Below are 57,671 nucleotides of genomic sequence, written 5' to 3'. Positions count from 1 at the left end.
CCATTTTTCGTCGGGCTTGCAGGTGCTGATACTAATGAGCCATGCGTTGCTTTTTGCGCTTGAACGTCACTGCCGTCAATAACGAATTTGACAGTGTATTCCTTTCTTACTACCCACGGCATTAAGCGGTAATTTTGGGTGATAGGTTCATTCGTACCCCAAAATGAATTGCCGCTTTCGCTTATATACCAACCCATCCATACATCGGTGTCCGTGTTGTATTCCACAGCATTAACCATGGTCCAATCAATTGTTTTGCCTTCTTCAACAATCAGTGTCTGTAAAACAGTCCCACCGTCGAAACCGATAAACTCAACCGTGTACTTTGGAATTGATTTCTCAAACAGTACGGCCGCACCAACGGTTGCGAGTTCAGCTCCCGTCCTCTTAATCGTCGTGGCGTTTGGATGTACAAACACAACTTCTTTATCCGCAAGCGTTGTGATAACGGACAGGTTCGTCGGTGTTGTATTTACGTTTGTTAATATGCCTATTGAGGCCGGGAATGGAGCAGCATTAAGCGGAGTAGGTAATTCCGCTGTTACCGTGCCTTGTGAAACCGTAGTTGACGAGAATGCGACTGTATTCCCTAGGTCGGCACTTAGGTTTCTCAGTTTGCCTTTTGGCAATGCCACAAAGACGTTACCCGCCAAAGTTGCTCCAGAACCTGCACCGATGTTGGAAACGGAGGCTGATTTTGCAATCGCAGTGACCTGGGTATTTTCGCCATAAATTAATATGTTTCCGCTTGCGCCGTTTTCTCCGCCGCCGATACCTGCGCCCATAGCGGTGGTAACGCCGCCACCTGTGGCCGTAATCGTTCCGCCACTAATGATGATATTACCACCCGCGCCATTTTTACCCCCGCCGATGCCTGCAGCGGCATTGGCTGAATTGCCTCCACCGGTAGCCGTGATCATTCCGCCACTGATCGTAATGTTGCCGCCAGCGCTGCCCATACTGCCGCCAATGCCTGCGCCTGCCGAACCGCCGCCTATGGCTGTAATCGCTCCACCGGTGATCGTGATGGTGTCACCCGTGCCCCCGATGCCTGCACCGGAGGAACCGCCATTGGCGGTAATCGTTCCGCCACTGATCGTAATGTTGCTGCCCGTGGCGAGGGCGCCGTCACCTATGCCTGCTGCGCTGTTAGCACCTGAGGCCGTAACTGTTCCACCGCTGATGGTAATGTTTCCGCCTGCGCCGCCGTTACCACCGCCAATGCCTGCTGCGCTGTTACCGCCTTTGGCAAGAGAAATCATTCCGCCAGTGATCGCAATGTTGCCACCTGCGCCGCCTCTTCCACCGCCGATGCCCGCTGCGTGCCCGCCAGCCGTCGCCGTAATCTTGCCGCCTGCGATCGTGATGGCGCCGCCTGCACTGCCTTTACCTCCGCCGATGCCAGCGGCCTCAATCGCACCAGTAACGTTAAGCGTTTGACTTGTATCCGCTGCATGTATCCTCAAGGCGCTGCCAACCGGAATACCTATTCCCGCTCCATTGCCGACGATGAGTGCTGTGTGTACGGTTGTGATGACGTTTGTGCCCATAAGCGTGAGCGTATTGCTTCCTGTCGCAAAGTACACAGCTGCTTTAGCTTGTGCATCCGCAGATTTCATTTTAAGATTGTTGATTGTCAGCACGTTGTTGCCTTCACTAACTATGGCCACGCCAACAAACTCAACATTAGGATTTCCCTTGACTGTAAGCTGCTTGTTCAAGGGTACGTTAATTGTCACGTTGCCCGTTGGTGAAGTCGTAAAGTTCGACAAGTCGAGCATACCGGCAAAATCCGGATTGTTCAGAACAGCATTAACTCCAGCTTGATCCCAAGACTTAGGTATTGCTGTGTCTAGCGTAGTCCATTTCGCATAAAGAGTTATGCTTTGTGTAATAACGCCAGTCGCAAAGTCAAAAGCGTTTTGTAACTCTCCATCCGTATACCAACCTTCAAAAGCATAACCATTTCTAGTCGGATCTGCCGGTTTACCAATCGTTGCTCCGCTGGTAAGATCGGATATTGCTGCAACAGCCGATCCGCCATTCGTATTAAACACGACTGTGAAACTTTGGATGCTCGGCTTCCATTTGGCATAAAGAACCGTATTTGCTTCGACGGCTTTGCTGAAATCAAACTTGTTCGCATACGATTCGTCAAACCAACCTACAAATGTATAATTTGCTCTCGTCGGCGTCGGAGGTGTAACGGTTTCCCCGAGCGACTCTCCGTTTGCATGAACGGTCACGGTTGCGTCCGATGTAACACCGTCATTGTATTTGTAGGTAAGACTATAACTCGTATCATAGTCACCTTCTGTTACATAAACCGAGATTGGTAGCGAAAGACCACCGTCTAACTTAACAAGGAAAGCCCCTTTTCCTTTTGCCGGCTGACCTGTTAATACATTCGCTTTTGAATTCGCAAGATCAGCAAGACCTTTAGTAATGGTTGTTCCGAATTGCTCACCCAAGAAGTTTTTACCGATTTTCTTAGGGTAACCTGTTACCGTAAGTACCAAATCAACACCTTGAGTGATCGTACCTTGGGTATTTCCTTCTGCATTTGTTACGGTGAACCATTCATAATCACTGTTTTTGCGCAAATCATACTTGGTTCCAGTCGGAATACCGGCTGTTTTAATAGTGACTTGCTGCGTGGTATTTCCTGTAACGTTAAGCTGATACTTACTGCCAGCTGACCTTAAAGCGGTTGGTCTCGTCGGAACAATCACATCTTTGCCGCTTTCTATCGCTCCGATATCAGGTGCTGCACCTGCATAATCGGCTGCGGTTACAAAGTTATTAATGGTTGTACCCTTATCAAAACCAAGGCTCCCGCTTGTTTGACTCAAGTCACCTTCAGCTCTGTTAGTGAAAGTGGCCTTTTTGCTTGAATCCGGATTTATTGCCGTTACTGGTGTTCCGATTTTTTCACCGGTTATCCCATTTGGCTCAACAATCGGCGCAGGACCACCGGTAGTACCGTAAGCATTAGTAGTTACCGCAGATCCGTTAAATAAGTCAAAATCGTAACTAGCTCCGGGATAATTGTAAATATGTTTAATCGTAATTACGGTTTGGCCATTAGGAAGAGGACTATCTATGGATTCAATGATATTATTCCTATAATACGGTCTGTATATTTGACTGTCTTTCCGGGTTATATGATTGGATGAACTAAGAATTGTATTGTTAAACAGATAGTTAGCGCCCAACCCCATATTCGCTTCTTTCGTAGCTGCTCCGTGCTTGAGTGCGCCTTGAATCAATCCCCATTCGTCACCCAAGTTTGTTAGGACATTTCTATACAAATAAATGGGACCAACATAGTTTGTATCCAGACCTACGCCATTTGCGACCCCTTCTATTTTGTTGTTGTAAAATCTTACGTTCATATCCGAGCCTTCTAATTCGACGCTGTCATCTTGTGTATAGGCAAAGTAATTTCCGTACACGTCGGAATCTTTACCAACACCGCCATCTACTTCACCATTTCCCCAAGTTTCAATGGCATCGTTAAAACGATGATCATCGCTTCCGACAATGTCGTTGTATCGAATTACGACACCTTGCCCGCCTCTTGCATACATGGCGCTTACACCTTGCGGATGCTTATCGTCCCATTCAGGGTACCAGGCTCTACCGCCGCCGCCGTTCCATGCATTGGTTTTGGTTCTTGCATCATGAATGTAGTTTTTTTCAATGACGAGATTGCTTGCGTCGCTTACAAAAATACCAGAGTCATTGTTAACAGGCGTTGCGTTGGCAGAGTAACTTTGCCCTGTACGCAAGTCAACAGCCAGGTTTGGATCTGCATTTGCGACTACCGTTTGCTTAGCTAAGTATTGTGTTGCTTCTCTTCCGAAATTTGAAATATCACTATTCACAATTCGGATGTGGTGACTTGAACTGAGAACCGATATCGCGCTTCTCTTGCCGCCACGAATGATTAAGTTTTCCAAAATCACATATTCGGACTGTGCGATCGATACCGCTTCCCAAAACTCATCGGTGACTTCGATAATGGTACTTCCGTCCCCAATGATTCGAATATATCCGTTTTCTGTGCCTCTAAGCCCTTGAACCGACAGCGGTTTTCCTGGCTCATATATAGAAGCAATAGGTATATCTCTAGCAATTGGAACGTCATCTTTCCATGTTCTGATTTGCTTGGTGTAGGTAGAACCATCCTTAAGGACTTTAACTTGCACTTCATAATCCGTGTCTGGTTCAAGACCGACAATAGAGCCTCTGAACTGCTTGTTGACTGAATCCCATGCCAGTGAAAGACCGTCTTCCCATGTCGAAGCTCCTACTTTTCTGAATTTCACCTCATTGGCAGGGTCAGGGACAACCTGTATGGTGGTGACTGGCGATGTCGGAAGCTTATAGGCAATCGTATCTCCGGGAGTCGTATAACCCGCATAATTCAGATACAAACTTAAATTATTGAACGTCGTTCTTAAAAGCAAATCGTTACCTGTATTGGGTATGCCGGAACCACTTTGAGCAGCGCTTGTGGAAATGGTGGTTTTAAATTCCTTATCCGGCCTGCCATCTGAGTAGTGAATTCTCACTCTAATGATGTCGTTACTGCCGCCGCCGGACAAATAACTAAGGCCACCTTCAAAAGCTCCTGTTGCCGCATTATAACCAGGCTTAGGCGCTATTAACCAAGCGTTTCCGGTATTTCTCGGTTGGGCTATTACATAGTTGGCCGGATCCGCTGACTTCCGCCATACGGTTACTTCGGCGTTCGGATCGTCGCTCGGAATACTATAATATCCGTCTCTCGATTTTCCCACGGCTGTTATATCAACACCCGTTACGGCTTCCGGCAAAGCCGCATCAGCGGCAATATGCCGGCTTTCATCATATAGAACTTTTGCCGTATTGCTCGAAGCATCCCACGTGTATGTGGCTTCAAACGCATACATGAGAGTATCCAAAGGGATAAAACTTCTAATGCTTTCTTTAAAGGGCATTTCGGTCGTAACCGTTGAGCCGTCTTTTAATGTAACTTCGTTGCTTCCGTATGTAGCTGTCATCTCATAATAATCATTCTTTAAAGTAAATGCTTTGCCATCGATAGACTCATAAAATACAGAATATAAATAATGAGCTATCGCCTCGGCAGATACCCATATTTTGCCGTCGATAAACTTAGGCGATACATCGGACTTCATGTTTTTGCCGTTCACCGTGATCTGAATAGGCGATGCCGGATCTTGAATCTCGACGGGTTGATGCGCATAGGCTGCAAATGCTGAAGTAGGGAGAACAAGTGACATGATGACTGCAACAATAAGTAGAAATCTCATAATGGGTTTCATTTTATTAGCCATGTTAATAAAATCCTCCTTTTTCATTTGCTAATTCAATTATGAATGAATCCGCCTTTCTTTTCTTGAATTGCACTACGTGTATCCATCCCTCCATGGAAGCGTTTTCTAAGACACTTCGATTATATCTCGGGCATATATACACGTCAATGAAACGTTTTCACACTTATGAATTTAATAATTGTGATATGCCAGTTCCGATGTATGGAAGCTGCAGAAAATAGGGAAGTTTTTTGCGAGTTTAGCTATCTCCTCAGCGGGTACAGATTCAAGTTCGGTTAATCGACGAACCCTCGTCATTTCCGCCATTTCCTGATAAGTGATAATCATATCAGCCTTCTTAAACAACTCCGGTCCCCATCTCACAGAAAAATCGATATGGCGGCGTTCGTCAATCAAATCAAATTCACAGGTAATCGCAGATAAGACATCGCCAAATTTCCAAAACGCTTCAGCCGACTTTCGCTTTTTCTTGAAGCCGCAAGCTTCACCTAACAGGGTTAAGTTGGAATACAACTCGGTAAAGTGTTCTTTAACATCCTGTTTACCAGGCCCCCCCAGCCACTGGAATTGGTCGACGGAATAACCCATTTGAAGCAATCGGCGCATGCCCATTTGACTGTGACGAAATTCATCCCACATGTGACGGGCCAAATCAAAGTAAAAAGGCAAAGGCATCCGATCCACATAATAATAAATACAGGACAACGTCTCTCCAGCAAAAATTTCAGTAGCATAGATGTATATCATTTGTTTCACACTGTCATGCAGCACAGACATACTGGTATCCGTATACGATTTTTGTGGTTTTGGATTCGTATATCGCGGATATTTGCTTTCTAGCTTTGCTTTCTCCGGAAGCGGACCAGCTGGATCTTGCACCAGGTTAACTGGCCAGGTCACAGCGTTCACATCATCTACAAAAGCATTTGCTTGGAAAACGGCCCAGACCGTAAGGATATATCGTTCCCATTCCGCCAGCTTTCGCGACCCTTCTTCACTTCCACAATGGACAAACTGCAACTGCTCATGCAGCCAGCGCTGTGTTGCTTCCCGTTCGATGAAGATGATCTTGATCTGGTCCAGTGTAGGCGCATCTAAAATCGGATCCAGTTTAGCCACCAATGCATCATATTGGGTATATAGATGTCGATGGATATATAAGTAACTGACCAGAAAAGTGTGTTCGTCTGGCGCGCCGAACATTCTTTCGAATGCCTCCCTCGTAATATCAGGCATCCAATCCTTGTCATGCATACCGCCAGGCAGCTCTTCGATACGTTCATACAAGCATTTCACATTTCGATTATGCACATAGCATAATCGACCAAGTTGAATCTTCTGCTCATATACCGGTATGGCTGGTATCCATCCTCCAATTAACTTGGATAGTGCCAGCTCCTGCCAGAGTAAATGCTTCAACTCGTTGCTGGTATCCACTGGCCGCAAAAAACGATTCTTCAGAAAGCTTTGCTTCGTTTCCATATGCTGCTGCAAACCTTCAAAATCTTTTTCGTCTCTCATATCAGTACGATCCCTCCTATGGCCTCTCTAGAAAAACAAACCGCATCCTGTTGATACGGTTGGTCTCCTATAATTATTCCTGTTTCCATAATCCTTCCCGAAACGAATGCCCATGTCGGAAATACATGCTTCTGTTCTCCAAGCGATGCAGCGTCTCCTTAACAGCAATATCGACAGCCAAGTCGATCGTCTCGTTGCCGAAAGCTGCGGTTGAATCCCTCGGATCCATCACACCTCCGACACCGACAAGCGGCTCCCCTTTCGGAGGAAGTAAATCCAGTCTAACCGTCTCAGGATGAAGCGCCATCATGTGCGAAGTCTCCCACCCAGCAGCATGATCCCCGGCACATTCGTACCGATCTTCCACCAACATATAATCAACAAACGCCCAAGCCTGCATGCCGCTGCTGCTGCGGCTATGCAACCGCTTGTTGAACAGCATCGCAGCCGCTCTGGCATGATCGATTAACGGATAATGTCCGGCAACTAGCACGCCTACCCGAAAGCCGAGTGATTCCGCTTCCGCAAGGATATGCAAGAGAAGCTTCTCGTAATTGATTACTTGTTCCATAGCGGAAAAAGGCATTCGTTCCGGAAGAAAGTTGTCTGGACTCAGCTGCATCATTTCTGCAATTTGCTGTCTGTCCGCCGCATTTGCCTCCATCAAGCCTTCTACCCGGCTTTCGCCGTAGTACAATGGCGGAAATACAAGACCGCCTCCCTTTTGTGCACATCGAATGGCAATGCCTTCTGCTTGCAAGGAGTCGGCTCCAACTGGATTATGCAAGCCATGCCATTCCAGCGTGCCTATAGGTATATAAACGACTGGACATGATGTTCTCCTCGCAATAATCTGTTCAGGGCGAAGCATATGATATCTGACTTCTTCGCTCATGGTCCACCTCACTCTCCACTTGCCAAATAATTGTTCAACCGTTCAACTTCAATACCAGCCAGCATTACAATACCGATACCGTGTGTATCGTTCGTCTTCCAAGGCAAGTCATCCTTATAATAATCAGCGGTGAACGCGTATTTGGATCCCGTACACACACCATGCACATTGCCGTACTGGTCGACCGCCCTGCTTGTTAATCCTTTCCAAGCACGCCTAATGGACGCTTCAAATGCGGAACGGTTATCCTTCAAGATATCCAGACGCAAACCTCGACAGAAAGCGTAAATGAACATGGCCGTGCAGGAGGTCTCTTCATAGGAATCAGGATGCGTCAGGACTTGATGCCACAACCCATTTTCCCCTTGAAGTGAAAGCAATCCCTCACAAATCTCTTGAAAAAAGGCAACTAAATCTCCTCTACGAGCATGAGTTGCAGGTAATACTTCCAATAGCTCTGACAGCGAAAATAGAGGCCAACCGTTCCCACGGCCCCATGGCACATAGGTGGCTGTATCAAATTTGAAATCATACACATGCGACATAATTTTCAGCTCAGGCATGTATAAATACTTTTTATAGGCTACAAATTGCTCAGCCGCATCATCCAGAACCGCTACATTCCCCGTGAGTAAATAATAGCGCTTCATGAACGGAGTGCTCATATACAGATCATCGCCCCAGAGCGTTTTTTCCATATAATATCCAGGACTTTCCCGATAAAATGCCCCGTCTTCTCTACGTTCCTGGCGGTTACATATGAAGTCTGCTATCACTTCAGCTACTTCCAAATAGGTACTTTCCTGACTTTCTGTATAAGCCTCTAGCATGGCAGATCCAAATGAACCACAATCATCCAACATATCCAACTCAACTAGCTGATGGTTTACCCAAGGAAAGCCATACTGTTTGCGATCCCACCGTGCATAATCGTAAAGCTTGGTACACTCTGATATATGATTTGTCACGTAACGTACAATGTCTTCACGCCCCAGCATTTTGCCTGCCTGCAGTAATCCATACAGCGTGACGCCCAGCGGATAGTTCCAACGTGCATGATTCGTATTCTCCAAATAGGGACGAACCCACGCATCCGGTTGATCCAGTCGCCAATAAAGGCCTCCGTTCTCTGGTTCCCATACGGTATACATCGTTTGCAGTTCTTCAGGCTTATACTCCTTTTCACTTTGAAAAGGTCCTGCATACAGCCAGCGTTCTTCTGTACCTTGGATAGGATGCGGAAGCTCGACCTCACATAACTGACCGTTTTGATGAATGTCTAATTGAAAGCCCCAATTCTTCCCGCCGCTTTGTGACCGTACCAAGAGTTGATGCTGCCCATAGGCAAGATCGATGTCAAAATGGATCGGTTCTGAGGCCTGAGCGTTGAACACTTCTATACCGTTTATCCACACGGTTAGTGCTGCACTCTGGGTCGTTCCCCTAAAGGAATAGCGCTGCTTTCCTTGAGATTGGCAGAGGAGATGCGTCCAACCATAAGCATATTGACCTGTTTCGATTTGATTCCCAAACATTCTCGTAAATACAGGTTGCTTAATCTGCTCTGCTTCCCACTTCAACGATGGTCGCCATTCCATGCCCGTCTCCATTTCACTTTGCCCTAGTACAGGCAACGCATGCTCTTTAAACACATCCTCATCTACGGGAAGCGAGTAGATCCATCCTGCTTGACCCTCTCGCTCGCTGAATGGGGATAAGGCAGGAGGCGTAGTCCATTTGCTGCGAATCGTTCCCAGGATACAGCCGAACCCGGCTGGCGTTTTACGCATTTTAATTAAAATCGTCGTCCAACCCGAACTCAGCGGTATTTTCAAATGACGTTTGTTCGCGGGATTCAGCTCATCAAGTGTCTCTGTCTTATAGAGCAGTTGTCCATCTACATACACTGTTGCTGGTCCATAGCAGCTTAGTGCCGACTCGATAACTCTATCCGTATCGCTCCATATTTGAGTGAAGGCATAGCCAAATTGTCCGTTTGTCGCATCGGGAAACTTCTCCCCCAAGTTAAGGTCATATCTGGCATCTGCCAGTTGCCTAAAACCTTGCCGGCTATACAACCGCCAAGTGAATGAATTTGAAGGGTGCGTCCCGATATAGTGGTTAGCAATATTTTCTAAGATACGCGGAGTATTAGAGCCGCATCGTGCTTCTATACTTTGCTGCTTGTCAAAATGCCGTGTTGTTATCATTTGGGTTTGCTCCTCAATGAAATTGTGATTATGATTTCATTGTAGCCACATCGTAACATATTGTCTTTGCCCTGCATTGTGTTAAAATGTTGTTGTATTGTGATTTGTTTAGGGGAGGTTGTCCTACTGAATCTCATTAAGGATTTTCAACTGAATACTGAACCAGTCCAAATGACGTTTCGCCGCCAAACGACTGCCGTCTGGGACATTTATCATGCTCACCAAGGCATGGAATTTATTTATGTGCATGAAGGGGAAGGCTCCGTCATCATTGATCCTTTTATGTACGAAATCAAACCAAACACATTGATGTTTTTTCAACCTTATCAATTGCATCGGGTCAAAATAGACCTGAATACCAAAACAGACGAATCCTACGAACGCTCGAAGTTTTTATTTGAACCTTCTATTGTAGACAACATGCTGAGCACGTTGCCCAAATTGCAGAGCTTTTTCCGATCCTTGTGGAAAGATACGCTTACCTGCCAAGTCCTATACTTGCCTGAATTACCGCCAGAATGGGATGTTCCGATGAAACAATTCGAATATGCTTTACGGGGGACTCCCAAGGAAGAACACATGGAAGAGTTCACGATCTTCTTGATCGCCTTTCTACAGGGCTTGCGAGCACATTGGCCAGATAAACAGGATCCCGCCTCCTCCACCCTACGCCCAACTCATCATGTAGAACACATCATGAAATGGATTGATGACAACTATCAGCATCCCTTCAAGCTAGAAGACCTAGCAGAATCTCTACACTTAAATAGCACTCATGTATCCCACCTCTTTCGCAAATTTACCGGCAGCAGCATTACGGAATACTTAACAGCCAAACGATTAAGAGAAGCTTGTTGGCTGCTCAGAACCACATCGGAGCCTATTCATGATATCTCCTCGGCTGTCGGGCTGAACAATGTGTCTTACTTCTGTCAGTTATTTAAAACTCACATTGGAACCTCTCCACACCAATATCGCAAAAACAGCGCACATTCCTTATAAGGGAAATGTGCGCTGTTTTTGCATATTTTTATAGAGTTTCTTAACGTTGGTATTCCCAGACATGTCATATTAAATATTCGTCATTCAGGCAGATGTCCAAGCGTTCAGGTTTTTGCCCGCATTAAATAGTTTAGAAACAAAGAGAAACGGAGGTTTTCTTAACTATGGCATGCGATAATTCGGCCTCTGCTTTAACTTGCTGCTCAGAGAGAAATTTCGTGCAGGATAAAGTATGTACGCCATGGACCGGCACAGTAGATGGCACAGATGTAGTCATTGTCGCTTACAAGAACAATATTAATCCGAACCTTGTGGGTACGGGATATGTGAAATTCGATTCCGGACCTGCTGCTATTACGTTGGATGTATTGAACAGTGCGGGGGCTTCCATCTTAACGACTACCGTTCCCATTGGACCTGGAACAAGTCTGGCGTTTACTTACCAACGCTTCGCCACTATACAGTTAACGCTGGCTGGGATAAACGATGGTTTATATCAAGGCGAATTTTGTATCACAACCCGTTATTCGATTTAATAGAGCCAAATGACAACTAAAGGAGGCCTCATAATGTGCTCTTGTAACTCATCTCTTTGCTGTTGTTCGGAAAAAACCTACGTACAGGACAAAGTATGTACGAATTGGCTAATGGCTGCAGCAGGTACAACTATCGTTTACACCGATAATATGGCAACTCTGATTAGCGGAACTGGATATATCAAAAATGAAACAGGTGGGACCCCTTTCATTACGGTAGCTTTCCTCCGTTCGGGAAATCCCGTCATGACTGCTATACAGGTGCCGCCAGGAGGCAGCACCTCGTTTACTGTCGGGCGGTTCGATACGATTAATATTACGACAACATCAGCGGCAACCGGGGAGTTTTGCATAACCGTGCGATATAGCATGTAAGAAGTGCGCTGCCATTGAGGTGGTTTTTCACTTAAGCGTAAGAACCACCTTATTCATGATCGCAGGGATGTTCGGATTGGATTTGGAGAGTAGCGGAGATGGCGTACTTGCCTTCTACATAACTCATCTCGTCGCGCAGTGAATTGATGGCAATTGCTTTGACACCTTGGCCTATAAAGTTTATGGTACTGCCCGGAGGAATGCTCAGTCGTTTGTTATCCGCGTCATCCGTTTCAATGTCCACCTCAAGCGCTTGGGTGCTACTCGAGCTCGAATATATACTAATCTGAGCCACTTCAATCTTGGACTCCACATCCATCTCCCATATCCGAAATCCAGGTTGATTGCCTTGAAGCAGTATATTGCCGCAGCATTCTTTATTGATCGTTGTCAGCGGGGCTGGCGGAGGAGGCGGAGGTGAAGGATGGTAATGGCGGTGCTTAGGTGACGGAGAAGGCTTAACCATTGGTTTATATATTAGCTTTAGCTTAAGATTAGGTTTTGGATTTAGGTTCCATTCAGTCTTTGACTTTTGGGTTGGATATCGACTGCGAGAACAAGGGAGAACGGGAGGTGTGATCCTCGTCATTGATCGACGATAATGCGGCTTTTTCTGCTTAGGCCTACTTACGCTCCCTTTGTTTAAGGATAGGCAGGAAGACGATGTCTTGTGAACGATGGTCAGCTCAATAATCTTTTTCCTCGCGCTGCATCTCTTCTTGATCACCGCCCCTCCTCCCTTCGATGTGTTGACTCCTTTTACATACTTATATTAGATGAATGTTCCCCTTCAATGGTTATACATGTTTTTGATTTATTTCAATATTTTACTATGCAATCTGATGCATTGACCACACAACTCCAGTCGTACCATTGCCTATATTGATCGTAATCGTTAATCCAGACGCATTATAGAATAGGCCGACAACATCGCCCGCCGACAACGCAACGTCCCCAGCCAATGTAATTTCACCGGTTCCTAGTACTGCTCGCAAAGTTAGGACCAATGCTATGTTAACATTTAAGATTGGTAGAAAACCGCTCACCAAATTGACGGCGGAAGGGGACGATCGCTGCACCGCAAAAAAAGGATTGACCCCGGGGCCTAGGCTCACGCTGATAGCTGCAGTCGTGGAGTAGTTAATCGTTGCCAGTATCGTATACCTTCCTGTTGTCGGTATCGTGAAGTTGCCGGTAACTGCGTTAAAGTTCGCATGTCCATAATAAGGACTAGCCGTCGACCAGTTCGTAAGCTGTGTACTTGTTGCAATGGATAGCGTAGATAAGAATGCCGAAAATCCAGTCGACGCAAAATTCGGTCCAATTGCTCCGGTCGCTCCAGTTGCTCCAGTCGCCCCTGTTGCGCCAGTTACTCCGGTTGCTCCAGTCGCCCCGGTTGCGCCAGTTACTCCGGCCGCCCCTGTTGCGCCAGTTACTCCGGTTGCTCCGATTGCACCCGTTGCTCCAGTTGCTCCGATTGCACCCGTTGCTCCCGTTGCACCGGTTGCTCCGGTTGCTCCGGTTGCTCCAGTTGCTCCGGTCGTCCCTGTTGCTCCCGTTGGGCCGGTCGGGCCGGTTGGGCCGGTTGGACATACGCACGGAATACCGATGCAGCTTAAAGCAACTGAACATGAACAATATCTATGTGATCTTTCTTGAAATTCATCCTCATCTGCAGGGCCACAATAGTTCACGAATCATACCCTCCCTAAGGCAAACCGTACATGAATCTTCCTTGCTTGAAACAACTCTATTACTAGTAAATGAATTTCTGCTTAATATGGCTTGTACTCATGTCTCTCCTTGGATAAATTGTACCCATACGAAAAAGAACCTTACGGGGTTTACCCTAAGGCCTTTCGCAGTTATTCGATTACATGCGGTTTACTCGCACCTGATTTGTATACAATTAAGAAATTAATTTCAACCCTACTGCAGCACTTAACACCATCGCGATGAACACAATCCTCTTCCAATCCTTGGATTCCCCATAGAACAGCATCCCTACGACTGCACTTCCAACCGTACCAATCCCTGTCCAGACCGCGTAAGAGGTACCCATAGGCAGGCTTGCCATCGCTTGGCTTAGGAATGCAAAACTCATGACAATACCTACGATGAAAATAGTAAACGCACGAATGTTTTTCGCTCTATTAATTTGGTTCATACCAACGACACCTACCACTTCAAACATTCCAGCAAATATGAGAAAAAACCAACCCATTAGGCTGCAGCTCCTTTCTCATCTTGCGTGCTTGTCACAAATTTCAATCCAAATACGCCGGATAAAAGAAGTAGAATAAGGAATACTTTAAGAAACTGGAATGGCTCTCCGAAAAATAGCATTTCCACAATTACCGTCCCCGCTGTCCCCATGCCTGTAAAGACGGCATATACGGTTCCCACGGGCAGTTTGGTAGACGCACTTATGATGAGATGAAATGAGACATGTATGGCAATGATCGTAGCTATCCACGTCCATGTCGTATCCGAATGTTTTAATCCTGTCACCCAAATCACTTCAAAAATAACACCGACGAAAATATAAATCCAATAACGGTTCATGTGTACAAACCTCCTGCTGCTTTCACTTTACTTTTACTTTTTGATACCACGCCAGAAGACGAACCAAGAAGATTCAATCCTTTTCAGCGATCGCGCAGAACCACCAAATAGCAATTCCACAAACATGCCATCCAACACAGCAGAGAACGCAACTGTTGCTTTTTCGCTGCTGACTTCAGGGCTAATACTACCTTTGTTTAAAGCTTGATCGAATATCGGCATTATCATAGTTTCAAGCGTATCTAAATAACTGTAACCTTGTTTAACGATCTCATCGTAGAGATGGGATGGCGGGAAAAAGGCCACTCGCAAGAAAAATTTGGTGTTATTATCCTGTTCATATCGTTCTTTATATTGGATTAGAAAGCCATATAGAAGTTGATCAATGGATATATGTTTATTGCTGTCGAGATACGTATGAACAAAATTCAATTCTTTCGCCAGCACCTCATCAAACAAAGCAAGAAATAGCTCATCTTTCCCTTTGAAGTGCGTGTAAATGGATTGTTTTTTGATCCCTACATCAGTAGCAATATCAGCAAGCGATGCACCTTCATATCCGTTTTTAGCAAAATGAGTGAGTGCCACTTCTTTAATCCGTGTTGCAGTCATTCCATCACTCCTTCCGAACGTTCGTCAGGTAATACTATCATATTATCCTTCGTAGGGCAACTTGCGACAGTCGTAAACAAACTAAGCCTTCACCCACATGTCCAAAAAAGACATCAACTCAGGCTTGTTCGCATGCTTTTCCAATTTTTGAATACATATTTAAGTATTCGATAAACAGGAGGACACAAGTCATGTCACAACATGGGCAATCGTTCATGAAAGGTACGCTAGTCTTGTCTGTCGCTGCCTTCATCAACCGTATTCTCGGTTTTATCAGCGGCATGTATATCGCTCGCGTACTGGGCGCGGAGGGAATCGGCATCTTGATGATGGCTCATCCGCTCGTCCCGCTCGTCATTACGATTACGGAGCTTGGATTGCCGGTGGCCATTTCAAAGTTGGTCGCTGAGGCCAACGCTCGCGGCGAACGGATGAAAGTGAGGCGCATTCTGCATGTCTCTCTCGCTGTCACGGGCGTCTTGAGCGTAGCGCTCACGACCCTATCGTTATTTGGATCGGAGTGGATCGCATCCATTCTGCTAAGCGACCAACGCGCTTATTACGCGATGCTGGCGATTACGCCGATCGCACCGATCGTCGCTGTCTCCGCCGTATTAAAGGGATATTTCCGCGGCATGCAGCAGATGAAGACCATTGCCGCTTCCGATGTGCTGGAGCATACCGTGCAAATCGCCTGTGTACTAGCGCTGGTCCACCTTTTGCTGCCTTATGGCGTCGCCTATGCGGCTGCGGGAGCCATGGCTGCCTCTGTTGTCAGCGAAGCGATCAGCCTCCTCTTCCTGGTGACAAGCTACAAGCTTTACGGTGAGTCGAAGCTGCCGGGAGAGACTTGGGCAAGCCACCTAAAACAAGGAAGAAGCACACTCGGCGAACTGCTACAAATTGGACTGCCGACGACAGGGCACGGAGTCATTCATTCGTTATACAGCACCTTCCAACCGCTTCTTATTACAACCAGCCTGGCGCTGGCCGGCATCGGTACGGCATTGGCCACGAAGCAATTCGGTATGCTGGCTGGCTATGCGTTTCCACTGCTGTTCATGCCAAGCTTTATCACGCAGTCCTTGTCCACCGCTCTCATTCCTGCGATTGGCGAGGCAGCGGCGAACAAGAACAGTCTGCTCATACATGAGCGGATGAATCAAGCTATGATCTTGGGACTCCTAATCGGCGCACCGGCGACCGTTATCCTGTACGTGTGGGCAACTCCCCTAACGACACTAGTCTATCATGCGCCGGATGCAGGATTGCTTCTAAAAATACTGGCGCCGATGTTTTTCCTGCATTATTTCGACGCTCCGCTTCATGCGATTCTACTTGGGCTCGGCCGCGCGAAAGCTACCCTGTGGAACTACATAATAGCCACCGGATTCAAGAGTATCTCAATCTTCGTGTTCGGCAGCCAATATGGTATTATTGGCGTTGCTTACGGCATTGGTATCGGCATTGTGTTGCAAACAATGCTGAACTTCTTTTCCATCTCAAGCTCGATCGGATTCTATTGGAGTATTCGTCCTTATGTCAAGGTTGGGATCTGCATGATACTGATGATGATTTGCGGACACTGGACCTATACCTATTTTGTCAGCCATGGTATGCCGCAGATGTGGTGCGTAATCATTTCAATTGTCTGTTCCTTGTTTCTCTATTTCGCCGCCCTCGTATTAACGGGTACGTTAAATTGGAAAAGTACGCGTCACCGATTTTCGATCCCATGGTAAGTTAATTGGCAAAGAAAAAGCAGCCATCGGCTGCTTTTTCTCTGCTGGCATATAGCCATCTCTTCATGCCGCGCTTCCCATCAGCTTTCTTCCCCAAGCCTAGTCCAATCAAAAAGAACACCCATCGCTGAGCTTCGATTGTTAACGAGTAACTCGTACGCCTGCGGTGCTTCCAATGGGGAGAACCGATGCGTAATTAACGGGGTTACAGCCATTCTTCCTTGCGTAAGGTAGTTTAAGAACAGATCTGCCATTTCAGGATGATGCCATCCTTTATAGTTCATTTGAGCATGAATACCTAGGATGGCTACGGAATTGGAAACCACATTACGGCCCATTCCCTGTACGGATGGCGTAGCTGTATCTCCTAGCAGAATGACACGCCCCAAAGGTTTAACAAGCTGCGTAGCTTGTGCTAATACTGCGGGATGCCCGGTAATGTCAAAAACAACATCCAGCATCTTGCCCTTCGTTTGCTCTGCGATATACGCTTTTGCCGTACCCGCATCCATCGCCAGCCGATGAATACCCGCTCTATCCCGAACAAGCTGGACGCGGCTCTCTGCAGGATCCAGCGCGTAAATTTCTTTGGCGCCGGAAAGATACAGATATTGCGTCACCAGCTGACCAAGGAGCCCGAGCCCAATAACACCAACCGTTTCTCCGAGAACCAGTTCTGCCCTTCTCACGCCAAGCTGTGTCGTTTTCGACAGATTAACCCACACGCCTTCTTCGGCGCTGACTTCCTTCGGGAGTCGCACAACATGCTCCGCCTTCGTCTTAAAAAATTGGGTATGCGGACTTTCCACAAATATACGGTCCCCTTTTTGTACATGTTGAACCGCTGACCCTGCCTCGAGCACTTCCGCCACCATCGAATAACCGGGATGGAATGGATATTGCACCCAGCTTGACCAATTCGTATCCGGATCGAAGACGCCTCGCAGGCACTGAAGCTCTGTCCCTGTACTGATCAGCGAACAAATCGCAGCACATAAAATCTCTGTCTCACCAAGTGCAGCTTCAAAGCTTTGCTTTGTGACCTCCACCTTCTGCTTTTCTGAAAAAACAATGCTGACTGTTTCCATTGACCTGCCTCCTTATGTGGGAATTCCATGCCCTGAGATAAGTGTAGAGGAGGATGCCTATGGAAAACAGAGCAAACGTTTGCTGATATTTAACACTTTTACAGGTAGTACAACACTATTTAAAGCGCTCTACTAAACAGTTCTTTGTATTGGCGAGGGGAAATACCCGTATACTTCTTGAAAAGTCTTGTAAAGGTTTGAATGTCATTAAAGCCAAGCATTTCGCTGATTTCGGTAATTGTCATCTCACGCATTTCGAGAAGCGACTTGGCTTTAGCGATTTTGATTTCTCGGTGCAGCATAATTGGGGATTTGCCAAATATGGCTTTGAAATGATTGCTTACATAAGTGGGATTCATGTGCAGTTCGGCAGCCAAATCGGCGAGCGAAAGCGACGCTTCGGGTTGGTTGACAATTGTCAGCAGGATCGATAAAAAACTATGAGATGGCTGGCTCTCGCTTGCAGTCTTGACGCTTCCCAAAGCATTATCCAGCAGCAAATACAGCAGTTCTAGCGATTTTGCCTTTTGCAAAATGACATTGGGCAGATGCCCTTTTCTAGACATGGAAAGCATGAGCTCATCAAAGACTTCCTCAAATCGTTTGTGGTTTTTGAGAGAATATATGTAGGGGATCTGTAGAAAAGGCAAAACATCAACTACATGATGAATGGTGTACGTGAAGTGCCACCAAAGGAATTCCGTTTCCTCATCACTATCTTTGTATTGATCATGCTTAAGGTGGGGAGGTATAAAAATAACCGTTCCCGGGTGCAGCTGATAGACCTTATCCTCTACTTTTAATTTGGCAGATCCTTTTCTTATATAGGTCATCATATAATACTCTTCGAAAATCCGATTACGGTAGTTCATTTCCATTCGGTTATGGCTATCAAATTTTAGAATGTTCAAATCGGCTGTTTCCAGCAGTGCGGAAATCAAATCTATTTGCACTTGTGCCACATCCTTCTTACGGGCTCATCTTTGAAGAAAGCGTATGTCAATTTCCCCTTATTGTAAAGACGCAAAACGCTAATTTAGGGTCATTAACAATTAAGCATATTAGGCTTGCTAATTCATACATTAAGGTAGTGTCCTTCACAAGAAAGGAGCCCTCTCATGTATGCTTATCCGCCATTTTACCGGCCCGCTTCTTCTTCCCAGTTGAACCAATCATCCACCATCGAAGTCGTAGGCGAGGGAATCGTGACTGCTGCTCCCGATCGTGCCGTAATTGTACTTGGGGCCGTAACAGAGGGTCCCGATTTAAATAAAATTCAAAACGAAAATTCTAAAATCATCTCGAATATCATCAATTCACTACGCCAATTAGCCATTCCGAGCGAGAAGATACAAACGACTGATTATCGTATCGATATCCAGTACGATTATAAGGATGGAAAACAAACCTTTATTGGCTATAAAGTTACCCATTTGTTACAGATCATGAATGAAAAAATAGGGCAAACAGGGAATATTGTTGACACTGCCGTTGCCAACGGTGCCAATCAGGTTACCAGCATCCAATTTACAATGATTCAACCGGAATCCTATGAACTTCAGGCATTGTCGCTAGCCATTCGTAACGCGCAGCAGAAGGCTTTGACGATTGCGCATTCATTGGGGGCAACGCTTGCCTCTACCCCCTACCAAGTCAAGGAACTTTTCAAAACCTCGGAGCCAGCCCCCTATATGGTTTCCAAACTTGCGGCCAACGCAGCCACTCCAATCCAACCTGGACAGATCGAGTTTCATGCAAAAGTTCAATTGTGGTTTTATTTCGCTTAAAAACTGGTCTTCGTTCAACAAAAACTGATGCGCAACAAAAAGAGGAGTTCTGCCGCGAAGCAGACTCCCCACTGATTATTATATATTACATGACGTTAAGTTTGACGTGCGGCCTGTAACGTTCTCTTTTCATTTAGACCAAGAGTCCGAGCTGTTGACGTATGAATTTCATCAATAAGCTCAGGATGTTTCAGAAGTGACACACCATAACTCGGAATCATCTCTTTAATTTTCGGTTCCCATTCCTTGATATGTTCCGGGAAACATTTGGTTACTAGCTCTAGCATGACCGAAACCGCGGTGGAAGCTCCAGGAGAAGCCCCGAGCAAAGCCGCTAATGAGCCGTCAGCTGAACTAATAACTTCCGTACCAAACTGAAGCGTTCCTTTGCCAGCAGCAGTGTCTTTAATAACTTGTACACGTTGACCCGCTACAACTAGCTCCCAATCTTCACTTTTGGCACTTGGGATAAATTCCCGCAGCTCTTCCATGCGCTTTTCTTTCGATAACATGACTTGCTCGATCAGGTATTTGGTCAATGACATATTTTTGGCACCTGCCGACAACATCGTCACGAGATTATTCGGTTTTACCGAAGTAACCAAATCGAACATAGAACCGGTTTTCAAAAATTTTGGTGAGAACCCGGCAAATGGTCCAAATAACAACGACTTTTTATTATCGATAAATCGTGTGTCTAGATGCGGTACAGACATTGGTGGAGCTCCAAGCTTCGCTTTGCCGTACACTTTGGCATGGTGCTGCGCGACAACATCTGGATTATTACACACCATGAAAATTCCGCTTACTGGGAAACCTCCAATATTTCGCCCTTCAGGGATACCGGATTTTTGCAGTAGATGCAGACTTCCACCACCACCGCCGATAAAGACGAATTTAGCCGTATGGCGCTCAACACTACCGCTGTTGATATTACGTATTTTCAATTCCCAAGAGCCATCACCAGTACGTCTCATATTATCAACACTGTGTTTGTACTTGATATCGACGTTCTTAGTTTTTAAGTGATCGAACAGTATACGCGTTAAAGCACCAAAGTTAACATCCGTACCGGAGTCAATTTTGGTTGCTGCAATCGGTTCATTCGATGGACGATCTTTAATAATAAGTGGAATCCATTCCATTAGCTTTTTAGGGTCATCGGAATATTCCATACCTTGAAACAGGGAGTTATTCGACATGGCTTCATACCGTTTCTTTAAAAACGATACATTTTGTTTCCCAAGAACCATACTCATATGAGGCAATGGCATGATAAAGTCTTGGGGGTCACGAATTAGCTTGCTGTTTACAAGATAGGACCAAAACTGCATGGAATGCTGAAACTGTTCATTAATTTGGATTGCTTTACTAATATCTACAGATCCGTCTGGTTTCTCGGAAGTGTAATTAAGCTCGCACAGTGCTGCATGCCCTGTACCAGCATTATTCCATTCGTTAGAGCTTTCCTCTCCAGCTTTTTCGAGCTTCTCAAAGACTTTAATTTCCCATTCCGGCACTAATTCTTTCAGAAGTGTCCCTAAGGTCGCACTCATGATTCCAGCACCAATTAAGATGACGTCTGTTGTAGTTTGTCTGTTGCTCATTTTAACCATCCTTATACCCTGAAATTTACAGAAAGGATACAGGCGCGCCTGCTTAAGCGTAACAGCAAGCCAGGTCGCGGCCTAATCACACACCTTTTCTGGATCAACAATAAGCCTATCGATAAAATATTTATTTACTATTATATGATAGTTATAAGCCTTAGGACAAGAAGTGCAGGAAAGAAGTCTTATCGGAATTATGAATAATTACAAATTTTCCAATCTTCATCATTATCCTGCTCCTCATGTTGATAAACCATCCATCGTCTTTTTCTTATTTCTTAGCCAACATCATGAAATGCTTGTATCTGGGCGGATTCGTTGAAATGGCGACTAAGCCGTGTATTTTACCTAATGTGGTAAAAAAATGGGTCGACTTTACCTTTCTTAATTGAATTCGACAAAAGCACGCATTTATCGCTATATACAGGTAATTTTACCCTCCTCTATAATAGTTAAATAGTAATAGACTCAATGGGTACGGCACGGTATTTGAAGATCAAATTGAAAAGGGCAAATCATCGGAAACGATGAGACGCAAAGCCATGGCCTAACGCATTCCTCATGGAATGCTATGGTTGACAGGTTGCCGGATATGAAGGGATGATCCTTTATTCGGGATTGTCCTTTTTTTATTTCGGGAAACGGGTAGGAGGGGCTCTCATGCATCACTCGCTAGCGGAAAGTTATAATGTTGTACTTGTCTTACTTTCTTTCGTTATTGCGTTGCTTGCCTCATATACGGCTTTAAATTCAGCTCGGAAAGTGTCCACTTCAGAAGGATGGCATCAGAAAAGTTGGATACTTTGTAGTGCCCTTGTCATGGGTGTAGGCGTATGGTCCATGCATTTCATCGCGATGCTAGCTTATCATTTGCCCCATGGCGTCACGTATCATATTTCAATTGTCAGTATCTCTATTCTAGTAGCGGTCGGGGGTGCACTGATCGGTCTCCTAGTGGCCTTTCAAGCCAGCTCCATTCGTTCACGCTTCCTTATTGGAGGTACCTTCATGGGGTTAGCGATTAGCGGCATGCATTATATCGGTATGGCAGCTTTACAAAATGTGACCATCCACTATAGGCTCGTACCGTTTACGCTATCGATTGTGATTGCTATTTTCGCATCCATTACGGCGCTTTATTTCTTTTTTAAACGCAACCAACAGAGACTATTAACTAGCAGCCTGATCATGGGCACTGCTATTGCTGGGATGCACTATATGGGCATGTTATCGGCTGAGATATCGTTCCCTACGGTCATTCATCCTCATAGTGCCAATGCTATGAATATGGACTTCTATGTCGTGGCTATGTATGTGGCCTTTGGAACATTGCTCATCTTTGCAATCAGCTTTATTAGTTCTTTATCCGTAGATCGACGACTAGCCGAACAGATTGCGCTCAAAGCTTCCATTTTAGAATCAGCTATCGATTGTATCTTCATGTTTAAACCTCAAGGCTGGATCATAGAATTCAATCCTGCGGCAGAAAGTCTCTTCGGATACACGCGCAAAGAAGCGCTGAAACGTACATTATTCGATCTTCTATTGCCTTTCGATCAAGATGGACAAGATGCTGCTCTATTGTATCAATTGTTAAGTCTGAAGGCTGAATCCATCATTGGCAAACGATTCGAAATTACGGCCTACCGCGCTGATCGCAGTACATTTCCTGCTGAAATTATCATCACGGATATGGTGTATGGGGGGAAACCGATTTTCACGGCTTACCTCAGGGATTTAACTGAAAAAAGGAAGTCGGAAGAACTCATCCATCAGTTAGCGTACTTCGATTATTTGACCGGATTACCCAATCGCAATCAATTAAATGAGCAGTTCCAACAGGCTCTTTCCCATGCGCAGAAATACCAGGAAACCTTAGGCGTTGTGTATTTGGATATTTACCGATTCAAATGGATTAATGATTCTTTCGGTCATCTGGTTGGGGATCATACCTTACAGAAATTTGCTTCCATACTTTCGAGTAGTTTACAGGAAAAGGGCTCGGTCTTCAGACTTAGCGGGGATGAATTCGTCATCTTACTTCCCCAAGGGAATCAAGTATCCCTGATCGAACAAGCTCAGACCATCATCACCTTGCTGAAAATGCCTTTTCGTATGGAAATCGGTGATATTTACGTTTCTACAAATATGGGGATTTCCATGTATCCCTACGATGGAGATACCTTGGAACAATTGCTCAAACATGCAGATCAAGCCATGTATGCAGCCAAGGAACAAGGTCGAAATAATTTCCAATTTTATAAGAAAGGCATGCAAATGAAAGTTTCCCAGCGAACTGTGTTTGAACAATATTTGCAAGGCTAACCTCCTCCTCTGATTATTCTCCCCCCTTTCAGGGCACGCTAAACCGCATGGTAATGTAAGGGAATTGGGGGAATTGGCATGATCGAGCGCATCCGTGCTGAGTTGAACAATCCAGCTGACCTATTCTATGACACCCTAGACAATGGCTATATGCAAATGGAAGTGATCTACTTCCCATCTCTTTGTGATCTGGCTTTAATCAAAAATGGATTAACGGTTCCTTACTCTTACTGCTTTAATCCAGAAGAATTCGATCGCATGATTCATGCGAACCCTGCTTTTAGCAAAGACAATCAGCCCGATCACTGGACTCGGTTGTTGCTGAAAGGCACAGTCCTCTTTCAAATCGAAGATCAGGTCTACCGCTATGACGTGCAGCGAAAGTTCCAGGACAAGCCCGATACCGTTCAGGTGGAGGTTGCCATTCAGGGGCCTCAGAGTGCGCTGACCGAAGATTTGGATTTAAATATTAGCCTCGTTCGGATGCGTTATAATGCGCCTTCCCTTTGCGTAGAAACACATACGATTGGAGAAATTTCGAACACGCGAGTTACCGTTCTATATGACAAAAATCTGGTCAATGAAGATGTACTTGGACTATTAAACGAGCGGATCTCCACCATTCAAATCAAAATTCTCCAAGCTACCGGCCAGCTCATGCAGTCGCTATCGGGACGGAGACATCGGTTTTTCCCCATCATCCTCCAAACGGAGAGGCCAGACCGTATCGCAGCCACGCTCGAACGAGGGAAAATTGCCCTTCTACAGGATGGAAGCCGCTTCGGGCTTGTTCTTCCTGTACGGCTCTTTGATTTCCTGCATGCGATGGATGATGACTATGAATCCTATTGGATGAGCAAATGTCTCGTCCTGCTTCGCTATTTCGCCATGTTTTTAACGATTACACTACCCGCTCTTTATATTGCGATTGTCTCTTATAATCCTGAGGTGCTCCGCGTCCAATTGACACTTTCGATCGCAGGAAGCCGTGTCGTCGTCCCTTATCCGTCCTTTGTCGAAGTCTTCATCATGTTATTCATGATTGAAGCCTTGAACGAGGCTAGTCTCCGGCTGCCGCGCTATGTGGGATCGACCGCTACAACAGTTGGCGGCCTCATCTTGGGGCAGGCCATCCAACAAGCAGGATTAGTTAGCAGCATTATGATTATTGTGACCTCTGTTGTCGCGATTTCTAATTTCGTAATTCCTAACAACGGCTTCGGGTACTCGGTCCGCTTCGTTAAATACATCTTTGTAATAGCTTCCATTTTCTTTGGGCTGCTTGGTGTCGTCGTTCTTGGCTTCATCTTAATTTCCTATTGGTGTAGTCTTAGAAGCTTTGGTCAACCTTATTTGGCTTTTTATATCCCCAAACTTGAGGCGAAAGCACACCACTACAACCTTAGAAAGGGGTCAAAGTAAGTCATGTCGCGCTATACCTACTATCATGTGCTCTATGTCGGCATGATTAATATCATGATGTTTGTCCCCTCTTTGCTGATCCGAGACCGGTTCAATGGTGCTGTATCAGGCATGCTTATCGCGATGGTTATTGGCTCCATCCTCTCGCTTGGCACCATGGCTTGCTTTGAGCGATTTCCAGGGCTCGGCTTTCCAGAGATATGCGACCGGTATACCCCCCGTTGGTTTACCCGAGCCAACATCTTATTTGCTGCGCTGGTCCTTTGGTTACCAGCTGGAACTATCGTGATTTATGCTTATTCAGAAACGGTCCGTATGTTCTTTTACCCCGACATCAACCCCTATCTGAATCTGTTTCTCATGGAAACCGCGGCCGTATGGGCATGCACTCGGTCCACACGTACTGTCCAATTCATTCATGAAATCGTGGTCATTCTTAGTTCTCCCATGCTTATTTTGTTTATCATGAAAGCTATTTTCAATGAAAACATTAACTGGGATGCCATTCGTTATGTCGCAGGCTATGTGAATAAACCTCCTTCTTTCACAACGGTCGCTGCCGCTACCTTCTTATTCTCAGGCTATCTCAGCCTCCTCATTTTCAATCGGTTGTATACGGTGGGTTTTAAATTTAATTTTCGATGGATCGTGCCGGTATTCGGCATTTTATTTTTAACGATTACGTTTTTTGTACCGATTGGCTTTCACGGTACTGTTGGCGTTGAAGATTACGTGTACTTATGGAGTATGACTGCTGATTCCATGGTGACGGAATACGGGTTTATTAACCGTGTCTTGTTCGTCTTTCTGCTCCTCTTCACAGGGTTATCACTTTTGTTCGTCATGAATACATGGCACACGACGATCATGTTGTTCCGCTACTTAATCAATGGCTCAATCGAAGTTGAAGAAGACCCTGTTCCTTGGATGAACGTATGGCTCGGACTGGGCATTGGCTTACTTGCCATCCTTTTCATGCGATTTATCAATCTGGAGCGAAATCAGTATCTCTCCGAAGGCTGGTTAGTACTACGGTTTCTCCTAGAAATCTATTTCCTCTTCCTGATGCTTTATTTCGTTAGGAGGCAAAAAAAGGAACAAGTCCCTCTATGAAACAATTGCTCATATGTCTATCCGTTATCCTCATCTGTACTTCCCTTGGTGGATGCAGCTTTAAGGATATTGACAAGCGCTTCTTTGTCGTCGCCATGGGTGTCGATTGGACAGGTAAGGAGGATAAACCTTATCTCGTCACTTTGCGGCTCGCCATCCCCGCTTCTAAGGTCGGAGAGGGGATGGCAGAAAGCCAGATCGAATATCAAGAAGCCAAGAGTATTGCGGAAGCTGTTAGAAATCTCAAAGCACATGTGGATAAAGAGCTTGACTTCGGACATTGCCGGATGTTCTTATTCGGGGCTACCTTAGCGAAGAGATCCCTCGAAGAGCCATTGAATTGGCTTACTCGAAGACGCGACATTCAATTGATTTCTTATACAGCCATTGCCGAACCTAATGCGCGCAAGCTGCTTGAGGCGAACCCAACAACCGAGAGACTTGCGGGAAACTCCTTTTTTCTCACCTTCGGTAAAGAGGGAACAGTTTCTCCTTACACGGTAACTGAGCTTTTGTTTGACACCTTCCGGCGTTTCAAAGAAAAAGGGATGGATCCCTATTTTCCGATCATAAGCTTTGATGGTGATTCATACGTCGTTGAGCATCTTGCTTTGCTTAATAAAACCAATCAGTGTATCGTCCTCAATCCGCATGAGACGCAGCTCTATAATATGAGTGCAAATGAGTTCAGCAAGTCAGGGATCGCTACTACCTTTAATGGGAAGCCGCTCGCCTTCTATATTGCCAGAGTCTCCCGTCATATCTCGGTTTCCAAAACGGATATTCCCGTCGTCAAGCTGAAACTCAATCTTACAGGCATGGTTGAACAAGGCACTTTGGGTTTGGATATACACAAGGTACAGCCGCAGCTTGAACAGCATGTCAACCAAACCGTAGAGGCTCTCCTCTACAAAATCAGAGATGCCAAGGTTGACCCTTATGGCTTTGGGCTTCATTATTTGGGCCAGCATTTTGGCAAAGAGAAGGATTGGGAATATTGGCAGTCCATATATCCAGAGGTTAAATTCGAGGTGGAGACGCACGTTAAAATTGAGAGCACGGGGTTGGTGCATTGAAACAATTCGGCTATTTCGGACTAATGGGTGCCGTGTGAGTAGTCAATCCTTATAGGAAAGAAGAGGCCTTCCACTCTGCTGCTCGCTTTGTGGGAAGCCCCTTTGGGTATTCATATATATTTGATCAAAATGCTCTCGACATGCTCCAGATGCTCACGCATCGCCTCAGATGCCAGCACCGGATCTCCGCTGAGGATCGCTTCATAAATCACTTTATGCTCCTTCAACAGCTGAACAGCCACTTCCTGATTCGCATAGAGTTCCGCGCGGCGGATATCGCGAATCATCATTTCCATCGCATTACGGATCGAGTCGCACGTCTGCACCATAATCGCATTGTGTGTCGCTTGCACCAGCAACTCATGGAAGGCAAGATCCGTTCGTTCACCTTCGGCATCGTCGCCTACGGAGCGCTCCATGTCTTGCATGATGCGCTGGAGCTGCGCCAAGTCCTCAGCCGTTCGCTTCCGAGCAGCAATGGCTGCGATCGAAATCTCTAGAGATTGTCTCACTTCCATGAGCTCCAACAGCGTCGTTCGATTCATGCGAAGAGACGTCCACTCCGGCAGGGAAACTTCGGAAGGAGCCTGTCGAATGACACGACACGCACCGCCTTGCCGAATCTCGATGAGACCCATCGCCTTCAAGGCGCTAAGTGCTTCCCTCATTGTGGAACGCCCGACGCCGAAGCGCTCTGACAGCTCCTTCGTAGAAGGAAGCTTATCCCCCATTTTCAAGTGTCCCTGCACAATCATCTCTTTGATCTGCTGGGCGATCTCATCATAGTGATTCTGTTTCTGCACCTTCGTAACTTCCATTTGAGTACCTCTTCTATCCGATAAGTAGCACGTGCACAATCCCAGGACCATGAACACCAATCGTCAAATCGTTCTCAATATCCGCCGAACGGCTTGGGCCCGAAATGAAGTGAATGCCGGCAGGCAGGTCTTTCCTTGCTATCTGATCGAGTGGGGCGAGTATTTCGCCTAGTCTCGTTTTCAATCGTTCAATTGGCAGCAGGACGATCAATGCTGTGGGAAGCAGGCTGACCGATCTGCCCTTTTCTTTCGATGATAACACAGTTAGAGAGCCTGTGTAAGCCGCCGCATGATCCGCAAGGACAATCCCCAGATCAGCATTCGCTGCGCTAGCTTTCCAATTGGTATCCTCATCGGTGTTCCAGATCGAGAGATCTACGTCTGGAAGAGCTTCGCCTAGCTCCAATGCATGCAGCTCCGCTTGATCCTGATGAATAACACGTTTAACACTTAACGTGTTGACGAGCTCTTTGATGGTTGCCTTCGCCGCTTCCATCGAAGGTACTCTGACGACATGCCCACCTGCGGCATGGAAGTTCGCCGTAAAATTCTCGATGCGTTCTTCTGGGGACCAGTTGAACGCTTTCCAACTATCAGAAGCGCCTTGGAACGGATGTGCTGGCTTCTCGGTTACCCTTGGACGCCCCAGCTTCTGGGCGATGCCTTGGATGAAACGCTCTTGCTCAGCTAACGATTGTTGATCCAGCTTCGATAACTTCTCTTGCCATTCTGGCGTAATATCTCGTTTACCCATGGTGGTGTCCTCCCTTTTTGCCTCGTGCTGCCAAGGCAGCTGCCATCCTTGCTTGGATCGCAGGATCGGATTCCGTAAGCCCATGGCGAATTTCTTGCTCGAGTGTTTTCCACCCATCTCGGAAAGATGCCTTCGGCAGACTTGGCGTTACGCGGTAGGAGTTCCACCCTTTGAGTGGCCCGACCTTCAGACGAATGCCGCCGTCGCGAACGATTAGCTTTTGGCCGATTCTGCCCAGCTTGAGGACAGCGTTGAACCGCTTGGCACTCCCCATCACCGCCGCAAAGCCCTTCATCCCCGCGGCCTCGACCTTGTCGCCGTGGCCCGCTTCTACCTTGCGTCTGCGCAGTGATACGAGCATGTCGTGCAGCGGAATCTTCACTGGGCAGGCTTCATAGCAAGCCCCGCACAAACTTGAAGCGTTGGCGATGTCGTCCCATTCCGCCACGTTTTTCTTGAGCGCTGGCGTGAGCACCGCGCCGATCGGGCCGCTGTACGTGCCGCCGTAGGCATGCCCGCCGATATGGCGGTACACCGGGCAAGCGTTCAGACAGGCGCCGCAGCGGATGCAGTTGAGCAGCTCTTGGAACTCAGGGTCTCCAAGCTGCTGCGAGCGCCCGTTGTCTACGATGATGATATGCATCTCTTCCGGACCATCCGCATCTGCATCTCTTCTCGGACCTGTGATGCCGGACATGTACACGGTCAGCTTTTGCCCTGTTGCTGAACGTGGAAGCAAGGTCGCCATGACCTCAAGATCCGCCCACGTTGGGATAATGCGCTCCATTCCCATGAGCGTGATTTGCGTCTTGGGCACCGTTGTGACCATGCGGGCGTTGCCTTCATTTTCGAACAAGACCATCGATCCGCTCTCCGCAATGGCAAAATTGCAGCCCGTCATCCCGATATCCGCTTCTAGAAATTTCTCTCTGAGCTTCTTGCGAACATAGCCAGCCAGAATCGTCGTATCCGGGGCCAAAGTCTCCCCAGCATCCTTCGATAACAGCTCGGCAATTTGATATCTATTTTTGTGAATCGCTGGAATGATGATATGGGATGGTGTTTCATCCGCTAGCTGAATGATGTACTCACCCAGATCCGTCTCAATCGCTTCAACACCAATCGAGGCAAGTGCCTTGTTCAAATGCAGCTCCTCGGTTACCATCGACTTGGATTTCACGACCGACTTGGCTTGTTTGGCTGCTGCGATTTCCAGGGAAATTTTAACCGCTTCAACATCCGTATCGGCAAAGTGCACATGGACCCCATTCGCTCGCGCATTGTTCGCAAACGTCGTTAAGTAATAATCCAGATGCGCGATCGTATGCAGACGGATCTGTCTGCCGCGTTCACGCCAATCGTCCCAGTTCCCGTGATCGGCTGCTGCCTTCAACTTGCCGCCGCGCAGCCGCTCCGTCGTAAACTTCACGGCTTTGCGCAGAAACTCATCATTTAACGCGATATCTGCCCGTTCCTTAACCGTTGATGACTTCCCTTCAGTATGACTCATGCGCGCTTCACCCCTTCGTATAGCAGCTCAGCTAGATGCATAACTCTCACCGGCTCGTTTCGATAACGCAGATTCCCCGCAATATTCATCAGGCAGGCTAAATCCAATCCTACAAGCACTTCTGCCTCGGTTTCCTTCACGTGGTCTACTTTCTCTTGCACCATCGCACCCGAAATATCAGCCATTTTCACCGAAAAGGTGCCACCAAACCCACAGCAATCTTCAGCAAAAGGCAGTGGAACCAGCTCCAAATCTTTTACGCTTTGTAAAAGCGCCAGCGGCTCTGACTTGACGCCAAGCAGCCTGCTTCCGTGACAGGACGGATGATACGTCACTTTATGTGGAAATACAGCGCCTAAGTCCGTGATATTAAGGACACTCACGAGGAACTGTGTAAATTCGTACGTTTTGTTCTGAAGCTCGTTGGCTTTCTCCAACCACTCCGGCTCATCCTTAAATAAATTCGCATAGTGATGGATCATATATGTGCAAGAGCCCGAAGGAGAAATCACAAAATCACTATCCTCAAATGCGGTAAGAATCGTCTTGGCCGTTGCTCTCGCTTCATCCCAGTAGCCGCTGTTATAAGCAGGCTGACCGCAGCAGGTTTGCACCGTTGGCAATTCTAGTAGAACACCGTAATGTCCGAGCAGACGCGCAATCGCTTCGCCCACCTTGGGATATAGTGCATCACTTAAACACGTAATAAATAAGGAAACCTTCATAAGAAGCCCCACTTTCTTTCGTTAACTTATCAGGTTGTCAGACATGTTGAGTTTACCATAAAAACCCTCGTCTTGAGAAGGGGTATATGACGGCATGTTGAAATAAACTTAGCGCAGGCAAAAAGACCAACTGCCACTAACGGCAAATTGGTCCTCTGACTTTAAATTTCATTTATTTTTTCTTATTGAATTCCTGTCCCGCTGTGATAACCTCTTGACCGCCTGCGGCCAGCCACTTCTTCTGAAGTTCATCCCATGCAGCGTCAAAGTTATCACCCATGATCGCCTTCAGCCAGCCTTCTCCGAAGGTTGATCTTAGTTTGGTTTGATCTCCAAGTATTTTATCATCAAAAACGTTCATTAAAGGTGGAGCCATGGCATATTTAGCGTTGGTAGCGAACCAATCTGGGAATTTACCTTCTGCCATTTCGTTCGTAATCCACGGCACTAAGTTCTTAAACGCCTCGTCATAGTTATAATTTTTTTCCTTGATTGGAATGTATGCATATTCAAAATAGTTCATCGCGCCCCATGCCAATGGATACAGATAGCCATTCTTTTTGGTATCCCAGTCTTTATCCGCTTCAGCCTTATTAATGGTATACACTCTGCGGCCATTTTCTTCTTTCATATCTGTATAATGGATTCCCTTAATTCCGAACTCCGTTAGCTCTCGGCCTTCCTGAGTTAGGGTATATTCGATAAGCTCCATAACCTTTTCTGGGTTTTTGGACGTTTTCGGAATGACATTCCCTCTCCAGAAACCGCCGGAATGCCCTAAGTTAGCAGGTACGCCATCCGTGCCTTTAAGCGGTGGAAGATAAGCAATTTTAGCATTCGGATTAACGGCCTTCGCTTTTTCTAAGAATAAGTCCGGCTTCGTGGTAGCCGCCATACCGTATTTGCCTGCTCCAAAATCATCCGATTCAGGTCCTTGGGCACCATCCGGTTTTAAGCTGAGCCAATCCTTATTAATAAGTTCTTCTTTTAATAGTTTTCTATAGAAAGCAGCGGCATCTTTGGCTTGTGAGGAAACTTCAAATCTGGTAATGCTTCCGTCTTTCTGCGTCACCCAGTTGTCTGTTCGGCCTGCTACTGCAAACGTTTTTGAAATAAGCTGTCCAAGTTGGGTAATCGAAGGATCCGCCATACCGCTTGCTCTTGTATAAACACCGTAAGTATCATTTTTACCATTCTTATCCGGATCTTTTTCCTTAAAAGCTTTGGCAACGTTATAGAATTCGTCGAGCGTTGTAGGCATACTTAATCCTAGGTTCTCCAGCCAATCGGTACGAATAATCCAGCCCCATTGCATAGGTGCAAGTCCTAACGGCTTGAAGTAAGACTTCCCGTCAATCTTAAAACCTTTATATACGTCCGAATTAACAATCGCATTGATGTTTGGATACTTGCCGCTTTTCAAATAATCATCATAAGGCACAATCAAACCGTTCTTCGCCCATTCGTTTAACGTCTTCCCAGGATCAACTGTAGCTAGGTCGAAATTTTCTCCCGAAGCCATCATGAGGTTAAGTTTATTTGCAAACTGATCACTTGGAATGCTGACAATTTCAATCTTCGTATTCGTTCTTTTTTGCAGTTCCAGAAGGATGCGATCCTTTTGTGGGTCCTGCTCATTAGCAGCTCGCACCCAACGGATTGGCACGGGCTCACTCGCTTTTTGCTCTTTGGCTTGGCTGCTGGCTGTTGCTGCTGGCTGCTCTTGTTGTGAGCATCCGCTTAATACGGTAGCTGCAAGCAGCACTGACATAGACAAAGGCATCATCATTTTCATCTTTTTCATCCTTTACCTCTCCCTTTTTAACTTCTTCATGTTATCATGTCTTATTTATGTCATCCACCAAATGGTGGATTGCCATTATTCCTTTACTGCACCCATCATGATACCTTTGGTGAAATATTTCTGTATAAGTGGATAAACGATAAGGACAGGAATCATCCCCACGACAATGCAAGCCATTTTAAACTGCTCCATATTAGATCCCGAAGTCATGACACCCACCTCAGCCGTAACCATATCCTGAATAATCATCTGTCTCAACAACACCTGCAGCGGAAACATATCATTGGAGTTAATAAATAATGTCGCTAAGAAGTAATCGTTCCATAAGGCTACCCCGTAAAATAAACTAATCGCAGCAAATACAGGCATGGATATTGGAATAATGATTTTGAACAATATTTGGATGTCATTGTATCCATCAATTTTGGCGGCTTCTTCTAGACTTGGCGGGATACTGGCAAAATAGTTTTTCATAATAATCAAATTGTAAGTTGAGATCGCTGTAGGTAAAACCAACGCCCAAATGGTATCGATAAGGTGTAGATTTTTAACTAGGACATAGAATGGCACCAATCCACCACTGAAAAACATGGTAAACACGATTAATCGAAAGATCATAGCTCTGCCTGGAAGATCCCTCTTGGATAAGGCATAAGCGCCACAACTGGTGAGGATCATGCTGATGGTTGTTCCAAGCGCCGTTATTTCGACGGATCGGAATAAGGCTTTTACAATACCTCCAATGCTGCCCAAAGCTCGCTTATACTCGGTAAGACTGAAGCTCTTAGGAATGAGATGGTAAGGGTCTGTTAAATAGACTTCCTGCGTGGAAAACGAGATAATCAATATCCTCCACAATGGCAGTATGACGATAAGGGCTGATAGACCGAGCATGAGATAGATGATCATATCAGTCACTGAAAACCTTTTTAGTACGTACATGAGTTAAACTCCTCTCGGTGTTAATAGACGCCCTCTTGACCAAATGCTTTGACAATCCGGTTAGAAACAATAAGTAATACGGCACATATGACAGACTTCAGTATCCCCGCTGCTGCTGCAAAACTAAATTTGTTATCGCCCAAAGCGGTCCTGAAAATGTAGGTATCCAGAATATCGCCAGTTTCGTAAACCATCGGATTGTAGAAGTTATATACTTGATCAAAGCCCCAAGTCAGAACCTTACCGATAATTAAGATAAACATAATGAGAATGACATTACGTATGCCTGGAATTGTTACATGCCACATCAGGGACCATCTTCCGGCACCATCCATAACACCCGCTTCATAGTGCTCCGTATTAATGCTTGCCATAGCCGCAACATAGATGACAGTGGCGAAACCCGCCTCTTTCCAAATATCAGTTAAAATCAAGATCGGCCTAAATGCATTTGGATTTGTCAGCAGATCCGTAGCTCCGTCTTTAAAAATGGCTGCAAGCATTCCCGTCTCTGGACTGAAAAAAGTGATAAATATGGAAGCAACGATAACCCACGAAATAAAATGCGGTAAATAGATAATCGTTTGAACCGCCTTACGGAATTTATGATGCCTGACTTCGTTCAGAAGCAAGGCAATCACGATTGGAATAGGAAATGCTGTGAGAATCCGGTATATCGCAATGATGACGGTATTCCAAAATGCCCTCCAGAAATCTTCCTCGCCGAACAGTTCTTTGAAATGCTTTAATCCAACAAAGGGGCTGTGAAAAAATCCTTTGCTCATGGTATAGTCCTGAAAGGCCATCGTAATGCCATACATAGGAACATAGCAGAAGATCAGATACCAGATGAGCAGAGGGATTAACATCAGATACATATATTTATATTTGAGTATAAGCTTCACATTTTTCTTGTAACTGCGCTCCTTTGTTTCTTTCTTCCTATACAGGTTGGAGGTCTTAATTACGTCAGTATCCATGTCTCTTCTCCTTAGCGGTTTCGTATTGGACATCCAGTAGTGGTGCTCCTTGCTCTAATTATAAAGCGTTTACAAGTGTGCTGAGTATGACTCAAACATAACATTTGCTCCGTTTTTTTAACCTCTTTCTGCAATAAAAAAAGCAGCAAAGCTACTTATAATACGTAGCCTTGCTGCGCGATGAGCGGGAAATACATGTTGACTGTCGTACCTTTTCCTAACGTACTCTCTACCTCAATCCCGTATTCTTCTCCAAAGTATAACTTGATGCGTTCATGCACATTGGTGATCCCGATGCTCTCTCCTTTCGTTTTCCCTTCCAGTGTCGCCTTGATTTCCATCAACTTGGCCTCTGTGATCCCTACACCGTCGTCACGCACAGTGATCTGCAGCCTTTCCTCCATTCTGCGAACCTCAATAACGATGGTGCCTCCATGTTCCGTTACCTCCAGACCATGATAAATGGCATTTTCCACGATGGGCTGCAGCGTCAGCTTCAGCACTGGAATTTCCAGCATATCGTCACTCACATCATAAAGAAGCTTAATTTTATCTCCAAACCGCATTTGCAGAATATCTACATAGGTTTTCACATGATCGATTTCCTCACTTAACTTCACCACTTTTTCTCCCCGGGTAATACTGGTCTTAAACAAGGCGATAAGCAGCTTGATCATCTTCTCTGTTCGCGGATCCTTAGCAAAAGCCATATATTGCGCTGTTTTTAAGGTATTGTACAGAAAATGCGGATTGATTTGCGATTGCAGCAGATTTAATTCATACTCCTTGGCTTTAAGCTCCGCGTCTTTTACCATCACATCGGATATAAATTTTTCCTCAATTAAATGATTAATACGCTCCAGCATCTCATTAAAGCTATTGCCTAATTCATAGATTTCGTCCACAGATGTACTCTTAAAACGGGCTTGGAGGTTTCCTCTTTTCACATTCCTAACTGTCTTAAGCAAGGATGATATGTTCATTAACAAGATCGAAGAGAATCCAAAGGAGAAGCCAATGGTGATGACGATAAGTCCCAAGAGAACGACTATACTGTATATAAGGATATTTTCATTCTCGTTAAAGTTCTTTAATAGAAAGACTACACTCCACCCATTTTCCTCAAAAAACTTAGAAATCATGAGAAAATTATTACCATCTTCCCGAAAGGATACCCTTTCATCGCGTTCAAAGGAAGGTTGATGGTTCTTTAGCACATCGAATAAGCTAATCTTCTGACTTCGACCGATATCACTGAAAATATCTTTACCTGAATGATCGACAAGGTACAAATCCAAATAGCTATACTTCGTAAACACATTCAGCATCTTCTCAATATCTTCCCCATTAAAATCAACCAAAATAAACCCTAACAGCTTACCAGCCTCTATACCGTCTGCAACACCTCTAATTTGCATACCGATACGTATACCTTTCTTATTAAAAGGGGAATCCGTATAGCTTCGCCATAACAACGTGCTGAAATGATCCCGTACGTAATCTAAATCTGATTTGGCATCGGGACGCATCATGAAGGGTCTACCGTACGTAGAGGAATAAACTAAACGTTCATTAACGTTGTAAATGGTTATATTCGATATGCCTTTATCAAATAAATTTCTGGATAGAATAATATTATTCATGGCATCCCGAATCTCTTGGTCCACGTCATTCGACGTGCTCATGTCCAGAAGCTTTTGGACCTTATCATTGAAAGAGGACGTTTCAATCGTCATTCTCCGATAGTTATTATAAACAAAATCCATTTGTTGATAGAGGATCTGAGCACTATATTCAAAGACAGAACCAACCTTGTTTTCCACCGTGTTCTTAGCCGATATGTAAGAGCTGCCTGTTATTAATACAACTGGAATCGTTACGATCATGGCGTTCAACAATAGCAGTGTCAATTTGAAGCTAATTCGCCGCTTAGACAAGGCCATTGGTTTATTTTCAAGGTTGTTGTGATTGAGTGAGCTTATTTGCTGCTCCATATGTTTAATGGGCTTAACAATTCTTTTGCTTGTAATAACGAGTACAAGGATCGATACCATCAGGCAAATTAACCCTACCCGAATATTCGTATACAGATTGTTTGCTATAGATTGTTGAAGCTTATCGAAGGTAAACGTATTGGTAATCGTCCAACCTTGAAAGTTGAGCGGGTTTTTAAATGAATATTGTTGATCCGTTAATTCACCTGCATGTTGAACGTTGGAAACCTCTGCAGAATTCCCCGTATGATCCGTAATAAAAATCCCATTCCCTGCGAACTGCATCTCCTCAATAAGCTTGGTACTCAACACGACAACCATATGCGCCTTGATTTCATTGGTATACGGTTCAAATACAGGACTTATGATCGCTAATCTTTCGTAGTTCCCTTCTGTATAACGATCAAGGAAAAACTGACTTTCCTCGTTTTGTATCGAAGGTTTCTTTAATGTGTTATAAAACGCTGCAGAACCGTACTTGTCATAGTCTTTTCCTACTGAATTATTAGCCTTAATAAAAATATTTCTATTGTAATCAACAACAAGTACGGAATCGACTTTATCATTCGTTAAAATAAGATTTTTTAGGAATTCCTCATAGTCCTTTTGTGCTTTGATAAGTTCATAAGCATCTGATTCATCAGAACTGATAATCCGGTCGAAATACTCATTTTTCATTGATAAGCTCACTGTATTGGCGATTTCAGCCAAATACGTATTCGCTTTTTCTACCGCTGCGCCTGTCGCGATTTCATTGACACGTTCAAACTGAAACAAAATAAATCGATTCGTGACCACATTGCAAGTGAGGGTAGTTAATGCGATTGAAATCACTGAAAAGATAATACCGGTTAAAATAATTTTCTTTTCCAGTGACTTTTTAAAGTTAAATAGTCTCATATCGACTCCTCATCAGCTTTAGGTTACCCTTTGTATTTTTCCCTATATTCCAATGGCGTAAGTCCTGTCACATTTCTGAAAAGTTCACTAAAATAACGGGGTTTCTCATAACCAACCAACGTTGAAATTTCATATACTTTATAGTTAATATCCTTTAATAATCGTTTGGCTTCTTCCATTCGTGCTTCCGTGAGGAGATATTTAAATGTATTTCCCAGATCCTTACTGAAAAGTCTGGACAGATGTACAGGATGAACATTGACATACCTGGCTAATTCCTCAAGGCTAATTTGTTCCGCATAATTTTTCTTGATATAGTCCAGCGCTTCATCCACAATCCTTCTGTTTTTCATCGTGTTCTCTTCATTTAGCAGCTCAAAAGCCTCTATCGTAAACGCTTCCAGCTTCTTGAAAATCATTGCAATCGTTTCACAATAACCCATTTCCTTGATGATATAATTCGTTCTCTCTAAAAACACATCTGATTTTCTACCCATTTCTCCCAATGCATTGAATATGGCTAAAATCAATTTAACCGCAAAGCCTGAAATCATATCGATCTCTGTTAATTGGGAATCTATCCATTCCTTCTTGAGTGCTGCCAGATATTCCATCAATTTCACATGCGCTTTGCCATTCACGAGCAGCATAATTTCTTTCATCAACTTCTCTTCTTCCGTGAAAGTAAATATACGCTTGCTGTTAGGCTCTAGCCCCGTATAATTGAGCATTCCGTTGCCGGCATAAGCTTTATTCAGGAATGATTCTTTTATACCTATATACGATTGACCAAGCTCTTGTACATTAGTTGCCATATTGCCAATCACACAAGAAATATCTAGGCATTCTTCTTCATTTTTCTTATACATACTTAGCTCTTCTTTTAAATTGCTATATACCTCCGTGACAGTTTGCACAAAATGTGGTTCAGAAAGCGTCCCTAACATACAGAACATTTCATTGAATGCAACAACCATCCCTTTATTTGGAATTTCGATATGCTCAACTAAATATCCTCGAATAAATTCATGGATACTACGTACTCTGTCTGCCCCGGAATAGAAGGTCATATGTTTATATTCATCCATCCGAATCAAAGCAAGGCGATATTCTTTATTCTCCGTCATAACGCCTATTTTTTGAATCATCGTGATCGTTCTCTCATCCATATCGGAATGACTTTCAATCATTTCTTTAAAAAATATTTCCCGCTGCCGCCAGAAATCTTCGCTGTCCATTCTGATTTGATTTTCTTTATGCAGTACGTCTCTAAGTTTCGTAAAATGAGTAACAATTTCCTCTTCCCCATCAGACTTTAAAATGTAGCCGTAAATCCCACACTCTAAGCCTTTCCTTGCATAGTCAAATTCGTTAAAGGCACTGAATAGGGTTACCTTTGTTTGCGGAAATCTGCTTTTTACTTCCATAGCCAATTCAAGGCCATTCAGTACCGGCATACGAATATCGGTTAGAATCGCATCCACTTCCGTTTTCTCTAGAAACTCCAGTGCCTTGTATCCATTCTCGCATACCCCTGCTATTTCAAACCCGATGGCGTTCCAATCAATAATCGATGGCAAAACGGTCCTGAAAATAGCTTCATCTTCAACAATAAGCAGCTTGTACAAGCCCATCCACCTCCTGAGTATATTGTAGCAGGGATGGGGGGTCGACGAATGTCGCCCCCACTAATCCACCGCACTTCATCACTTTGACTTACTGATTATAGAGCGAATATAAGTAAGCGATTTCAAAATGGCGTGATGACAGTATTGTAGCTCGCAGATCAGCCGTTCATATTTCATATTTTTGTAAAACCTATCATTTCTTTATAAAACAAGCTGACAAATAAAAACGGGATCCGCAGTCACAGATCCCGTTTCACTCCTGGAGCTCAATGATGTAGTTCACTCAGAATCAAATAACGCCCAATTTAGTTAAGGCATAGTATATGCCATCTTCACTTGCTTTTTTGGTAACATAATCTGCCTTTTGTTTAAGATGTTCCTCCCCGTTGCCCATGGCAATACCGAGGTCAACGAACTCTAACATATCTAAATCATTACCACCGTCACCGAAAGCAATAGACTTGCTAACGGCAATGTTGTAATACGCCAGTACTTTTTTGATTGCTTCCGATTTAGAGACCACATGTTCTTCAAGAATATTTATTACATAACTATGGAAACGTACAAAACGTAACTGCGGGAAGTTATCCATAAATTTTTGAGCTTCACGCTCATCAGCGTACAAACACATACAGTAAATCTCTTCCGGGAGTTCATCTAATTTCTTGGGATAATGGCAAAGACCTAGGGTCTCTACTAGTGCATCCCTAACACGTTTTTCTTCTATTCCAATTCCGTTCATTGAAATCGAATCTGTGAAATAAGAAAGGCAGTGTCCATGTAATTCTGCAAAACCTGATAACTCATGAACAGTTGTTGCAGAAAGCGCTGACTTATAAATAACTTGATTATGTTCTTTAATAAGTGCTCCATTGGCCGATATTAAAGTATCAATACCGAGTGCAATTAGTTCTTCGCACAAGTGATGTGGTCTCCCCGTTGCAACAACGACTTTAATATCTTTTTCGCGAAGCCTTGTTATAGCCAATTTTGCGCTTTCTGGTATTTTTCTATCTACTTCACTTAATAGGGTCCCGTCAACATCAAAAAAAACGATCTCGTACACTGCCCGAATCCCCCTATATATACGTTAGTAACCCTAAACGATCGAATATAACTGTTGAAGATCATTTATCGTAAAATCAGAATGACTATTTTTCTCATCACTATCTGTAAAAAAACAAGCATTGATTCCCGCGTTTTTGGCTGCTAGTATATCCAAATCTCGATCACCAATCATGATCGCTTCGCTATGGACGATACCATGCTTCTCGATAAGATAGGTAATAGCTTCAGGACTTGGTTTTCTTTCAAAACCTTGTTGTGATGTTATAAAATCAGAAAAATAATCATATAAACCGTACATTTTCAATAATTGGATTGCTGATTCTCCTCTATGCGTATATAAATAATTTTTTCTATTCGATGTATGAATGTATTTACAAATTTCCTCAATTCCTTCAAATGGTCGGGATACATTTATTTCCGTTTCATTTCTTTGTTTTTGATATTTTCCTTTGAACATATGATCGATTTGATATTTTTTTTCGTAATGCTGAAAAGCATGAGACATAGATACTTTCATATGCTTCACGATTTCATCTAATGATTCTGTAAGCCCTTCCTCTTCAAGCACTCCTTTAAAAATGCTCCCCATCACTGGATAGGTATCGAAAAGAGTACCATCAAAATCCCAAATCACGTGTTTATACATGTTGTTTCCCCCTGTTCATTCCCTTATTTTAACATGGAAGCACCACGCAATTCTGCCTGATTAGCAAATAGTAAAAAGCCTCAAGGTATTACACCCCCGAGGCCTGATCACAATATGCTAAAGGTTCTTCTTTCTTAATAGACTTTACGTAAGAGATAATCAGATCGATAAAACCACTTGCTGCCTGTCCGACATGTTTATCTTTATGATAAACGATGCCTACTTCTCGGCAGAGCTTGGGATTTACGATTGGAATGATGATTAAATCTTCATATGGCTGCATCTCGATTAATGTTTTAGCAAGAATAGTGGCCCCTATCCCGGACCTTACTAAATTAAATAAAGAGTCAATGGTTGTTGTTTCAATAAAAGGTTTTAATTCTAGACCTGCATGTTGACAGGTGGAATCAATCAGTTGTCGGCATCGGTGTGTTTCAGGAAACATCACAATGGGCGTTGTTACTAATTCCTCAAAACTAATTTGAGAGTAGCCGGCCAAAGGATGATTAGCGGTCGTCACGAAAAAGAAGGCTTCTCTATAAAGTGGCTTAAACGCCAATTTATCATGTTCTATAGGTAAAATCGAAATGGCAAAGTCCAGTTCATTTTGCATGACCCGTTCAACAACATCTTCATTAGCAATCAACTTTATGCGTATATTCGGATACTTGCGATGAAAGTCGATTAAAAGTGATGAGGCGAGCTCATTTAATTCTCCCGGCAAGGCACCAATTGATAAAGTGCCGCGTTCTATGTTCTGCAGCTCTTGAATTTTCTCGCGTGCACTTGCCAAGGAGCTTATCGCTTTATGGGATTGTTGATACAAGATCATACCTGCTTCTGTAATCATCGTCTTCTTACCAATTCGATCAAACAATCGAACTCCAAGCTCATTCTCAATTGCCTTGATTTGATGACTTAACGTAGGCTGTGAAATACCAAGCTTTTCAGCAGCCCGAGTAAAATGAAGTTCTTCGCAGGTCGTCATAAAATATTCTAGTTGTCTTAATTCCATTCTCATTCACCTCGGGTTTCACCCTTGTAATAGCTTTCCGTTGAACAAATGAATGAGCGTTCGAACAAATAAAACGATGATGACAATCGTTAACATCACAAGGATCAACGCTGCAATTACTTTTAATGGCCAAGTATTCACATGTATCGCATATTTTAACGCGGCATTACTAAGTGCTGCCATAGGAAAGCTAACAGCCCACCAGGATGCTCCAAAATAAATGGTTTTCTTAAATACTTTAAAAGCAAGAACGATAAAGAGGAAAAGACCGAAATAAAACAATATGGCTGCAAAGTTATCCATCCGTTGCAAGGAATTGGTATAGCCCAAGAATCCTACTGCAAATGGTGCGATTAAGATCATCATCGAAGGCATCAAGCCAACGCCTAGCGACTCGTGATGGATTAAACGATTAATAATCAGCGTAAAAAATAGGAGTGCGTTAAACCCACCAATTGCAAGACTCAATAAATTAACTTCATGCGCCCAAGCAAAGGGCATTGTTCCGCCGGTTACGGCAATATCAAGAACACCGACGCAGGGAATTAACCAGGCAGGAACCGCATGGGTTGGATCCAATTTACCTTTAAGTAAGCGGGAAATGATTATATAACTTAACGCTAATGTGAGAATCATACCAAATATCCAGACAAATTCACTAAGTGCCTTCTGATATGGACTCAATACCGATGATAACAGCAGGATCGAAATGCATATGGTGCCGAAAAAATTCCCGACAATCGGATGCGTAAACTCTGCTGCTACCTTCTGAGGATAACGAACCCATTTCACCAAGAAACCTATGGATAGTAGTAGAAATACGAGAATGGCTATGGCTCCTGTGAGGTCAGCTAGTACAGCCGACGTGTGAAAGAGCTCGTGGGAGAGTCTCCAGGATGAGGAAAAGCCTGAAATCCCCATAACCGCGGCGAATAAATTCACCGGTAAATATTGAATGGATCCAATTTTGTCTATATGTTGTTGCTTGGTTGCTGTTAACTCCAAGGTGCTCACCACTTTCGAATCAAATAGTTTTCGTAAACACGCTTCGATAACATGCCAGTAATGATTGTTATTATTTGTTACTGACAAGAGGACAATACATACGGTTTTGTCCAATAAACGATTATCTCTCGTGTTGTAGTGTGATTATAATAAATCAACATCCACCCATCAATGTTCATTTTTCTATCATAATCATGCGCAATTTCTATGGATCACGTTGGGAGTTCTCGTATCAATAAAAAGAAAAAAATCCCCAATTTATGGGGATCTGTACTTAATTCAAGTAATGAAATTTACTACGCTCCATAGGCATATGGCAATTTCGGAAAATTCGTTAAGATTTCTTTATGATGTAGAATCCATATTGTTCGATTTCATCGAGCGCCTTACGTCCAAATGACTCTACTAGCTCATCTGCTCGAATTTTGGTTCCCCCTAATTTTAGCCCGTCCCAACGTACAATTCTACCGTCCTTAACCAAAAAGTAATCATCCATACGATAACCTCCCAAATTAAAATTTTGGAAATCTCTGTGCGTTAGTATACGCAGAGTATGAATCTGCCTATTCGTATTTTAGCATACTCGCCAAGTGATGGATATGCAGGGGAATTCTGTATATCCTTCAGACTTTATAAAAGTGAAATTTGAGTACCCTAATTATTCATATTTTTAGTTCTGTGGTTAACAATAAACATCAACCCGAATGAGATGAATACTATGGCTGCTGTCCAGCACCATGCAAGAGTTTGATTACCAGATTCAACAGCAATATAGATGGCGGTAGGCAAAGTTTGGGTTTTATGTGGAATGTTGCCCGCGATCATAAGTGTAGCACCGAATTCTCCCAGTCCTCTGGCAAAACCAAGAATGTAAGCTGCCATGACAGAACGCCATGCCAAAGGCAAGGTTATATAGCGTAGAACTTGCCACTCATTTGCACCGATTGATCTACCCGAGTCCTCCAAATCTTTGCTGACTAGTGAGAACCCCGTTTTCATCGTTTGATAAACTAATGGAAAAGCCACCACGATCGAAGCTATCACGGCAGCCCCCCATGTAAATATGATAGACCGATCGAAAAAGCTTTCCATTAGGTAACCAATCCAACTCTTTTTGCCCAATAGGACTAATAAGACAAAGCCAACAACTGTCGGAGGAAGCACCAAAGGCAGGAGAAAGGCTGTTTCTAGCAATGTCTTTCCTCTAAACTTACGCCGCGACATTCCCCAAGCTGCTATTCCTCCTAGGAGTAGAACAAAGATGCTGGATACGACGGATACCTTTAACGAAAGTAGTATAGGAGAAACAAATTCTGTCCAATTAATTAGTTCCATCCTCATTTGGGAATAGAAAATCCGTATTTGATAAATACATCTTGTGCCTCTTTACTTTGAAGATAAGCGTAAAAGTCAGCCGTTTCTTTGCTGTGTTTTGTTGCTTTTACAATACCGGCAGGGTATTCAATGGGTGTGTACAATTTTGGATCAACGCTGAATGCTACCTTAACACTTTTTGAAGTCATCGCATCCGTCTTATAAACAAAACCAGCTTCCGCATTCCCAGACTCTACATACGTAAGTACTTGGCGTACATCTTTACCCTGTACGATTTTGGCTTGAAGTGTGTCCCAAAGTTTCGCGTTAGTCAATGCCTCTTTGGCGTAGCTGCCAGCAGGAACGGTCTGCGGTTCCCCAACTGCTAAATGTCTGATATTTTCATTTGATAAATCTTCAGCTTTTTGAATCGCTACTTTGCCTTCTGCTGGAACTACAACGACTAATTCATTGATTAATAAGTTTTTTTGCTTATCTGTATCGATCAATTGCTTGTCAATTAGGGTCTTCATATTTTTGGTTGCTGCCGAGAAGAATAAGTCCGCAGGTGCCCCTTGCTCGATTTGCTGTTGCAGCGCCCCGGAAGCCCCGAAGTTAAAGTTAAGTTTAATTTGTTTGTTTTTGTTCTCATAGTTGGTTTGGATATCTTTAAATGCATCGGTTAAGCTTGCGGCTGCAGAAATAGTTAGCTCTACTTTCTCGGGTTGTTCCTTTTGACTGGAGCAACCTGTGATGATCATGGTTGCGATGACAAAACAAGATAAAACATAACTAAACTTACTTATATTTAACATTAAGTCCCCTCCAATATTAAATTTATATCTATTTGATTATAAATAGAATAGTATATTCATTGATAATTATATAAAACCAGATTTAATTAGTAAACAACAGGATTGAAATACCCCATTTATCAGCTTATGATAGATGATGGTGGTTCCGTACGGATGCAGGAGTAAATCTACGCTACTTTTTAGAAGACAAGCTTATGGGGGTTTACAATGACAGCTGACATTTCCTATACAACGGAAGATATATCTAAACTTTTGAAAATATCCAAACTGACCGTTTATGATCTAATTAAAAAAGGCGATCTTCCCGCTTATCGTGTTGGCAAGCAGATGCGTGTGGATGCATCGGATCTTGAAGCCTATAAAACACGAGCAAAAGGTGGTATGGTTTCTACGATTAAAAGTGAGTATGTCGAACCTGTTACTCATCATTCTTTCCAAGCAGTTTCATCTTCCAAGCACTCTATTGTTATAACTGGACAAGATGTTAGCTTGGACATCTTAGCCAAACATATCGAAAGAAATGTAACCCATTACAGACCTCTTCGTTCGTATGTGGGTAGTATGGATAGTCTAATCTCCATGTACAAGGGCGAATCCGATATTGTCAGCACGCATCTGCTGGATGGAGACACAGGTGAATATAACCTTCCTTATATCCGAAAATTATTGATTGGTTCTTCGTACATTGTTGTGAATCTCTTGTCACGATCGGCCGGTCTATACGTTCAACCGGGAAATCCTAAACAACTTCATGGCTGGGCTGATCTCAAAAAGCCTGGGCTTCGATTAGTTAATCGTGAAAAAGGCTCCGGTGCACGTGTTCTGTTAGATGAACAACTCCGACTTCATGGAATTCCACAACAGATGTTCCATGGTTACGAGCAGGAAGAATCGAATCACTTAGGCGTGGCTGGCAAAGTTGCCACAGGTGAAGCTGATTTCGGCGTGGGAATAGAGAAAGCGGCCTCTATGGTTAGCGGCGTTGAATTCGTTCCTCTTATTCAAGAGCGATATGATCTTGTCATGTTAAAAAAACCAGAAAATCTTGCATGGATTGAACGAGTAAAGCAAATCTTGCAATCGGAATCCTTCCATAAAGAGCTGCGTCCTATCCAAGGATATGATTTATCGCAGACAGGACGCATATTATTCGAGACTTAACGTGTAGAGCGGGTTTGCTTGAATTTCATAATGAACACATTGGTTTCTAGTAAGCAAAAACCCTCAATGAACCAAGAGTACCTACTCTTGATTCATTAAGGGTTTTTGAATTTCCCGTTCTACAATAGTTCAATAAACTATTTTCATTTAGATAATATTGTTTTTAGCTCAATTAAGTCATCTATTACGAAATCAGCTTGAGCAAGTTCATCTTCTTGGGCAAAATCAAAATTACATCCAATCGCAATTAAACCATTATCTTTAGCCGCGTTTATATCAGATAGACGGTCTCCTACTACTGCTGCTTTTTTTATATCATATTTTTCGATAATTGTTTTAACTAAATCACCTTTATTCAGCGTTTGAATTTGTTGAATACTAAACGTTTCAGTGACCCAATTATCCAAATGATAATACCTCACAATTGCTTTTAAATACTCCGTTAAACCATTACTCGCTATATAAATTGAATAGTTATTCTCTTTTAAATAGCTGAAAACTTCCTTTACATTCGGATATAAAGCACCTCTCCCATTTCCTATGTTTTCAACTAATCTTTCCAGAAAATAAGCATCAGTTTGTTCTCTCACTTCATTAGAATGATTTGGTAACAAAGTTTCCCATACTTTCGGTAAAGGTACACCCATAATTTCACGATATTTATCAATAGGGGTTACTGTATCCCATTTATGGAGTGATCGTAAATAGTTAAAAGTATCATCAAGTGATAATTCTAAAATTTTATTTGTTTGAAACAGCGTTCCATCCATATCAAAAATTAATGATTGTAACATTGCTTGCCCTCCTTTTTCAGACACCACAACGGGTTACTTCTGTTATATCTAATTTCAATCCCTTAATGCAGGTAAGGTTATGGTGAACGTAGTACCACGGCCAACCTCGCTATCCACTTGGATAGCCCCATCATGACTTTCAATGATTTGAAAGCAAACCATCAGACCGATACCTGTTCCTTTTTCTTTCGTTGTATAAAAGGGTTCACCAATCTTGTTCATGATCTCGTTTGGAATACCGCTTCCTTGATCAATAACCAGAACTTGAATAGTATCTCTAACTTCCTTGATTTCAAGACATATACTCCCACCATTTTTCATCGCGTCAATTGCGTTTTTTATTAAATTAATAAAGACTTGCTTAATCTTTGTGTCTTCACAGCTTATGTAGAGTTCCTCGCTAGTTGATTGTACAAGTATTTCAATATTCTCCATATTTGCTTGGGGAGTAAGTAATAATTTCACTTCATTGATGATTTGAATAAGATTATGAATTCTACGGTTATCGGAGTGCGGCTTGGCTAAGGTTAATAGTTCACTTGCTATTTGCTCAATTCGAGAAAGCTCTTCTTCTATAATTCTATAGTACATGTCTTTTTTTTCATCTGTTTTCTTTAACATGGTAAAGAAGCCTTTAATTGCAGTAAGCGGATTTCGTAATTCATGGGCAATACCTGCGGCAAGCTCACCTGCAACATTCAACTTCTCCGAACGGATGATTAGGTTTTCGTTTTCTTTCTCATGAGTAATATCTACAAAGGAATGGAGAATTGCTGTCTCCCCTTCAAATATCATATCAATTGATTGAACTAGGTAATATATTTTCTTGCCATTATTACCATGGCATTGATGTTGTTGGACATTCCCGATATCTGAAACAATTGCGTCCCTATCATACTTTTCAAAAAAACGACGCAGCTCTTCTTCTATATTCCGATCGGCAATTGAGAGTTGTTTCTGCGCTACACTGTTCAGGAAAAGAATATTGGCATTCCTCCTAATGATGACAGGAATGGGCATTTGATCAATAATGGTTCGAACCTTGTGCTCACTTTGTATAATCAATTTATTCTCAATGGTTAATTGATCGTTGCGATCTCTTAGTTCCTTATTTTGCTTTTCTAACCTTCGTAATCTCTCCAGCTCTTCGCTAGATGGAAATTTAAAATGTTCTCTATTATAGAAAGGTGATAAACAATATTCAGTATCTGTCATAAAGTAATTATGCGTCTTCATTAACTCGTTCTGGATATAGGCAGGAGTGGTCAAGCCATTATAAACACAGACTGAAATCAAGCCCGTTTGAGCAATGAATTTATCACTGTTACATTCGAACGTTCGAAGATTTTCTAAAAGAAAATCATGCTCCATTAACGGGACTTGTCCCCAAGTACGTATTTTATATCTTTCTTCAAAAAACGGTTGAAGCAGCTCTATTAACATCCCGGCTCTATCTGCATCAAATTGATCTCCCACAAAATAAGTTTGCGTACTATCCGCAAAGATTAGGTTCTGGAAGTGATTGTCCGTAAACCCTTTTGATTTCAATTCAACCTTAATTCTATCAATCAATTCTACAGTATCAACAAATAAGATAACCTCATTCTTTGCTAACCCTTCAATGATAAAGCTGACTGCATTACCCATATATCTATCGATTTCATTAAAAACATAGAGAATATGAGCACTAGTTCCTTGTATTACATGATACTTTGTTAATTTAGTTATCGTATGTAATTCATGCATGTATAATCTCCTCACTACCGTTTGACTGTATGTATCTGCTAAATTCCTTTAGTAAGCTTTTCCAAAGTTATTCTATAGCCTCTACATAAATCCTTTAATCCCCTTTTAGAAGCCAAGTGTTGTTCAACTCTTCTGCTCTTTATAACTAAATCTAATGGAGATGAATAAGGTCAATAATGGAAATTGCGAGAACGGAGAAAAGAGCCTAGCGTATTGATATTCTAGGCTCTTTAGCAGCATTAAATGCAGTATTCTCACTGTCGTCTTGAATACCAGTCCAGCACACGCAAGGCGCGCAGCGTATTCCAGCGGCTAGGCTCACCTTCCACAACTTCCATGTCGAAGTGAACTCGATCGTGGTGAGCGTTCTCGAGCGGCCATTTCCCGTTATGGTCTTGTTTTTTCGCCACCATACCGACGGCCTCAGTGACCCGTTCATCGGGTTTGACACCGGCACTGCGTAAGTAATCAAGACCCCGCAGCACGTCGTAATGCCACGTAGTTGGGAACGAAAAACGCGTCCAATTGGGATCGATCACCTCACCCGATGACAGGGACCTCAACATGCGACGCTTCATAAGGTACTCTTGTCCCCGGACGCGGGCTTCCGTCACCTCAGCCGTTTCACCCTTAGCCTTCTCGTACTCTAATAGTCCTTCTAGGATGCAGATGGTGCTGTGGAAAGAGGATCGTCGACTTTGAGGGGCATCGCAATTCCAGCCTCCGTCCTCAAGCTGCTCCCCCAGAAGTCGGTCGACTAGCCGATCGCTTGCTTCTCCGAAGTAGGCACCAACGCCAAGAATCCAACCATTGACACAAGGCTCGGTCTCGCCGTCGAAGTAGGGCTGTCCGCCCATCTGCATCGGCCAGGTGATGTGGTCACGCACGAGGCTGATCGATCTGCGGGCTTCCACACCCGATGGATCCAAGCCTAAGTCCTTCAGAAGTAGCAAGGTGTAGCTCGTGCATAGCCAGTTCCGCGCGTCGGCTTCACCGCCCCAATTGCCCTCGGAAGATTGCAGGCCGAGGACCCGGGCACCCCAACCTTCCGAGGCAATCCGCGACCGCTCTACGGCAATACAGTCATCTGGCTCTTTGGTTAAGTCACGCATCACCTGCCAACGGATCGCAGGGTCTCCGTCAAGCAGCCACTCTAATACTGATTTCTTTGGTTTCGGAATTTGCCATTCGGAACTTGTTGTTGTCATCTAAGGGTTCCTCCTTACTTTGGTCAATTCATTCTGTGTATTTTTCTTGGCTGTTTTCGACCATCGCTACATATTTATATTTTTGTATTCGCTATGCTATTAAACTATCCTGCCCTGTCGTGTAATGAAAAAAGAGACCCACTGGGCTGCGGGCCTCTTTTGTAACAATTAATAATGGTGAAATTTTTTTTTTTTATGAAGTCAAGGAATCATTCATGTAAAGTGACTTCCAGTATTCCCACGCTTTTAAGTAATCTTCCAAATCATGTGGATGGAGTTGTATACAGATCCCAATACGGCAATATAGTTGAAAGAATACTTCTTGAATAAGCCTTGATCTCTCCACAGGTTCATGATCGAGTAAAGAGAATGTAGCAATTAAAGTTTCTAGGTCCAAATCGTCTGGTGAGGAGCAAAAGGCATAGGTAAAATCATATAGCATTGGACCAATCATTGGTGAAGGGTCGATAACACCATTTAGTGAGTGTTCATAAAACACAAAATTATGGACTCCAGTATCTCCATGTAGCAAATATCTGGATTCATGCTCTGCACATTTCGATATGTTTTCAACAATTAATCTCATTCTATCATAGTCCTCAACTGTCAATAAACTCCCCCAATTATCTCTAGTATCCTGTAAACTCCGGTAATTCCATTCACTCCAAGTTTGAATTGGTCTTTGTATCCTTCCCCACATCTCAGTCTGAAGGGGTTTTTCGTATTGATTGAATAACTCCTTAGCTAAAATTGTCAACCAATTCATCTTTAAACCACGATTTTTATGAGTCGTACCAGCCATATAGGAATACACAATAAACGCCTTTTCAGGTTCCGTATAAAGAACTTTTGGCAGTAGACTAATGTGCCGATATGTATGAAGGAACTCTTCAGCTAAGGTAATTTGGTGCGGGTGGTCTATCTTTAAAACGTATTTAGCTTCGTTGTTCTCTGAAAGAATATAAACATGCCCATCCGTAGTTCCAGTCTTATTGTTTATCGCAATACTATTTTTACCAATTAATCCTTTGTCACAAAGACTTTCGATGACATTGTTAATATCTATGTTTTCTAACATTATTACCTTCTCCTTTAACCTCGATTATAAATCCATATTTTGTAAAATCAATACTATTCAATAATATGGTTGTTCTGGAGGGGATTCAAGATAAAGTTACGTTAAAATCAACTATCCTACCATCAGAACAAAATTTAGATTGTTGACCCATAGGTATGTCCAAACATTCTAGTTAATCTATGAATATACTATTTCATCAAAATAGAAAGAAGTGGTTTATTACATGTACAACATTACGATAAATTTAGTCCCAAACTTACCTCGGATTCCATTTCGAAACGGTGTAAGCGCATACGAAGGGGTAGTCGCGCACGCCACAGCTAATTATCAGACAGTTGGTGCTCCAAGCGAGCGGGCTTGGATGGCTCAACATTATCAGGACGCTTTTGTTCACTTCTTCGTTGACTGGAACATGATCATGCAGACAGCAAGCATTGATTATAAGTCATACGGAGCAGGTCCACTAGCAAACCCTCGGTTCCTTCATGTAGAACTGTGCCAAGTTAAAAATGACGGAACACAGAAAGCGCTCGTTAGGTTTAATGAGTCGTACAATCGCTATGTATGGCTTCTCGCATACTTGCTGTTTAAACGTGAACTCGGTGTTTCTTCCACTACTTTATGGTCTCATAAGCGAGTAACTTATGAACTAGGGGGGAGTGATCATGAAGATCCTGATAATTACCTAGCGGAGTGGGGCAAATCATGGAACAACGTCATTAATGACGTTACGTATCTGTACAACGCCTTCGCTAGGCCGCCGATTGATATCCGGAAACTCCAAGCGGAAGAGATCAAGAACCAGGTCGAGTACATGTTCACGCTAATTCCGCATGGAGATGGCGAAAGTGAGTGGGCCCTTAACTATTTTGCGCAAATGTACGAGATCATGCTTGATAAAAAATTAGCAAGGGAGATTAAACAGTGATGAATAGGTTCAAATAAATCCCGGCAGGCAGTCATCTGCGGGGATTTTGCTGATTTTAGACCTTATGTTCACTTGTATTGCCCCTTTACCCCTGGTAGCTGCTTATATATGTCTTTTGCTTGCACAATTTCGATAATTCGATTTGCCAGTTTAGTCATCATTTTGCCATCTTCGCTATTATCACATTCTGTCCAATTATAATGACGCTTTCCATTGTTGATATGAACAGTTAAATCATAACTTACATAAGGCTTTCTATTGCATTGGTTGGATAATTGTTTCTCACCTAAGTAATTGGCAAGTACCATGTCTTTATATATGCTTTGGCGATCTTCATTAATTAATTGAAAATCACTTACTTCGATTACTTCACCATTTTGTAGGTCTTTAACTATCTTATGATTGATTGTATTTATTTCATTTTTTTGGTTTACGCCATACCTTAAATCAAATTCAAAAGTATCTTGCTTCTCCACATCAAATGATATTTGGAGAACTTCAATTTCTTTTCTATCTCCATCACACCCCGATAGCGTGTATTTAAGGAATATAGCTGTTTCGTTTCTTTCTAACTTTGCACAAGTGTATGTTTTTACGATTGGCGAACCGAATTTGTCTTTTGTTGTATCATATCTCATTTCATACTTATTTTCGTTATATGTTAAGTCATTGAAGATCGGATCACCCTCAGTGGTGTAATGAACTACTCGTTGGGTACTGTTTGTTTTATTAATAAAAGCATCCAATTTTTCATGATTTTTCACGATTATTCCGTGGATATTTATAACATCTTCCTTTTCATTAATTTTGTAGCTGATTTTCGTTTCTCCATCTCTTTGCTGTTTAGAACAACTCACTATCATCGAGAGTACCGCTAGAACGATCATACAATTGATTAGTTTCATTTTCAGGAGAACTCCTTTATTGAAATGACATATAAACACCTTTTCCCTGTGCTAACTTAAATCCGAATTGCTTGTACAAATTATGGGCTGGAACATTATCATCATCTGTTTCGAGCTGTAATCGTGTGACTTTTTTAGAAATAGCTAGGTCAATAGCATACTGCATCAGTTTCCTGCCTACACCCTTCTTTCTATGCTTCGAAGATGAGTATAAAGCCTCAATACGTAAGACTGGGTAACCTTTGCTTATTGAGAAGCTCCACGAAAGAACTATGAACCCCACGTAATCTTGACCCTGCTTTGCTAAATAACAAAACGCTAAACTGTCACTAATAAACCTATTTAAGATTTGTTCGCATTGTTCGAGTTGCTCTGGTGATGAAACAACTTCGTCTACTCCATTGGAGGAAGAATTTATGTAGCCAGCTATCAAACCTGTAACATGAGGAACATGAGATTCAACTAGAGGTATGATTTCTATTTCCATTAAAACACCTTCCATTACAATATTATCCTAAAGCTATTTTATTCATGGAACTATGTCAGTATCCTGCCCGTGTAACGAAAAAAGCCTAAAACCAAAGGGTTTTAGGCAAAATAATGCTTCAATTCGGGGTAAACAAATCGCGATGAATCTTCACAACCAGCTTCACTAAGTGAACAGCACCCTCAGGATGACAATTCGGACGGTGAACTTCACCAGGCCAAAATATACTAAAATCGCCCGGTCGAAGCAGGAAACGCGACTCCTTGTCGACTTGCTCATACAACGCATAATCGCTCTCTGCCAAGCGATCTTCCACACTGTTGTTACTCTTGGAGGCTGCGGCGAAGCCCTGCCACTCCTCCCCTTCCACCACGAGATGAATGTCAGCATACTGCGCATGCATCTCAGCAAGCCGTTCCTCGAATGGAATCGTCACTGGACATTGCTTCATCACATACATTCGCTTTCCGTCGATTTCAAGCAAAGACGGCATATCAGCTAGATTCAAATGGGAGATATGGGTAAGCGCTCGACGCACAACACCGCTGTACTGACTTCTGTTGTTCTCCCAATTGCTAATCGTATCGAAAATCAAAGCAGCCCCTCCTAACGCTCTGCGTTCGCCACGAGTCGGTGACGACGCAATACGTCACTCTGCGCATAGTAGGAATCGATCTGTTCGCGCTCTTCCGGCGTAAATTGTTTCAACGGCTGCCGGACGGTCGGTGTCGTGAAGACGCCCTGGAGATATAACATATATTTCTCATAGGCAATCACATCGAACTGAATCATATGTGCGATTAAGTCATTCGCTTCCGCTTGCATCAACTTCAAGGAAGCCATAGCCGGGCGCTCCTCCGACGAGATAATTTCATACATCCCTGCAAACAAACCAGGCATCATATTGAACGTACTGCCGATTGCCCCATCCGCACCCGCGTATGCACCGCCGGTATATACTTCATCATGTCCGTTATAGATGAGGAAGTCTGATCCGCATCGCGCTCGAATTTGCTGCATTTCAAACAGATTAAGCGATGTGAATTTAACGCCAATGCATTGCGGGTTACGACTCATCTCCTCGTAGAAGTCCATCGATAAGTTAACTCCCGTCGCACCAGGGAAATGATAGACAATCATCGGCAATGACACAGACGCTATAATGGCTTCATAATGCTCGCGTATTTCTTTCATCGAAACTTTATAATAAAACGGAACGACCGCGGACACGGCATCGACGCCTTGGAGTTCAGCATGTTTAGCCAGCTTGATCGATTCTCTTGTACTGATGTTGCCCACATGTGCAATAATCGTGATGCGTCCTGCCGCTGCTTTAACAACCGCTTCCAACACCTGCTGGCGCTCTTCGCTAGTCAAAATAAATCCTTCACCTGTACTTCCACCTACGTAAAATCCGTGGATACCTTGTCCGATTTGATGTTCAACCAGACGGTCCAGAGACTCAAAATCAATGTCGCCGTTCTCGAACATCGGAGTCAGAAGTGCTGTAAAAATGCCGCGAAACGCATCGCGATTTGGGATTGTCTTGTTCATGGTGTTCGTTCACTCCTTTGCGCTGCCTGCGCACAATTTAATTAAGTAATGCCTGTATTGTAGCTCGAAGGATAGCCGCTCATATTTCATATTTTTATAAATTCTTTCATTTCTTTACGAAATCGGAACAGCTATAATAAAGCTACAAATGGCTGGAGGTGAACGGGAACACCATGTACCCACAATACCTTTTCGAATATCCCAATATCTACACCGATTTTCCTTTTCATATGAAAAAGAAGTGGTACACCTCGGTCCCCTCCCATCGGCACGATTTTATTGAATTTTCGCTGGTACTTGCGGGCAAAGGCAAAGAACGGATTAACGGCATCGAACATGATATGCGTCCCGGTACGATTGTTTTGTTGCTTCCTTATCAGATTCATGAGTATCGAGCTGACGTTGACGAGAAGCTGTTGATGTACATTTGCAATTTTGACATGAAACTAATTACCGCTGGACCCGAATCTACTTGGGGTTTGCATGACTTATTTCTCGGCCTCGGCAGCACTCAACCCGCTTATATTCAATTACAGGGCGAAGCTTATGAGGAAAGCCTGCAACTGTGGGATCGGATATATAAGGAACACAATTCATCGTTACCCTGGAAGCCAATCATGCTCAAAGCTCTGTTGCTGGAAGCCTTGTCGTTGTTTGTCCGCAGCAGAGATAGCCACGAAACAACACTGTCCGAGAAGCAGACTTCTGTTTCTTCGAAAAGTATTTGGTCCGTAGTACAGTACGTGTACGACCATTACTTGGAGCCTTTATCCTTAACGTCATTAGCCGAAAAATTCCACATTCACCCCACCCAGCTGAGTACACACTTCGGGGAATCCTTCGGTATCCATTTTGTCGATTTTGTGCACGAGCTTCGCATTCGTCATGCCTGCAGCCTGTTGATTTCCTCTGAATTACCCATCTCGCACGTAGCTTATGAGTCTGGATTTTCCTCATATCCCACGTTCTCACGTACGTTTCTGCGTATTAAAGGGCTGACACCGAGCCAATACCGCAAGCAGAAATAGCCGATCAACGAGATCGGCTACCGTCACTATGATGCTACCCCTTTCGCTGCCACGCCGGAAACCGAAGCATCATCTTCGTTCCCTGCCCCCGCACGCTGGCTGGTGTAATCTCGCCGCCGTGTTTGCTCACGATCCACTTCGCGATCGCGAGACCCAAGCCCGTGCCTCCGGTGCTACGCGTCCTTGACTTGTCACCGTGATAGAAACGGTCGAAGATATGCGGCAGGTCCTCCGCCGAAATCCCAGGTCCCGTATCTTCTACCACCAGTTCAACATCGTGGCCCCTCTTGCGAGCAACAACACGAATCGTTCCATCCGCGGGGGTGAACTTCATGCTGTTGTCGAGCAGAATCACCAGCAGCTGATGGATGCGTTCGATATCCCCCATCAGCTCAATCCCGCTCTCTACATCCGATTCCAGCTTCTGCTGCTTCAACTCAGCTAACGATTCGAACTTCTGCACAACTTCGCGGATAACCTCTGTCAGCGGCAAAGGCTTCAGCATGATTTCCTCTTGATTGGAATCCGCTCTGGCTAACGTCAGAAGCTGTTCCGTCAATCTTCCCATTCGCTTCGATTCCTCCAAGACCACCGACAAGGGCTCACTCATGTTCAATATGGATTGATCCGGGTGCCGGAACGCGAGCTCGACATTCGCTCGAATAATCGATAACGGCATCCGCAATTCATGTGACGCGTCGGCTACAAATTGCTGCTGTTTATCCCAGGATTGCTTAATCGGACGCAGCGCTTGATTGGCTAGATACATACCTGCCAATACCGTTATAGCCCCGCCTACCACGATACCAATCAAAATAAGCTGGAACAATTGCTTCAACATATTTTGCTCGGAGTCGATAAGGCTTATGGCTTGAATGGATACAATCTTGGTCGACGCCTCGGTGAAGAGCGAAGTTGGTGTAATACTATCTAGTCCTTTGGCCTGGGAAATATCGTTCAACACCTTAAGATTCATCATTTTCGGCTGCTCATAATGAACCGCATAAATCCGATAAGAATGATTATCCATGTTAACCGTTTGAGGAGTTTCTATGGATCTATAGGGCTTGAAGGCAGCGACCTCTTTGTGCATCCCAGCCCCAGTTAAGATCGGATATGCGTTCCCCTGATCATCCCACAGTACCAAAAACACACGCGGATCGATCCCTTGAACCTGGATTAGCGTCTTCTTGGTCATTCCTTCTGTAGGCTCTATTGGCGATAACATTTGAGATTTGGCATAGAAAAACTGTGCATCCTGCTGGACTCTCTGCTGTAACGATTCATCGACATTGGCATACAACTGATGGCGCAATTCGGTATAGACGATGATACCTAGACAGACAATGATGACAAAGAAAACAACCGCGTTCAACGCCGTCAGACGAGTTCGGGTCTTTTTGAACATGCGGCATTCTCCTTTAAAATATACCCAACATTCCGTATCGTATGGATCATATGCTCGTAATCGAAAGGCTTCAGTTTTTTGCGCAAGTAGTAAACGTAGACATCCACTACATTCGACCCTACATCCGAATCAAGTCCCCAGACCCGCAAACAGATTTGTTCCCGAGTCAGAATTTGACCCCGATTCCGCAGCAAATACTCGAGCAGCTCGAATTCCTTCAGCGTAAGCTCCA

The 57,671-nt window shown here is 43.9% G+C and carries 50 protein-coding genes, 1 pseudogene and 1 riboswitch (2 of these 52 cut by a window edge); of the genes and pseudogenes, 13 read left to right on the top strand and 38 right to left on the bottom strand.

The features are described from left to right. The 4 genes from AC58QG_RS18375 to AC58QG_RS18360 all read right to left on the bottom strand — a co-directional run. Window positions 1-5,345, bottom strand: the 5' portion of a protein-coding gene (locus AC58QG_RS18375; RefSeq protein WP_497363577.1) for an InlB B-repeat-containing protein. 376 nt of this gene lie to the left of the window's left edge; the window shows 5,345 of its 5,721 coding nt (coding positions 1-5,345); its start codon is at window positions 5,343-5,345; its stop codon lies off the left edge, out of view. A 171-nt stretch (window positions 5,346-5,516) separates the two neighbouring features. Further along, the gene (locus AC58QG_RS18370) at window positions 5,517-6,866 is read right to left on the bottom strand and encodes a hypothetical protein (RefSeq protein ID WP_497363576.1); all 1,350 of its coding nucleotides are present in this window, start codon (window positions 6,864-6,866) and stop codon (window positions 5,517-5,519) included. A gap of 73 nt (window positions 6,867-6,939) precedes the next feature. Then, window positions 6,940-7,761 carry a creatininase family protein gene (locus AC58QG_RS18365; RefSeq protein ID WP_497363575.1) on the bottom strand — a complete coding sequence of 274 codons (822 nt, stop codon included), beginning with the start codon at window positions 7,759-7,761 and terminating at the stop codon, window positions 6,940-6,942. Window positions 7,762-7,769: 8 nt separating this feature from the next. Then, a complete protein-coding gene (locus AC58QG_RS18360) occupies window positions 7,770-9,971 on the bottom strand; it encodes a glycoside hydrolase family 88/105 protein (RefSeq protein WP_497363574.1) in 2,202 nt (733 codons plus the stop codon). 171 nt (window positions 9,972-10,142) lie between these two features. On the opposite strand from AC58QG_RS18360, the gene AC58QG_RS18355 reads away from it, so the two are divergent. From AC58QG_RS18355 to AC58QG_RS18345, 3 genes are all read left to right on the top strand, one after another. Then, complete coding sequence (locus AC58QG_RS18355) at window positions 10,143-10,973, top strand: AraC family transcriptional regulator (RefSeq protein WP_497363573.1); 831 nt, start codon at window positions 10,143-10,145, stop codon at window positions 10,971-10,973. Between the two features lie 164 nt (window positions 10,974-11,137). Then, window positions 11,138-11,509, top strand: a complete 372-nt coding sequence (locus AC58QG_RS18350) for a DUF3992 domain-containing protein (RefSeq protein WP_497363572.1) — start codon at window positions 11,138-11,140, stop codon at window positions 11,507-11,509. Between the two features lie 33 nt (window positions 11,510-11,542). Then, window positions 11,543-11,884: a DUF3992 domain-containing protein gene (locus AC58QG_RS18345; protein WP_497363571.1), complete on the top strand. Its 342-nt coding sequence runs from the start codon at window positions 11,543-11,545 to the stop codon at window positions 11,882-11,884. Window positions 11,885-11,933: 49 nt separating this feature from the next. On the opposite strand, the gene AC58QG_RS18340 is transcribed toward AC58QG_RS18345, so the two are convergent. The 5 genes from AC58QG_RS18340 to AC58QG_RS18320 all read right to left on the bottom strand — a co-directional run bounded on the left by AC58QG_RS18340 (window position 11,934) and on the right by AC58QG_RS18320 (window position 15,061). Continuing rightward, window positions 11,934-12,350, bottom strand: a complete 417-nt coding sequence (locus AC58QG_RS18340) for an S-Ena type endospore appendage (RefSeq protein ID WP_497363570.1) — start codon at window positions 12,348-12,350, stop codon at window positions 11,934-11,936. A 364-nt stretch (window positions 12,351-12,714) separates the two neighbouring features. Next, the gene (locus tag AC58QG_RS18335) at window positions 12,715-13,578 is read right to left on the bottom strand and encodes a hypothetical protein (protein ID WP_497363569.1); all 864 of its coding nucleotides are present in this window, start codon (window positions 13,576-13,578) and stop codon (window positions 12,715-12,717) included. Window positions 13,579-13,793: 215 nt separating this feature from the next. Next, window positions 13,794-14,108, bottom strand: a complete 315-nt coding sequence (locus AC58QG_RS18330; RefSeq protein ID WP_497363568.1) for a DMT family transporter — start codon at window positions 14,106-14,108, stop codon at window positions 13,794-13,796. Beyond that, a complete protein-coding gene (locus AC58QG_RS18325; protein WP_497363567.1) occupies window positions 14,108-14,449 on the bottom strand; it encodes a DMT family transporter in 342 nt (113 codons plus the stop codon). Before AC58QG_RS18325 ends, AC58QG_RS18330 begins: the two co-directional genes overlap by 1 nt. A 33-nt stretch (window positions 14,450-14,482) precedes the next feature. After that, window positions 14,483-15,061 carry a TetR/AcrR family transcriptional regulator gene (locus AC58QG_RS18320; protein WP_497363566.1) on the bottom strand — a complete coding sequence of 193 codons (579 nt, stop codon included), beginning with the start codon at window positions 15,059-15,061 and terminating at the stop codon, window positions 14,483-14,485. A 191-nt stretch (window positions 15,062-15,252) separates the two neighbouring features. On the opposite strand from AC58QG_RS18320, the gene spoVB reads away from it, so the two are divergent. After that, complete coding sequence (gene spoVB / locus AC58QG_RS18315; RefSeq protein WP_497363565.1) at window positions 15,253-16,803, top strand: stage V sporulation protein B; 1,551 nt, start codon at window positions 15,253-15,255, stop codon at window positions 16,801-16,803. A gap of 80 nt (window positions 16,804-16,883) precedes the next feature. Here the strand turns inward: spoVB and AC58QG_RS18310 are convergent, their stop codons facing one another. Next, complete coding sequence (locus AC58QG_RS18310; protein ID WP_497363564.1) at window positions 16,884-17,891, bottom strand: zinc-dependent alcohol dehydrogenase; 1,008 nt, start codon at window positions 17,889-17,891, stop codon at window positions 16,884-16,886. A gap of 119 nt (window positions 17,892-18,010) precedes the next feature. Next, window positions 18,011-18,844: a helix-turn-helix domain-containing protein gene (locus tag AC58QG_RS18305; RefSeq protein WP_497363563.1), complete on the bottom strand. Its 834-nt coding sequence runs from the start codon at window positions 18,842-18,844 to the stop codon at window positions 18,011-18,013. Between the two features lie 165 nt (window positions 18,845-19,009). Between AC58QG_RS18305 and AC58QG_RS18300 the strand changes: the two genes are divergently transcribed. Then, window positions 19,010-19,678 (top strand): SIMPL domain-containing protein, encoded by a 669-nt coding sequence (locus AC58QG_RS18300; RefSeq protein ID WP_497363562.1) that lies wholly within the window; start codon window positions 19,010-19,012, stop codon window positions 19,676-19,678. Window positions 19,679-19,773: 95 nt separating this feature from the next. On the opposite strand, the gene AC58QG_RS18295 is transcribed toward AC58QG_RS18300, so the two are convergent. Then, on the bottom strand, window positions 19,774-21,285 hold the full coding sequence (locus tag AC58QG_RS18295) for a malate:quinone oxidoreductase (RefSeq protein ID WP_497363561.1): 1,512 nt from the start codon (window positions 21,283-21,285) through the stop codon (window positions 19,774-19,776). A gap of 199 nt (window positions 21,286-21,484) precedes the next feature. Between AC58QG_RS18295 and AC58QG_RS18290 the strand changes: the two genes are divergently transcribed. The 5 genes from AC58QG_RS18290 (at window position 21,485) to AC58QG_RS18270 (ending at window position 27,224) form a co-directional block, all read left to right on the top strand. After that, the gene (locus AC58QG_RS18290; RefSeq protein ID WP_497363560.1) at window positions 21,485-21,610 is read left to right on the top strand and encodes a hypothetical protein; all 126 of its coding nucleotides are present in this window, start codon (window positions 21,485-21,487) and stop codon (window positions 21,608-21,610) included. Window positions 21,611-21,787: 177 nt separating this feature from the next. Continuing rightward, window positions 21,788-21,879, top strand: a riboswitch (cyclic di-GMP riboswitch). A gap of 69 nt (window positions 21,880-21,948) precedes the next feature. Then, entirely contained in the window at window positions 21,949-23,613 is a 1,665-nt protein-coding gene (locus AC58QG_RS18285; protein WP_497363559.1) for a sensor domain-containing diguanylate cyclase, read from the top strand. A gap of 78 nt (window positions 23,614-23,691) precedes the next feature. Continuing rightward, window positions 23,692-25,035 carry a spore germination protein gene (locus AC58QG_RS18280; protein WP_497363558.1) on the top strand — a complete coding sequence of 448 codons (1,344 nt, stop codon included), beginning with the start codon at window positions 23,692-23,694 and terminating at the stop codon, window positions 25,033-25,035. Between the two features lie 3 nt (window positions 25,036-25,038). Next, window positions 25,039-26,148, top strand: a complete 1,110-nt coding sequence (locus AC58QG_RS18275) for a hypothetical protein (protein WP_497363557.1) — start codon at window positions 25,039-25,041, stop codon at window positions 26,146-26,148. Then, window positions 26,145-27,224 (top strand): Ger(x)C family spore germination protein, encoded by a 1,080-nt coding sequence (locus tag AC58QG_RS18270; RefSeq protein ID WP_497363556.1) that lies wholly within the window; start codon window positions 26,145-26,147, stop codon window positions 27,222-27,224. The genes AC58QG_RS18275 and AC58QG_RS18270 overlap by 4 nt, the downstream gene beginning before the upstream one ends. Before the next feature lie 110 nt (window positions 27,225-27,334). Here AC58QG_RS18270 and AC58QG_RS18265 read toward each other — a convergent pair whose 3' ends face one another. The 16 genes from AC58QG_RS18265 to modA form a co-directional block, all read right to left on the bottom strand. Further along, window positions 27,335-28,042 carry a FadR/GntR family transcriptional regulator gene (locus AC58QG_RS18265; protein ID WP_497363555.1) on the bottom strand — a complete coding sequence of 236 codons (708 nt, stop codon included), beginning with the start codon at window positions 28,040-28,042 and terminating at the stop codon, window positions 27,335-27,337. A gap of 13 nt (window positions 28,043-28,055) precedes the next feature. Beyond that, window positions 28,056-28,796, bottom strand: a complete 741-nt coding sequence (locus tag AC58QG_RS18260; RefSeq protein ID WP_497363554.1) for a LutC/YkgG family protein — start codon at window positions 28,794-28,796, stop codon at window positions 28,056-28,058. Continuing rightward, window positions 28,789-30,306: a LutB/LldF family L-lactate oxidation iron-sulfur protein gene (locus AC58QG_RS18255; protein ID WP_497363553.1), complete on the bottom strand. Its 1,518-nt coding sequence runs from the start codon at window positions 30,304-30,306 to the stop codon at window positions 28,789-28,791. The genes AC58QG_RS18260 and AC58QG_RS18255 overlap by 8 nt, the downstream gene beginning before the upstream one ends. Next, complete coding sequence (locus tag AC58QG_RS18250; protein WP_497363552.1) at window positions 30,303-31,031, bottom strand: (Fe-S)-binding protein; 729 nt, start codon at window positions 31,029-31,031, stop codon at window positions 30,303-30,305. The genes AC58QG_RS18255 and AC58QG_RS18250 overlap by 4 nt, the downstream gene beginning before the upstream one ends. A gap of 172 nt (window positions 31,032-31,203) precedes the next feature. Beyond that, window positions 31,204-32,835, bottom strand: coding sequence for an extracellular solute-binding protein (locus AC58QG_RS18245; protein ID WP_497363551.1), 1,632 nt, complete (start codon window positions 32,833-32,835; stop codon window positions 31,204-31,206). Between the two features lie 75 nt (window positions 32,836-32,910). After that, entirely contained in the window at window positions 32,911-33,777 is an 867-nt protein-coding gene (locus tag AC58QG_RS18240) for a carbohydrate ABC transporter permease (protein WP_497363550.1), read from the bottom strand. A gap of 20 nt (window positions 33,778-33,797) precedes the next feature. Then, the gene (locus tag AC58QG_RS18235) at window positions 33,798-34,757 is read right to left on the bottom strand and encodes an ABC transporter permease (protein ID WP_497363549.1); all 960 of its coding nucleotides are present in this window, start codon (window positions 34,755-34,757) and stop codon (window positions 33,798-33,800) included. 155 nt (window positions 34,758-34,912) lie between these two features. Further along, window positions 34,913-37,651 (bottom strand): sensor histidine kinase, encoded by a 2,739-nt coding sequence (locus tag AC58QG_RS18230; protein ID WP_497363548.1) that lies wholly within the window; start codon window positions 37,649-37,651, stop codon window positions 34,913-34,915. 23 nt (window positions 37,652-37,674) lie between these two features. Then, window positions 37,675-39,279: a response regulator transcription factor gene (locus AC58QG_RS18225; protein ID WP_497363547.1), complete on the bottom strand. Its 1,605-nt coding sequence runs from the start codon at window positions 39,277-39,279 to the stop codon at window positions 37,675-37,677. A gap of 289 nt (window positions 39,280-39,568) precedes the next feature. Next, window positions 39,569-40,345 carry a Cof-type HAD-IIB family hydrolase gene (locus AC58QG_RS18220; RefSeq protein ID WP_497363546.1) on the bottom strand — a complete coding sequence of 259 codons (777 nt, stop codon included), beginning with the start codon at window positions 40,343-40,345 and terminating at the stop codon, window positions 39,569-39,571. 33 nt (window positions 40,346-40,378) lie between these two features. Continuing rightward, the gene (locus AC58QG_RS18215) at window positions 40,379-40,993 is read right to left on the bottom strand and encodes an HAD-IA family hydrolase (RefSeq protein WP_497363545.1); all 615 of its coding nucleotides are present in this window, start codon (window positions 40,991-40,993) and stop codon (window positions 40,379-40,381) included. 88 nt (window positions 40,994-41,081) lie between these two features. Then, complete coding sequence (locus AC58QG_RS18210) at window positions 41,082-42,008, bottom strand: LysR family transcriptional regulator (RefSeq protein WP_497363544.1); 927 nt, start codon at window positions 42,006-42,008, stop codon at window positions 41,082-41,084. An 18-nt stretch (window positions 42,009-42,026) separates the two neighbouring features. Then, window positions 42,027-43,013 (bottom strand): SLAC1 anion channel family protein, encoded by a 987-nt coding sequence (locus AC58QG_RS18205; RefSeq protein WP_497363543.1) that lies wholly within the window; start codon window positions 43,011-43,013, stop codon window positions 42,027-42,029. Between the two features lie 334 nt (window positions 43,014-43,347). Next, window positions 43,348-43,509: a hypothetical protein gene (locus tag AC58QG_RS18200; protein WP_497363542.1), complete on the bottom strand. Its 162-nt coding sequence runs from the start codon at window positions 43,507-43,509 to the stop codon at window positions 43,348-43,350. 158 nt (window positions 43,510-43,667) lie between these two features. Beyond that, entirely contained in the window at window positions 43,668-44,348 is a 681-nt protein-coding gene (gene modB, locus AC58QG_RS18195) for a molybdate ABC transporter permease subunit (RefSeq protein WP_497363541.1), read from the bottom strand. Window positions 44,349-44,350: 2 nt separating this feature from the next. Continuing rightward, window positions 44,351-45,142 carry a molybdate ABC transporter substrate-binding protein gene (modA, locus tag AC58QG_RS18190; protein ID WP_497363540.1) on the bottom strand — a complete coding sequence of 264 codons (792 nt, stop codon included), beginning with the start codon at window positions 45,140-45,142 and terminating at the stop codon, window positions 44,351-44,353. Window positions 45,143-45,349: 207 nt separating this feature from the next. Between modA and AC58QG_RS18185 the strand changes: the two genes are divergently transcribed. Next, entirely contained in the window at window positions 45,350-46,303 is a 954-nt protein-coding gene (locus AC58QG_RS18185; RefSeq protein ID WP_497363539.1) for a substrate-binding domain-containing protein, read from the top strand. A 143-nt stretch (window positions 46,304-46,446) separates the two neighbouring features. Here the strand turns inward: AC58QG_RS18185 and AC58QG_RS18180 are convergent. The 4 genes and pseudogenes from AC58QG_RS18180 to AC58QG_RS18165 all read right to left on the bottom strand — a co-directional run. After that, window positions 46,447-47,118 (bottom strand): annotated as a pseudogene (locus AC58QG_RS18180) (HAD family hydrolase); the annotation flags it as partial. 33 nt (window positions 47,119-47,151) lie between these two features. Then, window positions 47,152-48,843, bottom strand: a complete 1,692-nt coding sequence (locus tag AC58QG_RS18175) for an ATP-binding protein (RefSeq protein WP_497363538.1) — start codon at window positions 48,841-48,843, stop codon at window positions 47,152-47,154. 254 nt (window positions 48,844-49,097) lie between these two features. Next, on the bottom strand, window positions 49,098-50,051 hold the full coding sequence (locus AC58QG_RS18170; protein WP_497363537.1) for a hypothetical protein: 954 nt from the start codon (window positions 50,049-50,051) through the stop codon (window positions 49,098-49,100). 193 nt (window positions 50,052-50,244) lie between these two features. Then, on the bottom strand, window positions 50,245-51,129 hold the full coding sequence (locus AC58QG_RS18165) for a phosphotransferase (protein WP_497363536.1): 885 nt from the start codon (window positions 51,127-51,129) through the stop codon (window positions 50,245-50,247). A gap of 223 nt (window positions 51,130-51,352) precedes the next feature. Here AC58QG_RS18165 and AC58QG_RS18160 point away from each other — a divergent pair, with 223 nt between their 5' ends. Next, on the top strand, window positions 51,353-52,057 hold the full coding sequence (locus AC58QG_RS18160; protein ID WP_497363535.1) for a peptidoglycan recognition protein family protein: 705 nt from the start codon (window positions 51,353-51,355) through the stop codon (window positions 52,055-52,057). A 68-nt stretch (window positions 52,058-52,125) separates the two neighbouring features. On the opposite strand, the gene AC58QG_RS18155 is transcribed toward AC58QG_RS18160, so the two are convergent. The 4 genes from AC58QG_RS18155 to AC58QG_RS18140 all read right to left on the bottom strand — a co-directional run bounded on the left by AC58QG_RS18155 (window position 52,126) and on the right by AC58QG_RS18140 (window position 55,003). Further along, window positions 52,126-52,962, bottom strand: a complete 837-nt coding sequence (locus tag AC58QG_RS18155; protein WP_497363534.1) for a DUF4362 domain-containing protein — start codon at window positions 52,960-52,962, stop codon at window positions 52,126-52,128. 16 nt (window positions 52,963-52,978) lie between these two features. Further along, complete coding sequence (locus AC58QG_RS18150) at window positions 52,979-53,464, bottom strand: GNAT family N-acetyltransferase (protein ID WP_497363533.1); 486 nt, start codon at window positions 53,462-53,464, stop codon at window positions 52,979-52,981. Window positions 53,465-53,567: 103 nt separating this feature from the next. Continuing rightward, complete coding sequence (locus tag AC58QG_RS18145; protein WP_497363532.1) at window positions 53,568-54,044, bottom strand: NanQ anomerase/TabA/YiaL family protein; 477 nt, start codon at window positions 54,042-54,044, stop codon at window positions 53,568-53,570. A gap of 11 nt (window positions 54,045-54,055) precedes the next feature. Continuing rightward, on the bottom strand, window positions 54,056-55,003 hold the full coding sequence (locus AC58QG_RS18140) for an N-acetylneuraminate lyase (RefSeq protein WP_497363531.1): 948 nt from the start codon (window positions 55,001-55,003) through the stop codon (window positions 54,056-54,058). Between the two features lie 230 nt (window positions 55,004-55,233). On the opposite strand from AC58QG_RS18140, the gene AC58QG_RS18135 reads away from it, so the two are divergent. Then, window positions 55,234-56,031: a helix-turn-helix domain-containing protein gene (locus AC58QG_RS18135; RefSeq protein ID WP_497363530.1), complete on the top strand. Its 798-nt coding sequence runs from the start codon at window positions 55,234-55,236 to the stop codon at window positions 56,029-56,031. 34 nt (window positions 56,032-56,065) lie between these two features. On the opposite strand, the gene AC58QG_RS18130 is transcribed toward AC58QG_RS18135, so the two are convergent. Further along, the gene (locus tag AC58QG_RS18130) at window positions 56,066-57,439 is read right to left on the bottom strand and encodes a sensor histidine kinase (RefSeq protein WP_497363529.1); all 1,374 of its coding nucleotides are present in this window, start codon (window positions 57,437-57,439) and stop codon (window positions 56,066-56,068) included. Continuing rightward, window positions 57,412-57,671, bottom strand: the 3' end of a protein-coding gene (locus AC58QG_RS18125; RefSeq protein ID WP_497363528.1) for a response regulator transcription factor. 445 nt of this gene lie beyond the right edge of the window; only the last 260 of its 705 coding nucleotides appear in the window; its start codon lies off the right edge, out of view; it ends in the stop codon at window positions 57,412-57,414. Before AC58QG_RS18125 ends, AC58QG_RS18130 begins: the two co-directional genes overlap by 28 nt.

Source organism: Paenibacillus sp. J22P169 (genome assembly GCF_059691995.1).
This window is presented reverse-complemented; position numbering and strand designations above follow the sequence as displayed.

What these genes read in the sequence shown, in the direction of transcription:
- AC58QG_RS18370 (WP_497363576.1), bottom strand. Translation starts at nt 6,866, where the DNA reads ATGAGAGACGAAAAAGATTTTGAAGGTTTGCAGCAGCATATGGAAACG.
- AC58QG_RS18365 (WP_497363575.1), bottom strand. Translation starts at nt 7,761, where the DNA reads ATGAGCGAAGAAGTCAGATATCATATGCTTCGCCCTGAACAGATTATT.
- AC58QG_RS18360 (WP_497363574.1), bottom strand. Translation starts at nt 9,971, where the DNA reads ATGATAACAACACGGCATTTTGACAAGCAGCAAAGTATAGAAGCACGA.
- AC58QG_RS18355 (WP_497363573.1), top strand. Translation starts at nt 10,143, where the DNA reads ATGACGTTTCGCCGCCAAACGACTGCCGTCTGGGACATTTATCATGCT.
- AC58QG_RS18350 (WP_497363572.1), top strand. Translation starts at nt 11,138, where the DNA reads ATGGCATGCGATAATTCGGCCTCTGCTTTAACTTGCTGCTCAGAGAGA.
- AC58QG_RS18345 (WP_497363571.1), top strand. Translation starts at nt 11,543, where the DNA reads ATGTGCTCTTGTAACTCATCTCTTTGCTGTTGTTCGGAAAAAACCTAC.
- AC58QG_RS18340 (WP_497363570.1), bottom strand. Translation starts at nt 12,350, where the DNA reads ATGGTTAAGCCTTCTCCGTCACCTAAGCACCGCCATTACCATCCTTCA.
- AC58QG_RS18330 (WP_497363568.1), bottom strand. Translation starts at nt 14,108, where the DNA reads ATGGGTTGGTTTTTTCTCATATTTGCTGGAATGTTTGAAGTGGTAGGT.
- AC58QG_RS18325 (WP_497363567.1), bottom strand. Translation starts at nt 14,449, where the DNA reads ATGAACCGTTATTGGATTTATATTTTCGTCGGTGTTATTTTTGAAGTG.
- AC58QG_RS18320 (WP_497363566.1), bottom strand. Translation starts at nt 15,061, where the DNA reads ATGACTGCAACACGGATTAAAGAAGTGGCACTCACTCATTTTGCTAAA.
- spoVB (WP_497363565.1), top strand. Translation starts at nt 15,253, where the DNA reads ATGTCACAACATGGGCAATCGTTCATGAAAGGTACGCTAGTCTTGTCT.
- AC58QG_RS18310 (WP_497363564.1), bottom strand. Translation starts at nt 17,891, where the DNA reads ATGGAAACAGTCAGCATTGTTTTTTCAGAAAAGCAGAAGGTGGAGGTC.
- AC58QG_RS18300 (WP_497363562.1), top strand. Translation starts at nt 19,010, where the DNA reads ATGTATGCTTATCCGCCATTTTACCGGCCCGCTTCTTCTTCCCAGTTG.
- AC58QG_RS18295 (WP_497363561.1), bottom strand. Translation starts at nt 21,285, where the DNA reads ATGAGCAACAGACAAACTACAACAGACGTCATCTTAATTGGTGCTGGA.
- AC58QG_RS18290 (WP_497363560.1), top strand. Translation starts at nt 21,485, where the DNA reads ATGAATAATTACAAATTTTCCAATCTTCATCATTATCCTGCTCCTCAT.
- AC58QG_RS18285 (WP_497363559.1), top strand. Translation starts at nt 21,949, where the DNA reads ATGCATCACTCGCTAGCGGAAAGTTATAATGTTGTACTTGTCTTACTT.
- AC58QG_RS18280 (WP_497363558.1), top strand. Translation starts at nt 23,692, where the DNA reads ATGATCGAGCGCATCCGTGCTGAGTTGAACAATCCAGCTGACCTATTC.
- AC58QG_RS18275 (WP_497363557.1), top strand. Translation starts at nt 25,039, where the DNA reads ATGTCGCGCTATACCTACTATCATGTGCTCTATGTCGGCATGATTAAT.
- AC58QG_RS18270 (WP_497363556.1), top strand. Translation starts at nt 26,145, where the DNA reads ATGAAACAATTGCTCATATGTCTATCCGTTATCCTCATCTGTACTTCC.
- AC58QG_RS18265 (WP_497363555.1), bottom strand. Translation starts at nt 28,042, where the DNA reads ATGGAAGTTACGAAGGTGCAGAAACAGAATCACTATGATGAGATCGCC.
- AC58QG_RS18260 (WP_497363554.1), bottom strand. Translation starts at nt 28,796, where the DNA reads ATGGGTAAACGAGATATTACGCCAGAATGGCAAGAGAAGTTATCGAAG.
- AC58QG_RS18255 (WP_497363553.1), bottom strand. Translation starts at nt 30,306, where the DNA reads ATGAGTCATACTGAAGGGAAGTCATCAACGGTTAAGGAACGGGCAGAT.
- AC58QG_RS18250 (WP_497363552.1), bottom strand. Translation starts at nt 31,031, where the DNA reads ATGAAGGTTTCCTTATTTATTACGTGTTTAAGTGATGCACTATATCCC.
- AC58QG_RS18245 (WP_497363551.1), bottom strand. Translation starts at nt 32,835, where the DNA reads ATGAAAAAGATGAAAATGATGATGCCTTTGTCTATGTCAGTGCTGCTT.
- AC58QG_RS18240 (WP_497363550.1), bottom strand. Translation starts at nt 33,777, where the DNA reads ATGTACGTACTAAAAAGGTTTTCAGTGACTGATATGATCATCTATCTC.
- AC58QG_RS18235 (WP_497363549.1), bottom strand. Translation starts at nt 34,757, where the DNA reads ATGGATACTGACGTAATTAAGACCTCCAACCTGTATAGGAAGAAAGAA.
- AC58QG_RS18230 (WP_497363548.1), bottom strand. Translation starts at nt 37,651, where the DNA reads ATGAGACTATTTAACTTTAAAAAGTCACTGGAAAAGAAAATTATTTTA.
- AC58QG_RS18215 (WP_497363545.1), bottom strand. Translation starts at nt 40,993, where the DNA reads ATGTATAAACACGTGATTTGGGATTTTGATGGTACTCTTTTCGATACC.
- AC58QG_RS18210 (WP_497363544.1), bottom strand. Translation starts at nt 42,008, where the DNA reads ATGGAATTAAGACAACTAGAATATTTTATGACGACCTGCGAAGAACTT.
- AC58QG_RS18200 (WP_497363542.1), bottom strand. Translation starts at nt 43,509, where the DNA reads ATGGATGATTACTTTTTGGTTAAGGACGGTAGAATTGTACGTTGGGAC.
- modB (WP_497363541.1), bottom strand. Translation starts at nt 44,348, where the DNA reads ATGGAACTAATTAATTGGACAGAATTTGTTTCTCCTATACTACTTTCG.
- modA (WP_497363540.1), bottom strand. Translation starts at nt 45,142, where the DNA reads ATGTTAAATATAAGTAAGTTTAGTTATGTTTTATCTTGTTTTGTCATC.
- AC58QG_RS18185 (WP_497363539.1), top strand. Translation starts at nt 45,350, where the DNA reads ATGACAGCTGACATTTCCTATACAACGGAAGATATATCTAAACTTTTG.
- AC58QG_RS18175 (WP_497363538.1), bottom strand. Translation starts at nt 48,843, where the DNA reads ATGCATGAATTACATACGATAACTAAATTAACAAAGTATCATGTAATA.
- AC58QG_RS18170 (WP_497363537.1), bottom strand. Translation starts at nt 50,051, where the DNA reads ATGACAACAACAAGTTCCGAATGGCAAATTCCGAAACCAAAGAAATCA.
- AC58QG_RS18165 (WP_497363536.1), bottom strand. Translation starts at nt 51,129, where the DNA reads ATGTTAGAAAACATAGATATTAACAATGTCATCGAAAGTCTTTGTGAC.
- AC58QG_RS18160 (WP_497363535.1), top strand. Translation starts at nt 51,353, where the DNA reads ATGTACAACATTACGATAAATTTAGTCCCAAACTTACCTCGGATTCCA.
- AC58QG_RS18155 (WP_497363534.1), bottom strand. Translation starts at nt 52,962, where the DNA reads ATGAAACTAATCAATTGTATGATCGTTCTAGCGGTACTCTCGATGATA.
- AC58QG_RS18150 (WP_497363533.1), bottom strand. Translation starts at nt 53,464, where the DNA reads ATGGAAGGTGTTTTAATGGAAATAGAAATCATACCTCTAGTTGAATCT.
- AC58QG_RS18140 (WP_497363531.1), bottom strand. Translation starts at nt 55,003, where the DNA reads ATGAACAAGACAATCCCAAATCGCGATGCGTTTCGCGGCATTTTTACA.
- AC58QG_RS18135 (WP_497363530.1), top strand. Translation starts at nt 55,234, where the DNA reads ATGAAAAAGAAGTGGTACACCTCGGTCCCCTCCCATCGGCACGATTTT.
- AC58QG_RS18130 (WP_497363529.1), bottom strand. Translation starts at nt 57,439, where the DNA reads ATGTTCAAAAAGACCCGAACTCGTCTGACGGCGTTGAACGCGGTTGTT.